This is a genomic window from Desulfovibrio sp. (assembly GCF_047607245.1).
In the GTDB taxonomy this organism is placed as follows: Bacteria; Desulfobacterota; Desulfovibrionia; order Desulfovibrionales; family Desulfovibrionaceae; genus Desulfovibrio.
Genome location: NZ_JASGDK010000081.1, coordinates 1 through 41,076 on the forward strand (window position 1 = coordinate 1; position 41,076 = coordinate 41,076).

Here is a 41,076-nt window from a genome sequence, read left to right on the forward strand (position 1 = left end):
CTGGCCATCACGAGGCTCCCGAAGGGTGCGAAATTTTTGATGCTTGTGGCCTCGTGCTTATGCCAAGCCTCATTGATGCCCACGTACACCTGCGCGAACCCGGTTATGAATACAAGGAAGACGTGGCTTCCGGGCTTGAGGCCGCCGCGCGCGGCGGGTTTGGCGCGGTCATGTGCATGGCCAACACCAAGCCTGTAAACGATACTGCCAGCGTCACCCGGCATATGCTGGACAGGGCGCGGCAAAGCCATCCTTACGGCCCGCGCCTTTTGCCTATTGGGGCAGCGACCATCGGCCTCAAGGGCGAAACGATGGCCCCTCTGGCTGAACTCAAGGAAGCAGGCTGCGTGGCTGTGTCCAACGATGGCCGTCCTCTGGAAAATGCCGAACTTGTACGCCGCATTATGGAATATGGCGCTGATCTGGGTCTGATTCTTATTGACCACTGCGAAGACCCGCACCTGGGACGCGGCTGGATCATGCACGAGGGGCATGTCAGCGGGCTTCTTGGGCTTAAGGGGCAACCGCCCGCAGGTGAGGCCCTGCAGGCAGCTCGCGACATAATGCTTGCGGAATATCTTGATATTCCTGTACATATTGCGCATGTTTCTGCGGCGTTGACTGTGGACATTATTCGTTGGGCCAAGGAACGCGGCGTTAAAGTGAGTGCTGAAACATGCCCGCACTACCTGCTGCTGGACGAAACAGCCCTTGAGAACTATAGTGCCCAGTCTAAAGTGAGCCCGCCGCTGCGTACGGCGCATGACCGCGAAGTTTTGCGTGAAGCCGTGAAAACGGGGATTGTGGATATTCTTGTGACGGACCACGCCCCGCATGCCGCGCACGAAAAAGACGGTACGCTGGATGAAGCCCCTTGCGGATTTACAGGGCTTGATCTGGCCCTGAGTCTTACCTGGGCGCTTGTGGATGAAGGCGTTTTGACCGAATCGGATGCGCACCGCCTGTGGTGCCGTCGCCCGGCGGAAATTTTTGGTTTGCCCTGGAATGGATTTGCTCCAGGCGACCCGGCAGATTTCTTTTTGTTTAACCCGGAAGAAGCGTGGATTCCTTCACGGGAAACCATGCATTCAAAAAGTCTGAACACGCCCTTCTTGGGGCAGACCTTGCGCGGGCGCGTCAAGCACCACTGGATGGGAGGCAGAAAGCTTTTCTGATCCCCCCAGCCTGCGCATAGCGGGGGTACACATGCACCGGATACTACAGGATAAAAGTCTCTTTCGTCCCCACTGTCTTATCAACGGGCAGTGGCTCGATGCGGCAGACAAAAGCGTTCTGGATGTCATCAATCCGTCCAACGGCAAACAGTTGGGCCATGTGCCCAACTGTGGCGCTGAGGAGGCCCGGCTTGCCGTTGAAGCCGCTCACACAGCTTTTGCCGCCTGGAGTGCCAAAAGCCCACAGGAGCGCGGGGCCTATCTGCATGCCTGGGAGCAGGCCATACATGCCAATCTTGAAGATCTGGCCCGCCTGCTCACGCTGGAGCAGGGCAAGCCTCTGGCCGAAGCCAGAGGGGAGATTCTTCAGGGGGCTTCCTACTTTCCCTGGTATGCCGAAGAAGCCCGCCGCGTCAGCGGCGAGGTAGTGCCCGAATTTCGTCACGGCGTACAGGCGCTCACCCGGCATGCCCCCGTGGGCGTGGCCGCGGCCATCACACCCTGGAACTTCCCCATGTCGATGATTCCCCGCAAAGTGGCTCCGGCACTGGCTGCGGGCTGCACGGCCATTGTCAAACCTGCCAGCGCCACGCCCTACAGTGCGTTGGCTATGGCTGAGCTGGCCATGCGGGTAGGCATTCCTGCCGGGGTTTTCAACGTCATTACGGGCAGTGCCGGGGCCATTGGTTCTGTCATCACTGAAAGCCCGCTGGTGCGCAAACTCAGCTTCACAGGCTCCACGCCTGTGGGCAGAACACTTGCCGCCCAGTGCGGTCCCACCCTCAAGCGCGTGTCTCTGGAATTGGGAGGCAACGCGCCCTTTATCGTCTTTGACGATGCCGATATAGACCTGGCGGCCCGTATGGCTATGGGCAACAAGTTCCGTAACGCGGGGCAAACCTGCATTTGCGCCAACCGTTTTCTTGTTCACAAAGACGTGCTCGACGCTTTTGTGCGTCGCCTGCTGCAAGGTATACGCGAACTCAAGGTCGGCGACGGGCTCAAGGCCGATACCACAATGGGGCCGCTTATCAATGCCGAGGCTGTGGCCCATGTGGACGCTCTTGTGTGTGATGCCCTGCAAAATGGCGCTTGCCGCATTGCAGGCGGGCAGGCCCACAAGCTTGGCGGCAATTTCTACGAGCCGACGCTGCTGACAGGCATCAGGCCTGATATGCGGATTTTTCGCGAAGAAATATTTGGTCCCGTGGCCGCTGTCATGTCTTTTGAAGACGAAGAAGAAGCCGTGGCTCTTGCAAATGATACGGAATACGGGCTCGCGTCCTATGTATGCACTCGCGATATGGCGCGCACGTGGCGGCTCTGGAAGGGCCTTCAGTACGGCATGGTGGGCGTCAATGATGCGGGGCTGGCCTCAGCCGAGACGCCCTTTGGCGGCGTCAAGGGCAGCGGCATGGGTCGTGAAGGCGGCAGGGAAGGCTTGCTGGAATATATGGAAACACATTATGCCTTGCTTGGAGACATAGCATAAGCGATAATCAAATTTGGAAGCTGCACGATGGTTTGCAGGTGCAGTTTGATATTTTGTAAGATGTGATGATTTCGCAGTCCGCAAGGATAGCGGGTCGGCGCACGGAAGCCCGGGAAGGCTTGAAGCCCGGGCAACCCCGTTGTTCGGGGTTCGTAGCGTTTACTCCAGAGTAGATTAGCTTTGCAATGGTCAACAGTTCGAAGTTCGCATTCTGCCACAGCGCGGTTCCGGCAGAATCTACACTGCATGGCCGCGGATAATTCGGTCTACTCGCCGCCGGGTATTTAACATTTAAAATGTTAAGTGCCTCTAATTCGCCATATTTCGGGAGCGGCCATGAGCACACGACACCCCATAGCGGCAGGGCGTTTTTACCCTGCTGATGTTGAACAGTTGAAAAAAGAAATCCATGCATGGCTTATGACAGTGTCCAGCTCAGCGGGATCAGTGCCGGACGGGCATGCGCATGACGCTGGTTCGCGTCTGCTGGGGCTTATGCTGCCTCATGCCGGTTATGTTTATTGCGGGCGCATTATAGGAGGCACGCTGTCCAGTTCGTGGAAAAATTCCACAGCCGGAGCCAGCTTGCCGCAGCGGCTTTTTATCCTGTGCCCCAACCATACGGGCCAGGGAAAACCGCTGGGGGTCTGGACAGAAGGGCAATGGATGACGCCATTGGGCCCCGTGCAAGTGGATGAAGATCTGGCGCAGGCCTTGATTCAGGCTCCAGGCGGTTTTTTGCCAGACGAGCTTTGCCATTTGGGCGAACACTCCATAGAGGTATTGCTGCCTTTTTTGCAAAGTCTTCCCCTGGCGGCGGGAAAAGATGGCTCTCCGGCCATGCCCCGTACCATTGTTCCAGTGTGCGTTGGTACGCGCAGGCCTGATATCCTGCGCTCGGCGGGGCTGGCCCTGGGCCAGATTGTGGAAGACTGCAGAGCCAAAGGGCAGGATGTGGGCCTCATCGTCAGTTCTGACATGAACCATTACCAGAATCAGGAGCAGACCCTGCACAAGGACGCGCAAGCTCTGGCACAGGCGCTGTCCTGTGACCCCGAAGCCCTTTTGGCTATAGTGGACCGGGAAGGCATAACCATGTGCGGCGCCGGACCGCTGGCCCTGGCCTTGTTTGCCTTGCGCTCCCTTGGAAATCCGTGGTCCGAGCTGTGCTTGTACGACACCTCGGCGGCGGCATCTGGCGACACCAGCCGGGTCGTGGGATACGCGGGGCTGAGGTTCGGCCTTGCCTAAATATAGTGCCATATTTTTGAAATAATTTGTGGGGAGGGGCCTTTTGCAAAAGGGGCTCCTCCTCAACATTTTCGCACCGTAAAACATTTATTTATGCTTCAATACGCTACCGGGCGTCCCCTGTCCCGCAGGGCACACTGGCTTGCCATTGTGTAAAGCCCAGGTAAAAAGCCCTGTGCCCACAGAGCATTCCCCACTCCCGGCAAAGCGATTCTACCTCTCTTCGCACTACTTACCGCCCGTCAATCCTCTTCACCCAAGTGAACATACTAGAATATTGGGCCTTAAGGTATTTTGTGGGGAGGATGCCCCTGACTCCGAACTGGTCTGAAATCAGTCCTGGGCAGCCTTCATGCGCCTAGCGGCTTCTGCCTGTGTCAGTTTGTCAGCCTTTTCGCCTGTGCAAGAACGTCTGTGAAAAATCCACACCTTTGCTTGACATTTAAAAGGTGAGGATTATGCTCGTTTGAGCAAAACAATGGCGTGGCATGACTGCGCAAAGGAGCGGACATATGAAAATTGCCGTCTCAAGTGAAGGCCCGGGCCTGGAATCTCAGGTGGACCCGCGCTTTGGGCGCGCCGCTGGTTTCGTGATTGTGGATATGGAAAGCATGAACGCGGAATATGTAGACAACGGCGCTTCTCAGGTTATGGCGCAGGGTGCTGGCATTGAAACTGCCGAACGCTTGTCTGCTCTGGGCGTTGGCGCGGTGCTCAGTGGTTACGTGGGGCCCAAGGCCTTCACCGCTCTTCAGGCGGCAGGCATGCAGATATATCAGGATCTGGATGGCCGCAGCGTGGGGGAAGCCGTGCGCTGCTATGCCGGGGGAACTCTTAACCCGGCTACGGCCTCCAACAAGTAGGCTGTCATGCGCATAGCATTTGCCAGCGGCAAGGGAGGCGCGGGAAAAACCACGGTGGCGGCTTCGCTGGCCGCCATATGGCCGCACCCTTGCCTGATAGTTGACGCCGACGTGGAGGCTCCGAATCTGCACCTTTTTTTGCATCCTCATCTGGACGCGCCTCAATCTGTGTATTTGACCGTGCCGGAACTGGATACGGAAAAATGCACTGCCTGCGGCGACTGCGCAGCCATGTGCTCCTACAAGGCCATTGCCAAACTGGGCGCAGGTCTGATCATTTTTGCAGACATGTGCCACGGTTGCGGCGGCTGTTTTGAGGTTTGTCAGGCTGAGGCCTTGAAGAAGGGCAAGCGTGAGCTGGGCAGTCTGCAATGGGGTTCGTGGAGCCTGAAAATGGGTCCGGCCCAAAATTCTGACCAAAGCTTGAACCAATCTTCGGGCCAAACTTCCGGACGGGCTTCGAAGCAAACTTCCAGTCAGACCTCGAGCCAACATTCCGGCAAAACACTGCTTATGGGAAAAAGCCGGGTAGGCGAGGCCATGTCGCCGCCTTTGCTGCGGGCTATTGATGGCGCGCTTGCGGCTATTTCCGGGGACGATGCTGGTACTGTGCCGGACATTCTTATTGATTCACCCCCCGGCGTGAGCTGTCCGGCTATGACCACGGCCCGCATGGCCGACGCGCTTGTGCTGGTGGCGGAACCCACCCCCTTTGGCATTTACGATTTCAAGCTGGCTCATGCAGCCTTTAAGAAGCTGAATATGCCTCTGGCAGTTGTTATGAACCGGGTTGGCATGCCGGGCAACGAAAGCGGCGACGCAGTGTTGGAAAAATATTGCGCGGCAGAAGGCCTGCCGCTGCTGGCCCGTCTGCCCTTTGATCTGCAAGCTGCGGAGGCTTATGCGCACGGGTACTTGCCCCTTTTGGATCAGAGCGTCAACGCTTTGATCTGGCAGAGGCGTTTCGGGCTCCTTTACGAAGCCGTGCAACGGTGGGCAGGAGGCAAGATTTGTCATGTTGCGGAATCTGGCAGCGCTGTGAACATCTGCGCGTCAGGCACAACAGGGGCGGGGCATGCGTGAAATAGTTGTCATTAGCGGCAAGGGCGGCACAGGCAAAACCACGGTATGCGCAGCATTGGCAGCTCTGGCGAGCCGCGAGGGCCGCAATCCTGTGCTCTGTGATCTTGATGTGGATGTGCCGGATCTGCACATTATTTTTGATCCTCGCGCGCAGCAGGAACATCCCTTTGTTTCGGGCAATACGGCAGTTATCAATGAGGATGCCTGTACGCAGTGTGGCCGTTGCCTCGAGCTGTGCCAGTTTGGAGCAGTGGGGCAGAACGAGGACGGGCAGTTCAGAATAGACGCCCTCGACTGCGAAGGCTGCGGCGTGTGCCACAAGCTTTGCCCCACAGGAGCCATAGACTTTCCGCAACGGCACTGCGGCACATGGTATCTGAGCCAGACGCGCTTTGGTTCTTTTGTTCACGCCCAGCTTGATCCCGGTCAGGAAAATTCGGGCCGTCTGGTCAGCCTGCTCAAACAGCAGGCGCGCCAGCTGGCCCCGGCCACGGAAGACAGCCTTATCCTCTGCGACGGATCACCCGGCATAGGCTGTCCTGTCATCAGTTCCCTTTCTGGGGCCACTTTGGCTGTGGCGGTGGTGGAGCCCACTCCTTCGGGACGGCATGATTTCGAGCGGGTGGCGGATCTGTGCAGGCATTTTCGTATTCCTGTATCCGTCATCATCAACAAGGCCGACCTCAATAACGATGAGGCGCGCTCCATTGAAGAGTACGCCGTCCAGCATGGCTACACACTGGCGGGGCGCTTGCCTTTCAGCCCTCTTGTGACGGAGGCTATGATACGTGGCGAAGCTCTGACGGAAAGGGATTCGTCCCTGGCCAGCGAGCTTGAGAAAATATGGGGGCGCATCTGCGCCGCGGCAGACAAGCCCGCCCGGCGGGCAAACATTAACTCTTTGTAAGGACATACCATCATGAGCAAGACAGTTCTGGCAATTCCCTCTGAACTTCCCGGCGGCGTGGATGCGGGTATGGGTATGCATTTCGGCCATTGCGCCATCTATACCATTGTGGAAATTGAGAACGGCGCTGTATCTGCCCAGTCCACACTGGCTTCCATCCCGCATCAGCAGGGTGGCTGCATGGCTCCTGTGCAGTATCTGGCCGAGCACGGCGTAACAGCCCTACTGGCCGGGGGAATGGGCATGCGTCCTCTTATGGGCTTCAACCAGATGCATATTGATGTATTTTTTGCTGGCAATTATCCCACGGTGGGGCAGGCGGTTGAGGCGTTTCGTCAGGGCAAGCTGAACCGTTTCAGCACGGAACAGACCTGCGGCGGCGGCTCGCACTAGGGGCGGCCATGAAAAGCAGGCATATTCTGCTGCAAACCCGCCGACCGGACGCCTGGACAGACTTTGTGGCGCAGTTGCAAGTTGGCGGCTGCACCGTGGGCATGGCGGAAAGCTTTGAACTGTGCAAAGAAGCGGCGCAGCGTGAACACCCGGTTTTGGTTGTGCTTGATCCGCCTTCCTGCGAGCTTGCGCGGTCCTGGGTGACGGCCCTTATGATGATTGATGCCGGAATGCACACCGCTGTTGTGACGGACATGCCAGCAGAGGTCTTTCATGACGAAATGGAGGGGCTGGGAATACTAACGTCGCTTCCACTGAAACCAGCAGCGCAAGATGCGCACAAGTTGCTTGAACTTTTGAAGGAAGTGATGGGGAGCCGGGGATAAATTAAACTGCCATCATGTGTCGTTGGTATATAGAATACCAGATGCAATATGCGGAACCGGTTTTTGCCGCTGGTTCCGCTTTTTTACTTTATCTGTTTGAGTCCAACATATGCGGAAAATCCGGTATGTTGGCTGTTTCAAACTGCGATACAGCACAGTTTTGCAGTAACTTACGTCACTCTTGACGTGTGTCATTCCGTGCCGTACTTTATAATAAAATCGTATCAGTGTGAGAATATGCCAAGACCCAGTCATTGCAGGCGTGTGAGCGCCCTTCCCAAAGTCAATTATTTCAAGCCTAAAGGCATCCCTATGTCAGACCTCGACGAGAGGGTTCTGCAGCTGGATGGTCTTGAGGCCTTGCGTCTGGCCGATTACGAAGGCCGAAATATGGATGAAGCCGCTGCCCGTATGGGGGTGTCGCGCCATACCTTCGGCAGGCTGTTGCGAAGGGCCCGGCACTGTGTGGCTGAAGCCCTTGTGGATGGCCTTGCCCTGCGTATCGAGGGCGGCGTGTGCGCAATGGACGCCCTGAACGACGATGTACGTCCTTCCGACTCTGATGGCGTGCTGGTGGCGGTTCCCTCGCAGGAGCCTGGCGGGCTTCTGGCCGCGCCTCACGCGCATTTTGGCCGATGTAGCGTCTATACCCTGGCCAGGATAAAAGCTGGCGAGGTCGGCGAAGCTATGGTTCGGGCAAACTCTGGGCATATGCCCGGAGATTGCGCCAGTCCTGTGCAGATATTGGCCCGCCTGGGCGTGACGGTGCTGCTGGCTGGCGGTATGGGGGTTCGCCCCCTGCAGGCCATGCAGGCAGCCGGAATAGCCGTCTACCACAATGCGGGATTGCCCAGTGTAGGGGCCTGCCTGGAAGCCTTTGCGCAAAACAGGCTGGTGGCTTTTGGCACTGAACATCTCTGCCGAAGTGGCTGTGCTTCGGGGAATGAGGTTACGTAGATCTGTAAATTTGCAAAAGCGCCCTTGCTGTTTGCAGAGGTGCTTTTGCAGTAGATGTGCGGGTTGGCCGCACTGCCTGAATGTTTACAAAACAAGCACATATGGTTTTAGCGAGGCAACGCCCCGCATGACCATTATAAAAATGCAGGGACGCTATGAGCAATGCAGTCAAAAATGACGGCAATGCCCCTGTAGCCGCCATGCCTCCCGAACAATTGCACCCAGTGGCGGAGCAGGGCAAACAAGGCCGCAATGCGGCACAAACTCGACAGCGGATACTGGTTGCCGCACGTTGTCTTTTTGCCAAAAATAACTACGAAAGTGTGGGCACGAGAGAAATTGCAGCAAAGGCCGGGGTGAACGCCACCCTTATCAACAGATACTTTGGTTCAAAGAAAAAACTGTTTGCAGCAGTAGTGAACTCCTTGACCGAGCTTGCCAAGGCTCCGGGGTCAAGTATCAGGGATACCCTTGATCAGGCTTTGGACAGCATAGTGCTCGCCAAGGAGCATAACATATGGATAGACGAGTTTCGGATCATCCTTTTTTCCGCCCTTAATCCGGAAGTTGCAGACATCATCTCTGATTTTTTTGAGCAAAAACGCCAAACATTCAGAGAACGCCTGGGCGGCCCAGGCATGGGGGCCAAGGCGGATGTTGCCTATTCGCTGCTCACGGGTTCGGCTGTGATTTTAACTCTCTTGCGCAGCAAGAAGTACAGTAAAAAAGACCGGGAAGCTTTTCGTCATGGTCTTGGTCTGGTTCTGGACCAACTTCTTGCCCTAGAGGTGTCGGCGCCAGCACATTGATGCCTGCCAGCAAGTATGCCCAAGGATCAGTATGTCGAAGAAGGCCGTCTGCACTTACATGCAGGCGGCCTTCCTGATTGTTTCTAAGCAAACACTGATTAAAAAGCCTTCTGGAAACGGCGAGTTATTTCGTTTGGCGGCGTTGCATCAGATTTCGCAGTGATCATTTTCTCCCGCAGCAGCTCCGCCCCCGGCTGTAAAGTGCTGTGCATCTCTTTTGCGCATAAAGGCCTTTTCGCCCTCAACTATCAAAAAGACAATAAAACCGAGCAGTATGGGGACTGGCCAATACTGCAAAGCCAGGGGCACTGTGCCGAACACCCTGTTCATGAAGGGAATGTACGTTACCGAAAGCTGAAGAAGCACAAGCAGGGCGCTGACCACAAGAACGGCCTGGTTGGAGAAGGGATTCATCTTGAAAGCAGATCCCCGGATGCTGCGGCTGTTGAACAGGTGAAAAAGCTGGCACATGACGATGCTTTGCACTGTCATTGTACGCACAAGGTCTTCGGCATAGCCCATACGCCCAAGGCTCACGCTCATGATCAGGGTCATGCCGCCGATGAGTATGGACACAAAGGCGATGCGCCAGATAAAATAGCCGTCCAGGATTTTTTCTCCGGCAGGCCTTGGAGGACGCCGCATAACGCCGTCTTCTTTAAGCTCAAAGGCCAGGGCAAGAGATACCGTCACCGACGTGACCATGTTCACCCAGAGTATCTGCACGGGCGTCAGGGGCAGCGTTGTACCAAACAGGATGCTGGCTATAATGAGAAAACTTTCGGCCCCGTTGGTGGGCAGAATGAAAAGGATGGTCTTTCTCAGGTTGTCATAAACCCTGCGGCCTTCTTCTACCGCGGCCACGATGGTGCTGAAATTGTCGTCTGTGAGAACAATTTCCGCAGCGTCCTTTGTGACCTCGGTTCCCTTGATGCCCATAGCAATGCCCACGTCAGCCGCTTTGAGGGCCGGGGCATCGTTGACGCCGTCGCCAGTCATAGCCGAAACAGCGCCGTTGGCCTGCAACGCCTTGACAAGCTTGAGTTTATGCTCGGGGCTTGTTCTGGCAAAAATGTCGCATTTTTTTACCGCGCACTGGATCTGCTGGTCTGTCATTTCGTCGAGCTGTTGCCCGGATATGGCCATATTGCCGTCGCCAATGCCCAGTTCAAGGCCAATGGCTTTGGCAGTATCCACATGGTCGCCTGTGATCATTTTTACGGTGATTCCTGCGTCCTTGCAGGCGCGCACCGCTTCAAGCACCTCATTGCGCGGCGGGTCGACAATGCCCGCCAGACCAAGAAAAACAAGGCCTTCCTGTAAATCTTCGTGGGTAATGGTGCTGGTTTGCGGGGGCATGATTTTTATGGCTGCGCCAAGCAGGCGCTGGCCTTTGCCAGCCGTAATGCTCATGGCGCTTTCCCAGCATGCAGCGTCAAGAGGAACATCGCCCGTGGTGGTACGCTGCTGCGTAGACATGGCCAGCAAACGGTCGGGCGCGCCTTTGACCAGAAGCAGGGTTTGCCCGCCTTCTTCAATAAGCGTCGCCATATACTTGTACTGGGAATCAAAGGGCAGGGTAGCTATTCTGCTTTTACCCGCGCCTGTGAGGCCTGATTTTTTATAGAGGGTCTGCAACGCGCCTTCAGTGGGTTCGCCCTGTATGATCCAGGCTCCGCTGGCGTCCTGCGTAAGCACGGAGTCGTTGCACAGGGAGAAGCAGCGGATCATTTCCGCCAGCAGGGGGGCTGAAGCTGCATCTACTGCAGCACCGTGCTGTGTAATAGAACCTTCGGGCGCGTATCCCGATCCTTCAACATCATAGCTCTCTTCTGCAAGAACAAGGCTTTTAACGGTCATTTCATTCTTGGTGAGCGTGCCCGTTTTGTCCGAACAGATGACGGATACCGACCCCAGAGTTTCCACCGAGGGCAGGGTGCGCACAATGGCCTTGCGGCGGGCCATGTGCTGCACGCCGACAGCAAGAATGATGGAAAGAATGGCGGGAAGCCCTTCGGGAATGGCCGCAATGGCCAGCCCTATGGTGGCGAGCAGCAGTTCGCTGGCGTCGTAGCTGTGAAAGAAACGCCCGAACAGAAAGATCAGCAAAGACACGCCAAGAATGAACAGAGCCACAGTTTTGCCAAGCTGGGCCATCTGACGGATTAGAGGTGTGGAGATGTTCTGGGTTTCTTCCAGCAGCTGGCTGATGCGCCCCAGTTCTGTCTCCTGCCCCACAGCCACCACCAGGCCTGATCCCGTGCCTGCGCTGACCGACGTTCCGCTGAAAGCCATGTTGATTCTGTCGCCAAGCATGGTTTCCGGGTCGAGGGAGTGCGTGTTTTTTTCTGAAGGAACGGATTCGCCAGTCAGGGCTGATTCTTCGACGCGCAGGTTGTCGGCGTTGACAAGGCGCAGGTCAGCGGGGATTTTGTTGCCTGGTTTCAGAAGCACAAGGTCGCCCAGCGCCAGATCTTTGGAATCCACTTCGGCGCGCACGCCGCCGCGGATGATGGAGGCCTTGAGAGACAGCATGCTCTTGATGTCTTCAAGGGCTTTTTCAGCCTTGAATTCTTGCGAAAATCCTATGAAGGCGTTCACAATGGCCACAAGCAGAATGACAATGGTGTCCGCGTAATGCCCCAGAACCAGCGTCACAAAGGCTGCCACAAAAAGCATGTAGATGAGAATGTCGTGAAAATGGCGTAGAAAGCTGATGATGCGGCTTTGCTTCTTCTTTGCCGGCAAGGAGTTGGGACCGTATTCTTCAAGTCTGGCGGCAGCCTGTTCCTGGCTGATGCCCTGCCGCACGTCGGTCATCAAAACCGCGGCGACGTCTGGCACATCCTTGGCAAACCATTTGCTGTGGGTGTGAACATATTGTTTTTGCATACAGACCTCGTTCCAGAGTTAGAGCAGTCGCGGGGTACATATGGATAAGCGCAGTGCAAACCTTCTGACTATGTGCGGTGTCTGGCAGGCGCGCTTTTGGCTCAGCATCTGCTGCCAGTTCAGCTTGATGTCCTATTTCAAAGAAGCTTTTTCCGGCAACATCCTGGCTGGGCGTCACTGAGAACGGCAGTTGCAACAGAGACACATGCCAATACTGGCTCATATCATTATGAATATTATTATCGAAAAACCCTCGAGCCGTAAACCTCTGCCCAGATGGCGCGGCGATTCTGAACTCCGGTAGGTTCGTGAACCGGGCAACACTTGCAACTGGATCCCCAGGGAGCTACGGCAACCCCGAAAATTTTGGCAAGTGCGGCGGCTGCAGCGCATTTGTTACTGCCTGAAGATGGGTTGCTTGGGATTTTTTTGGTGCTGGCAGGCAGCCCCTCCATTATGGGTGTGCAAAGGGCGCGTTTCCTTACGGGATGAGGAGTATTTTTAATATTATCCTGTTATTGCAGTGTTATATGCGTGTTATCTATTATATGACTAATTAAATTATTTAAAGCTAACTTTATTTGACATTGAGAATCTCGTGCGGCACTATGCCGCATGCCCGAAACCAAGGTCGTTTCCGCCCGCGAAGTTGCGCTTCTCACTATCCCGCAGTTGGGTCTGATGTTCTGCTACATGGCCATGTCCATGATAGATCTGTGGGTGGCGGGGCAGCTCAATGAGGGCGTGTTGGCAGCGCTGGGATTTACTGCACAGATACTTGCCTTTCTGATGCTGCTGACAGCAGTGGTGGGCAGCGGCTGTATGGCTATGGTCAGCCAGTCGCTTGGGGCGGGAAAACCCTTGCGTGCCCGGCGTTATTCCGGGCTGATAGTTGGCCTTTCCTTTACCGCAGGTTCCGTGATTTCTCTTTTGGGGCTCGGCGTGCTTCTGGCATTGCCTATGACAGATCTTGTGCCCCAGGCCATAGCGCCGATGGTGCGTACCTTTGGTTTCGCCTACGCGGCCCAGTTGCCGTTCTATTACAGCCTCGTCATGCTGAATTCTGTGTTTCGCGCGCACAAGATGGTCTGGCTGCCCACAGCCACACTTTGCCTTGTGACGGTCATTAAATTTGTCAGCAGCGTTGGGCTGGGGCTTGGCTGGTGGGGCTTCCCGCAACTCGGGTACGCTGCCGTTGCCTGGACAACGTTTGCCTCGTCCTTGGCAGGCTTTATCTGCAACATCATTCTGGCCGTGCGCGTAAACATTTTGAGGGCGTCGTCATTTGCCGGGTGGCGGTGGAACAAACTGGCCATGCCCCGGCTGTGGCGTGTGGGTGCTCCGGCGGCGCTTGGCAATGTAGCCGGGCATGCTGGCAGCATTGTGCTTCTTGCCTGCGTTTCCAGCCTTCCCTTGCATGCGGTGGACGCCATAGCGGCAATGACTCTTGGTATGCGCGTTATGGGTTTTTTGCTGTTTCCTCTGGCTGGGCTGGGTATGACACTGACTATCCTCAGCGGGCATTTGTTAGGGGCAGGCCTGGGGCGCGACGGTTATGCCCTCGGGTTGCGGTATGGCCTGTGGGTGGCCGTGGCTCTGGCTGTGGCCGGGCTGGGGTTGTATATGCTCTGCGGGCCCATAATCAGGCTTTTTACCCAGGAGTCTGGCACAGTGGTCCTTGCCGAGACGTTTTTGCAGATTTCTTGCCTTGTGCTGCCCTTGCAGGGGATGAGCCAGATGCTGAGCGCGGTTCTGGCGGGAGCCGGAGCCACGCGCTTCACCTGTCGTGTAAGCTGCTTCACAACCTGGGGCGTGTCGGTGCCGCTGGCTTATTGCCTTGCTCACGGGCTGGATTTTGGCGCTTTTGGAGCATATGTTGGCATGGCCTGCGGCACGCTGGTGTCCTCCATATGGACGCTGCAAATCTATGTGCAAAAAAAATGGTTTGGTGCCATACGGGTTATCTGATATCTGTGTGGCACGTTTTTAGGCCTATGGACGAAGCAGAATATGCAAGGAGATTGTTCAATGGATCAGGAAGAAAAGGATCTTTCTCCTGCCCTGGAAAACTACCTGGCCATTATCTTCAAGCAGGAGTTCGCCACTGGCGCATGTAGACCCAGTGATATTGCCGATGCAGCCAAGGTTGCACGCCCATCGGTAACCAACGCCCTGCGCTCGTTAGCCAAGCGTGGTTATATCAGCTATGAGCCGTACAGCCTTGTGAATCTGACGCAAAAAGGCCTTCAGGCCGGGCAGCGTCTGGCTCACCGTAATATGGTTTTGCGGGAGTTTTTTTCAACGGTGCTGCAATTGCCCGAAGAAACTGCGGCCGATATGGCCTGCCAGCTTGAGCACGTCATGCCCGATGACGTCATGCTGCGCTGGCGGCTCTTTGTGCTGTACATGCGTCACACCATGCCCCAGTGGGAAGGCTGGCTGGAAAAAAGCCTCGCCCTGCGGGACGCGCATGCGGCCAAAAAACACAGACTGCCAAAGACCGGTGAGGCTCCTCCGGCAATAGTGAACCGTCGTGATTTTGTGGATGAAGGCTAGAACGGATTTTTAGCGTTTTTTCATCACTGCTGTGGCAGGCGGCCCTTTTCTCCGGATGTGTATGAAGAGCACACTCCGGCATGAAAAGGGCCGCCTTTTTATTTTTGGAACAAACCGCTGTTGAAAAGCCGCTCTTGGTCGGCCCGGCAAAAAATAGGCAGCCCGGCGGAAAGTATGCCGGGCTGCCTATCGGGAAACGGTGTATACCCTTCTCAAAAACATCTTGTAGAATGTCGCCCTTGCAACAGGAAGCCTTTCAAAGCCCATTCCCTCTGGGGTTCCTCAAGGTGGAAAAGATCTCTCCTGTACGGTTTTCAGGGGCTACTTCAGCTTGTACTCCACGGGCACGCGCACGCTGAAGGCAGCGCCCTGCACTCCGGTGTTCAGGCCTATCAGCTTTTCTCCCAACTCCTTGGTGGCATTGTCCAGCACCGCCTGCCCGCAGTGTTTGTCCAGACTGCTGGCCGTAATGCGGCCCTGGTCATTTATGCTGACAAGAAGGATTACAAGTCCTTCCGCACCGCTGCGGCGGGCGTGTTTGGGGTAGTTTTTGTTTTTCTCCACCGCATTGAGAATTCTGCTCAGGGCCGCGTTTTTAGTGGAGGCCGAAACGCCGCCCGGTACTCCGCCAGCCACACCGCCAGCTTTTCCACCGGGCACGCCACCCAAGACTCCTCCCGCCACGCCGCCGTCGGGGCTGCCTTCGGGATGGCCCACCTGATGGCGCGGGCCGGGAACGGCATCTTTTTGCACATGCTGGGGCGCTTTTTGCGCTGCAACTTTGCGCTGTTCCGGCTTTGCCACTGGCGGCTGAACCTTGGGCTTTTGCTCCACAACCTTGGGTTTTTCTTCCGGTTTGGGATCTTCTTTTGGTTTTTCCGGCTCGGGCGGCAGCACAGCAGCAAATGGCGAATCATCGGCCATAAGGCGCCGTTCGACGGGTTCTTCGCTCGATTCGATGCGGATCTGCACAGATTCAAGCCGCATGGACATGACCATAGGCCCTGCCGCAGCAGCGGGAAGCAGTACCCGTTGGTTTTGCCTTGGCAAGGACATGAGCAGAGCCGCCAGCACAATTATGCCGGATGTTATGCACAGGGCATAGTTGCGGCTGCGCGTCTGCGCCGCCACGTCACAATGGCTTGGACGCCGAAGTCGCTTGTGTGCTGATAACAAAGCGGCCTCCTCTCTTGGTCTTGGCCTGGTCCACCACACCCACAAAAGCATTGAATGGGGCCTTTTCATCCACATGCAGATTCAGCAACGCTTCGGGCATGGTTTCCAGCAGGGCGGGCAGGGCTTCTTTGCTGACCTGCTGGCCTTCATGATGGATGGTACCGTCCTGCTTGATGGAGATAACCAGTTCTTTGGTGCGGGTAGCGCCAGGATCCGGGGATTCTGCCTTGGGCAGAACGATCTCCAGTATGGGTTTGCTGAACGAGGCCGTGAGAATAAAGAAAAAAAGCAGCACAATGATAACGTCAACAAGCGGCGTGAGGTCAACGCTGACTTCTTCGTCCAGCTCGAACATAGGACCTCCTTATGCGGATTCCGGTTCCGGACTGACAGGGCATGACGCCGGGGTGTCTACCACGCCGTGCTTCACAGCGGGCGCGGCTACGCGAACAGGCCGGGCCGCTCCCTGGCAAAGCTCAAGTGCGCGGTAGCTATGTTCCACAGCCTCAATATGGAAACCTTTGAACTTGAGCAGCAGAAAATAGTAGGCAATGAGCATGGGAATGGCCACGCTCAGGCCCATCGCCGTGGTGATGAGCACTTCCCATATGCCTGCCGCCAGTTGAGCCGGATCAGGAGTTGCCGTGTCTGCAATGGCCTGAAAAACGCGCACCATGCCGAGCACTGTGCCCAGCAGGCCCATGAGGGGAGAAATCATTGCCACAAGGCGCAACCAGCACAGGCTTTTGGTGGTCTGCTCAAAGTTGCGGTGAAACAGGTAGGCCACTTCGGCCCTGATGTCCTGCGAGTGCCCGCTGTGGGTTTTGACCACATCACGCACAATGGCGATCAGGGGGTTGTCGCTGTTGTTGTTGCGCAGGCAACGGCTTTCACCCGTGTTTTCCAGATCAAGAAAGCCGTGCTGAAAGTTTCGCCATACCAGAGCGAGGTAGAAATACGTGCGAAAGGCAATGTACACGCCAGCGCAGCCCACAACCACAAGGGCGCAGCCTGCGGGTCCGATGGCGTTATAAATGGCGGCCAAATTCATGCCTGATATCCTTATACGTTGTCCTGAGCGCATGCAGCGCCCGGGTTTGAGCTCAACTATTTGAATTTTGAAAAACTTTAAATGCCCTGACGCTGCACTCTCGTGCCGCACGCCGTGTTGTGGCGTGGATTCTGCCGGAAATTGTATTTCCCGGCAGAATGGCAACGCTGAAATGTTTCACATTGCAAAGTTAGGCTACTCCAAATGCACGGGCAAAATCCGCAAAGGCTTCGCGAGCCTTGCGGCAGTCTTCATTGTCGGGATGCTTGGCCGCCTCTTCAAGGCGGGCACGGCGGTCTTCCGTCATAGGATGGGCGCTGTTGGCCATCTTCTGCATCATGGCCACCACGGCGGGGTCCACACGCCCCTGGCACAGAAAGGTGCCAAGTATATTGTTGCCTTGCGCGGGGTCGGCCAGCAAAGCTTCGCCCTGTACCTTGCAGTGCGCGGCGTGTTCCGAGTCCGGCCATGCGCCGAGTGTGCCGAAGAGGGCCACATTGCAGTTTTTGATCTGCTCCATATATTTTTTGGCCTTGTCGTCGGGCATGCCCTTGTCTACCCAATAGCCCACAGCCACAAGGTCGTAGCCCTCGGGCAGCGGCGCTTCTTCAACCGGGTGCAGATGGCAGCCGGGCAAAGCTTCGGCTACAGCCTCGGCTATTTTACGGGTATTGCCTGTACGCGAAGAATAAACCACAAGACTTTTCATTATATTTCCTCCTTGCCGAAGGCGTCACGCAAGGCGAAAAAGCCGTCGCGCGCCTCGGGAATAAGCGCTTTTTTTTCACGGCCCACATAGATGGCGAACAGCACAGCGCCCGCTGCATCCAGAAACTGCACGCTGTGGCTTTCCAGACCCATGAAGGGCAGGGAAAGGAAGCAGATGTGGGCAACTTCATCACTGCAAATATGACCGCTCAGGGGAAGGTCATGTTCAAGATTGAAATAGCCGCCGCCGTGTTTGCCACCGGGAATGCGTCCCTTGATCTCCACAACACTGCGTCCGTGACGCATGATGAAGGTCGCACAGGGCCACTGGGCCAGGCCTTGCCACACATCGTCAAAGGCCGTGCCGGGAGCAAAAGCTCTCATGCTTTCGGGCAATGCGCGGGCGGCGCAGAGCTCCGTAACCGCGAACTGGCGGGCAATGGTATCCAGCATGACCATCTTTTGCGTCGTGAGCATTGTTTCCACCTGAGGGCGCAGGGTTTCAATCGCTGCCGTGTCTGTAGTGCAAGTACTCATGGTAAAAATCTCCTCTATGCTGCCGGAGCGGCGGCTTCGTGTATGCCGGTACAGTCCCCTTGCGCGGCGGGTAAGCTGGAATCCGGCGGCAGGGGCAGCCGCAGGGCATGGCGGCCCATGCGGGCCAGCAGTTCAAGGTCGTGAGTGATAAGCAGTATGCAGCGGCCTTCCAGCGCCTGAGCTTCCAGCGCCTGCGCCAGTCGGGTCATGTTTTGCCCGTCCAGACCACTGGTGGGTTCGTCCAGTATGAGCAGGCGCGGTTTTTTGGCCAGCGCGCAGGCAATGACAAGACGCTGCTTTTCACCGCCGGAAAGTGATTGGGGATGGCGCTGCGCCAGATCTTCCAGCCCAAAAGCAGTCAGCAGTTCCAGACCGGCGTGTTTGTCTTTTTGGCCTGCCAGATCAAGGCAGGTCTGTACCTCTGCGAGCACTGTTCTCATATGAAGTTGATGGTCGGCGTTCTGTAGCACGATGCCAGTGCCAGCGAGACGTTGACGGGGATTCAGGGGCTGTCCGTCCAGCGTGATTTCACCGGCCTGGGGCAGGTTCAGTCCGGCCAGTACGCGGGCCAGTGTCGTCTTGCCTGTGCCGTTGGGGCCGATGAGCGCCGTAATACCGGAGGGCAGGGCAATGCGGGCGTTTTCGTACAGAGGCTCCTGCCCCTTGTGGGCATAGGTGAGGTTGTGCGCCTCCACCGGGCATGAATCGGCGGTGGAACAGGAGGGCAGCACGTCGCGCACGTCAGGCACGCAGGCTTCCCGCAGGCCGTACCGGGTACGCAGGTCTGCATCGTACAGGATGGAAAAATCGCCCTGCTCGCGGATACGCCCGTCTTGCATGACAATGACCCTGTCGGCCACGTCGGCCAGCCAGTACAGGCGATGGTCCACCACCAGAATGGCCATGCCCTGCTCTTTGAGCTGCTTGAGTTGCAGGGCCAGTTCTTCTGTGGATTCGGGGTCCAGATTGGCGGTGGGTTCGTCCAGAATGAGGGCTTGCGGTGTTTGCGTCCACAAGGTCGCAAGGCCTACTTTCTGCTTCTGGCCTTCCGAAAGCTCATGAATGGACGCGCCCAACAGCGGTTGCAGGTTGAACTGGCGCACTGACCGTTTCACGGTTTTGTGCATTGTTTCCACGGGCATGCCTTGCCATTCAAGGGCAAAGGCCAGTTCGTCCTCCACGTTGAGGGCAAAGAACTGCTGCTCAGGGTCTTGAAACAGCGTGCCTGCCTGCTGGGCCAGATGGGGCAAATCCTGTTCCACTGTGGGGGTGCCATTGACGAGCACCTGACCCTCCAGAATTCCAGCAAAATGTAGAGGACAGAGTCCGTTGGCCAGACGGATAAGCGTGGATTTGCCGCAACCGCTTGCCCCGGTGCAAAGTACCACTTCGCCGGGTTTGACGTGCAGCGAGATATTTTCCACCGCTGGCCGCCCCTGAAACGGGTAGGCATAGCTGACATTTTCAAAGCGCAACATCAAAGCATGCCTCCTGCCACAGGGTTATTCAAAATGTACTGGCAGGCGAGCGCGGCGGCCACCACAAGCAGGGCCGCTGCCAGCAGCAGGCTGTCCCGGCGGGTCCAGGCATTGGTGCGGTAGGGGGTAAGTTTTTCGCCCATACCAAGCCCCTTGAGTTCAGCCGCAACCCCAAGATCTTCCGAAGTGCGCAGAGAACGGAACAAGAGGGGCGTAAACAGCAGACGCAGGCTGAGTACCGGGTGGCACGTCATTGTCCACGGGTTCAGCTTGTAGCCACGCAGCTTGAGTGATTCCGTAACCTGTTTCACGTCATTGATGAAGGTGGGGATAAAGCGGATGATAACGGCTGCGGGCAAATATATGCAGAAGGGCAGGCGCAACCCGCGCAGCGCGTCCAGCAGATATTGCACCCGGCTGGACAGCGCCAGCGGCAGCACCACATGCAGCATGGTCAGCACACGCAAAAATGGAATGGCCAAAGACGCAAAGCTCATGCCTCCCATAAGGCGGGGCGAAAGCTGGCCCATAATCCACACGCAGCCCATAGCCATAAAAATCATGACAGTCAGAACGGCGTAGGCCACAAGCAGGGCTTTGGGTTTGCGCATGCACAGGGCATAGCACAGCGAGGCACCAGCCAGCACCAGCTGGCCTTCAAGGTTAGAAATAATAAGGGTGCCCAGCGAGGCAAGAACGCTTACCCCGATTTTGGCGCGTACATCGGCCTCATAAAGCCAGCCTTGCGGCAAAGGGCGATTACTGGCGTACAATGCCTGCATGGCGCAGCTCCCTTACGGCTCTGACGCCGGTAAAAAGACCTATAAGCGCACCTGCGTAACCCAGAATCACAATGGGCACGGCGGCCACGAGCATTGCTGGATTTTCGCGCATGTAGAGCCATGAAACGCCCAGGGAGCAAACCCTGAACAACAGGTCGAACACGGCCACCGCCACCAGCGGGCCCCAGGGTCTGGCGTAGCCGCCTGTGAGGGCCGCGGCTGTTTCCGCAACCAGCGCCGCCGCCAGCATGGCTGGCAGCAAAGTAAGACTGGCCCCGAGCAGCAATGCGCTCACCAGCATGTTGATAAGCACAAAAAGCAGCAGGGTGCCGGGTTTGCGCACCTTGTAGAGCATGACTATCAGCAGGGTGGTAAAAACCAGATTCTTTAACAGCAGGGACACCGGGTTCATGCCCCCTCCGGCCAGGGCCACCAGTAAGGTGGAGATTTTGGCGGCTGCCGAAAATACCCCTATGACCACCAGCTCATGGGCACTCCAGTAGCGGTTGACCGTGGACTTCATGATGTATCTCCTGGCCCGTCTCTTATAGGAATTGAATATGAAATTCAATGCCAGAAAGAGACGGGCCCGATTATTAAAACTCTACACTGACCTTGATATTGGCATGCACGCCGGGCTCATAGATGGAGTTGCCCGTATTGAGCGCATACTTTTCATTAAAGATGTTGAGCACTTCACCAACAATGGCATACTGCTTTTCAGAACCGAACTTCACTCCCAGCATGGCGTTGGCTGTGGTCCAGGAATCATTGGAGTATACGGTGCGGGTAGCGGTGCCGCTTTCTTGTTCGGTTTTGCTGGCAAAGCGGATGTAGGCGTCGCCCATAATGTCCAGATTTTCATTGACGGGGTAGAGCGCACGAACACCAGTACGGCCCGTCCATTCCGGCGTGCCGGTTTTCCACGTGGTGTAGTTGCCGTTGTCAAACTGGCGTTTCATCCAGGTAACGTCGATGTAGGGCGTGAAGCCGAAGGGCAGATCGTAGCCTGCGCTGAATTCAACGCCGTGAGTTTTGGCCTGGCTGACGTTCTGGTAGTGGTACAGATTGGTGCCAGTCTGCATTGATGAAATATAGTCGTCGGCCACGGTATAGAAGCCTGTGACGTCAAGGCTGAGGCCGTGGGCGTAGTAGCGTGCGCCCACTTCCCAGGTGTTGGATTTTTCAGGCTTGAGATCCTGGTTGGGATATACCGTGCCACCGCCCATGCTGGAAATGACGTACTTTTCCTGCAGGTTGGGTACGCGGAATCCTTGCGAAAAACCCGCGCGCAAGGTCAGGTTGTCAATGCCCTGCCACATGAGCGAAGCGTTGAACACCGGCTGCGATTCCCATGTGTCGCCAGTAGATCCAGCGTTTATGTCGCTGATGGTGGTATTGGGCGACATTGAGGTTTTTTTGCTCTGCCAGCCGCTAGCTGTGCCCATGTGCGAGCTTACCCAGGTCTGGCGCACTCCGTAGGACAACGTGAAGTCCCAGGGCAGCTTGCTTTCCATCAGCGCGTACAGGGCGTGGGTGTCCATATGCCCCTTGTACTTGTAGTGGCTGTCAGTCATGATTTTCATCATGGGGGAGGGGGCCATGGTCATGTCCGTGTCGGTTTTGGCGTCCAGACCGTCCCGGTTGAACTCGTAGCCCGTAATAAGGTAGTTTTTTTCGCCAATGGACCAGTCGGACTGGAGGCTCGCGCCCCACTGCTCGTTTTTATTGTTGGCGTAGTTGTCCATCAATACGGAAGTGCTGCCGCTCGTCGATTCCACATGGTTGAGCATTTTTTTCCGGCTGTGCTGCCAGAAGGCATCCATGCGCAGGCGCGGCAGAAAGAATGCAATATCCTTGGCTTCTACAAAGACGGCGGCTTTTTTGCGTTCCCAGGGGGAAATATCAACATAGAAGTTGGGAGTGCTTGTGTCGCCAGCCAGAATTTCACTGTAAAACTGTTCGTACAGACCGCCAACCGTAAGGTGAGGGTTGAAGTCATAGCTCAGAAAGGCCGAGCCGGACTGCTGCTTGAACTTGGAATGCTGGGCTTCGCCATCAGGGGTGGACAGGTTGTACTGGTAGGTATTGGCCCCGGTGACGCGGTACTTGAGTCCTTCGTACCCTCCGTACAGCGAAAGGCTTTCGTCAAAGCCTCGTGTGGAGCCGTTGTAGCTGGTGGTTATCTGCCCTTGAATGGGCTTTGTGCCGCCCTTCTTGGTAATGATGTTGATAACGCCGCCCATAGCTTCGGAACCGTAAAGCACCGAGGCCGGTCCCTTGATGACCTCAATTCTTTCAATCATGGCAGGGTCCACAAGCAGGGCGGTGCCATCCATAGACTTGTTTTCAGCAATTTTCTGCCCGTCAATAAGCACCAGCACCCGGTTGGGGCTTTCGCCACGAATGGCGATGCGCTTCAAGCCCTGCGCCCCGGAGTTGACGACCTGCACGCCGGGAATGTCCTGCAAAATTCCGCCTACCGTGGCCGCAGGAGAAAACTTTATTTCCTCTTCTGTCACCACGCTTACGGCCATAGGCACGTCCAGCAGCTCTTTTTCAACGCGCGATGCTGATACCTTGACGGTATCGGTCTGAAGAGGTTCGGCATGGGCAGAGGCGCTCCAGAACAGTGCCCCGGCCAGACCCAGGGGGAGAGCATGCCTGCGTAAACTACGCAGCAAGATCATCGTTTTCCTCCAGTATGAGTTTGAGATAGTTGAGCAACAATTGTGAAAGATTCACCTGCCAGAACTGCCCGGCCATAGTCAGCACAGCGCGGCCCCGATCACACACCAGCAAGCCCGCGCGCTGCCATTGGCTCAGCAGGGGGGACCAGATGTCGTAAAGGGGCAGGGCAAAGCGGTCTTCAAGGGCGGACAGGTTCAGACAGCCTTGCTCCATATCTTCGGCCACGGCTCTGAACAGGGCATAGTGGGAGGACGGCTTTTGAAGCATGCTCACGGGCTTGCGGCCTTCAGCCACCTGCTGACGCCAGGAGTCGTAATCAGGGGTGTTGATATAGAAGTTTCCGGCAAAGTTACCGCCGCCGCCGGGCCCGAAAGCAAGGCAGTTGGCGGAACCTTTGACGTAGAGGTTGTACAGGTTGCGCTCTCTGGAGGTACGCGCCCAATGGCTGATGGACAAACGGCGGTAGCGCGCTTCGGTCATGGCCTCTACCGAGGCCTCAAACATAGCAGACTGTGCAGGTATATTTGCAGAGGGTGGAATACTGCCGCTTTCAATGGCTTTGCCCAGCGGGGTCTGGCCATACACGTTGAGCTGGTAGCAGTCAGCGCCGTCAAGGTTGAGGGACTGGGTAAAGGCAATGTCTTCAAGCCAGCAGTCCATATCCTGTCTGGGAAAACCGTAAATGAGGTCCACAATAACCGCCGACTGATCGTAGCTCATGAGCAACTCAAGCCCGCGGACCATGTCTTCTCTGGTGCCAAGGCGGCCCATTGAGCGGCGGATTTCGGTATTGAAGCTCTGTACGCCCAGCGAAAACCTGTTGGCGCCCCCGGCAAAGCAGGCTTCCATTTTGCGTGCGTCAAAGTTGGTCAGCCGCCCTTCGACGGTTATTTCGCAGTCATTGGCCAGTGGCAGGCTTTGACGAGTGGCCGTGAGAATACGCTCGAGATCTTCAGCTTCCAGAGCGGTGGGGGTACCGCCGCCAAGATACACGGCATGCACAGGGGTACTCTGCGCGGCCGGGCTGTCGCGCCACAAGGCCAGTTCGGCCAGCAGGGTTTCGGCGTACTGGGCGCTTTCATCCGCGCGGTAAGGTTTGTTGTAGAACCCGCAGTACAGGCAGTGGGTCTGGCAAAACGGCACATGAATGTAGGCCACGGTTTTGCCCTGCAAGGGTTTTTGCAAAAGCGAGGTAATGAGGGGTTGTATTTCTTCGGCAGGCGTGGAGCCGCCGCCCATGCCAGGGTGCATGGCAATTTTGCCTTCAAAGGCGTGCGGAAGGGCAGAAACGCCTTCTTTGGCAAAGTATTTTTCGGGGCTAGGGCGCTTGAGAGATTTCAAACCAGTTTGCTTGGAATTAGAGTTTTGCGCTGGTGCATGAGAGTTGTGCGTATCGAATTGCATGATCCTTCCTTTGTGGGGTCGGGCTGCCCAGTAAGTTAGTCTTGTCTAATTTGTTTAGACGAGTCTACAAAAATGAAATCGAATGTCAATTGCTTTTTTATGTTTTTTATTTTCTATTTTTTTATTTTTAATTTCAGAATGATATGAATATGAAAGATGCCCGTTGCCTTCTGCCAGATCCTGTCATCAGGCAAATATAGCGATCAGTAGAAGTATTTATGGGCGTTATGAAGCATTATGAATTTGAAAAATTACGAGAGGCTTGTGGTTCTGCCCACAGTGTTTCCCTCGGGTGGAGGCGCTGGGCAGCAGCGTCTCCACGGGTGTGGTTTGTCTGCGCAATGGCGGGACTGATGCTGATGCCAATGAAGGTGCTATCGATCAAAAAAAGCCCCCTGTTGTCAGGGGGCAGTTGCTGTTGGCCGTTTGCATCAAGGGCAGTTATACGTTTTCAGTGATAAACTGCCCTTCACAAGGCGCTCATGTCTGGTGGGATGAAAATCATCGTAAATAGAAAAACCAGCATAAAAGCAATGTTGCCAGCAGTGCCAGGCCAAGCAAAGGAGCGCCAACCTTGGCGTAATCCTTGTTGGTGTAGCCGCCGGGGTCACGCACCAGCAGGTGCACTGCGGATCCAAGAGGGGACACAAAGACCGCAGAGCTGGCTATGGCTACCGACATTGCGCAGGCCTGCGGGCTGATGCCGAGCTTCAGGCCAATATCCACCGCCATTGGAGCAACAAGAATCGCCACTGCCGAGCCAGACAGAAAAAAGCCCAGTATGGCTGCCAGAAGAAAGAGGCTTGCCAGAATAGGGAACGGACCGCTGCCTGCCAGAATGCTGATGACGCCATCCGAGGCCAACGACAGTACCCCTGTTTTCTGCAATGCCAAAACCAGAGGCAATATGCCGGCAAGCATGACGATGGTTTGCCAGTCTACCACTTCATAGATGGAGCTTTTGGGGACGCAATGCACAAGCACCAGTGCGGCAGTGGCAGCCAGAATGGCTGTTACGGGCGGCAGCAGGCCGGAAGCCATAAGTGCAACCATAACGCCCATAATGGCGAGAGTGATTTTTTCTTTTTGGGGCGCAGGAATGACTTCTTTATAGTCCTGCGGCAGTGTGAGCAGCAGGTACTGGCTCTTGTTGCGCTCCATACGCAGAATGTCGGCCCACGCTCCGCAGACCAGCAGCACATCACCAAATTTGAGGGGAATATCCGCCAGTTCTTCTGTCAGGGTTTTGCCCTTGCGGCGTATGCCCAGCACCATGCTCTGAAATGTCGTCTGAAAAAGAGTTTCTTTCAGGGATTTGCCAATGAGTGACGATTCAGGGTTGAGCATCACTTCTGCAAGCCCCACTACCTGAAAAAAACTCCTCCTTCTTGTGGCGGAGGCGGAAATTTTTTCCAGAGAAAAGGCTTCAATAAAGGCTTCCAGCTGTGCTTCCGTGCCGATAAGCATGAGCAGATCGCCAGCTTCCAGTACCATTTCGGGTTTTGCGGCTGCGATGACTCTTTTTCTGCCGTGTTCTGTGCTTTCCACGGCAAGCAGGGTTATGCCATAGCGAGCGCTGAGCTGCATGCGCGCAACACTGCGGTCCACAAGGCTGGAACCATCCGGGATGCGCAAAAGATACTGGCATTTGTTGATTTCGTGATGGCGCAGCAGGTCATCAATGGAAAGGCCTTTTTTGTGCTCGATGCGCGAATCTCTGGAGGCCAGCATGTTCTGTCCGAACAGCAGCATGAAGCCAATTGCCAGCAGCAGTATAAGCACGCCAAAGGGGGTAAAGCTGAAAAACCCCAGCACTTCCACCCCGCGCTCTCTCAGTATGCCGTTGACGATAATATTCGGCGTGGTGGCCACCAGCGTCATCATGCCGCTGATAAGAGAGGCGACGGCCAGCGGCATGAGCAGGCGCTTGGGATTGATATGGGTTTTTTCTGCAACGGAAAGCGTTATGGGGATAAAAATGGCGGCTGTGGCAGTGGAGCTCATAAACGCGCCAACGGTAGCCGCTGCCCCCATAATCATTGTCAGCAGGCGTGTTTCATTTCTGCCGCCCCGCCGGATGATGGCATCGCCCACACGCTGCGCTATGCCAGTGTGTATGATGGCTTTGCCCACAATGAACATACAGCTGATGATGATCACCGTTGTGCTGGAGAATCCCGAAAGCGATTCCTCAATGGTGAGTACGCCGCTGAGTGTCAGCGCCAGTATAACAAGTATGCCCACAACGTCATTGCGCAGGACTTCTGTAACGAGCAAAATGACAGCGCCCGCAAGTATCATGAGCGTGGCGGCCATGTCATAGGTAAGCATAAAAAATCTCCACAGCCGAAAAGTTGTGCGTGGCGGCCTTTTGGTGGCTGGCATGCCCCTTTGGGCAGATTGAAATAAAAGCCATGTCAGGCATCAGGCAATGCACCATGCAAGATGATATGTAAATGAAGACTGCTCTGCCAGCTTTCACTAAAACAGGATTAAATACAAGCCCGTCAGGCAAGTTGCCACGGTATAAAACACTGTTTGTTTTATACGTTACGGCATTGGCGGCATGAAGCAATATAGAGAGTAGATGCAGATATACAAAGGAAACTGCTGCTAGTGTAATTGAATTGAAAACCGGGATCTGACGATACTTTCAGGTTGAGGTGCAATTGCCAGTTTTGCCAGTTTTGAAAATGGAAGCTTGCTGGCCGGGGGAAAGGCGGCAGAAACAAATGTTGCCTGAAGCTTTGATGATTCACGAAGAATTGCACTGATGGATAATGCGCAATAGCAGCTTTGCCTGCTCTGGTGGTCAGGGGCAGGCAGCCGTCGCTCAAAAAACAGATGCGTTGCTGGGCGGTTGCGGTCTGCTTTTGGAAGTTACGGCGCATTTTATCCGGGTTGCGAACAAACCCGTGCGTCCACAAAAAAGGCGAGCCACCAATCTGAACCCATGCCCGTACGGAATCAGTGTTCCGTTTTCCAGCATGCGTCCGTTTTGGCGGCCCGCCTCTTTTGTATATCCAGAGCTACTTGGACGAATTCCCTTCAGCAGAGAATTTGCCCGCAGCCTTCATGATTTCCATCATGAGGCCCAGAGCCTGTTTGCCTTCAGGGCTGCGCAGTGTAGCAATCATGCTCATCACGCCAGCGGGTTTCGCGTTTGACGTGTCGATGGTGCTCATCATCTCGATCATTGCGGTGATCTTGCTCTGCAGCTTGGGGTCGGCAAGGCGCTGCAACAGGGTGGTCGCAAAAGCGAGGCCTTCACCTGTTTTGGCAATGTCTTCGGGGCTCATCGTGTCCAGCAGGTTTCCGCCAGCGTCTTTGAGCGCGGCAGCCTTTTTGAACACACCCTTTTGTTCCCACTCGCCCATCTTTTCAACGATGTGCGGGAAGGTCTGGCCAACAGCGGGATGAAGCACGTGCCACAGGTCAGTGGCGTTTTCTATCTGGTCGAGCAGCCAGGTGAGCCTGGGGACAGTCAGCAGGCCCTTTCTAGCCAGATCCAGAATGTCGTCAAGCGTAACCCGGCCATTGAGGATTTCCATCTCTTCGACAATAAGACGAAAAGCGTGGTTGCCGATGGGGGTCAGTTGTTCCATCAGCATACTGCTGTTTTCTTTGCTTGCTTGAAGATCGGCAAGCCGATCTTCAATGGCGTTCAAACGCTCGAGGATTTTATCTTCAGGTGTCATATCCCCTCCAACCTACTTGTTGCGCAGCAAGGAGGTATCTTTCCCTGCAAGATACATGTTGGGCTCAAACGGAAGCTCATGACCTTTCAGCATGAGGTTGTAATACACCCACTTGAACATGAGCTTGCCCCAGTAGTTGATGTGGCTTTCGCCCAGCAGCTCGAAGGGTCCAACGCCGGGCAGGGGGAACATGCCGGGCAGGGGTTCAACGGCGTAGCTGAAGTCGATCAGAGAGGCTTTTTCAAAGCCCGTGACGATAAAGCAGTTGGTGTGGCCGTCAAACTTGTAGTAATTGTCAGTTCCTTCAATGTCAGACATGAGGTTCTGGGCAATCACGTCCACTTCAAAGTGGGCGACAGATCCGGCCTTGGAGGCGGGAACGTTGGTGGCGTCGCCGACAACATACATGTTGTCGAACTTTTTGGCGCGCAGCAGTTCCTTGTCGGTATCGACATAGCCGGTCACGTCGGACACTTCGGAGTCGATGAGGAATTCTTGGCCCAGGTTCGGGGGAATAGCCACCAGCAGATCGTAGGGGATTTCGTCGCCGGTCACGGACGCGATGACCGCGCGGTCGGCTTCAACGCTGTCCACAGTCCAGTTGGTCGTAACTTTGATGCCCTTCTGTTCGCACAGCGCGCCAAGAATGTTGTTGGCAACAGGCTTGGTGAAGGCGCCCGTGAGAGGAGTGACCAGTTCGATTTCAACGTTCTGGCGCACACCCATCTTCTGCAGGTACCAGTCGGCCATGTACACAAATTCCAGCGGCGCAACAGGGCACTTGATAGGCGTTTCAGCAATGTGCAGAACGAGCCTGCCCTTTTTGAAGTGCTTCATCTTTTCGTAAAGAGCTGCAGCACCGTCGGGGGTGTAGAAGTTGTGGATTTTTCCGCCCCAGTCGTCCAGCATGCCAGGCACTTCATCGGGGGCGATACGTGCGCCGGTGCCGATGATGATCCAGTCGTATGTGTAGGTGCTGTTCTGGCATTCGACCTTACGGGCTATAGGATCAACCGCGTTAATCGTGTCGATGACAAAATTAACTCCGCGGCTGATAAAGTCTTTCTTGGGGCGCACACAACCCTGAGGAGTGTCGACTCCGAAAGGAACCAACAGCCAACCGGGCTGATAGTGATGGATAGGATCGCGGTCGATGAGAGTTATTTCCCATTCTCTTTCGCTCAATAACTTTCTCATCTTCGTGGCAATCATGGTTCCACCAGCGCCAGCACCAAGAATAAGCAATTTTTTCATACAGTTAACCCCAAAGTTAAGTATAGATCTTTTGCACTGAAAAGGTTCCCTCACTACGCGCAACCAACTTTGTTGCAGGCCGATATCATAGTAAGATGGTATTTTTCTACGTCTAGCATAAATATTTGCGGTCTGCATCATATTCGTCAATAAAACTGATTATGTATCCTTTAATTAATACCATATTTGTATGTTTTAGGCTGCTCAATATTGTTTGCACAAGCGTAGATTGTTTGCAAAAGATTTGCTTTCTAGGAGGGGATATTTGTGGAAAGCGAAATCTGAATTCCGAAAAAAATTGGAAAAACAAGTTATGCTGGCTTACGGCATCAAGAAGAGTACAGGATCAAGCACGAAATTCTATTCGTATGTCTGAAGCCGCAGATTTTTTAAGGATTGTGTTAGTTCGGATATTCGTGTGTAGGGGTATGCTAACTATCAACAATTGTTCACTTTGCGGACTGAGACAAAAAGAGGTTATGGGGAAAATTCCATAACCTCTTGGACATCTGGTTGAAGCAGAAAGATTTGATTTTGTGAGGCAGCTTAAGATGCCCTCACGAACACTTGCCCGTGCTGTTAATCTTTTTCATGCGCGAATTCAGGCGGCCTGCTTTTTGCCCGACGTGCATCAAGCCGTCGACACGATGAACGCGGTTTGGCGCACAGCGTGTCAAGTGATCCCGCCTGTTGCGCCTCTATATCGGGTGAATACTGACACACCCGGTGTTTTCCAAGGCGCTTCGCCTCGTACATGGCGATGTCTCCACGGCGGACCATCTCATCTCTGCTGATACCGGGCGTATCTATTACTACTATTCCAATGCTGGCGGAAAGGCCTTCCCAGGGGGTGTCTTTCGTAAAAACGGTTTCCATTGCTTTTTGTAATTGGCGTGCCCGCGCAACCACTTGTTCCGCGGTGTGGGCTTTTTTCAAGTACAGAACAAATTCATCGCCACCCATGCGGGCAATGAGGGCTTCTGCAAAATTTTCCCGTAAAAGCCGGGCCGTCAACTTCAAGGCGTCGTCTCCGGCACGATGCCCATAAGTATCGTTGATGTCCTTGAAGTTATCCAGATCTACAAAAAGTAACGATGTTTCTGCCCGGCCGATTTCTGGCAGATTGTTGTAAAAATATCTTCTGTTGAACAACCCGGTGAGTTCATCGGTATTGGCGCTGAGTTCCAACTCTTGTTGAGAGTTACGCTCCTTCGTCACGTCTCTGTATATAACCAGCAGACCGATGCGATTTTTAAATATATCCAGAATTTTTCTTTCGTACGATTCCAGAATTATTTCTTTTCCCTCGTTCCACGATCGCACTTCAAGGCGGTTTCCAATCTGCTTCATGCGATATTCTTTGATAGCAATATCGCGCAGGCGGGAGCGGTAGCTGCCAATAATCTCTTCCGCACTCTGGAAATGGAAAAAATCCAAGAACTTTTGGTTTGTGTTAACGATCCTATTGTTTGCGTCCAGAATGATAGCGGCAAAAGGAAGGTTTTGCAGGATTATATCAACCTCGGCGCTCGAATTCGTAATATCTGTCATGTCATAGGCAATGCCTACTGTGCCTATGACTGTTCCATCTTCATCAAATATGGGTGATTTGCGTGTTTTAAACTGACGCATGCCCATTTTTGTTTTTACAATCTCATCAAATATGCAGGTCTCAGCTCGCGCTATAACTTCTTCTTCGGTTTCCAGGCAGACGTATTCACCATCAGCATACTCGTCCGGCTCAATATCCCATATGTAATAGTGCCCCCGCCCGGTGACATCTTTTTTGCTTTTTCCCACAACGCTGCAAAACGCGTCATTAACCTTGAGGTGCGCGCCGCGTATGTCTTTGAACCAGACCAGATCGGGGGTAGTATCAATGGCCGTTTCCAGGCAGTGCTGCAACAACGTGTATTTTTTGCTCAGCAGGGCGTTGCTCAGCAGATTCTTGATGCGCATGTCCATAACTGCCCGGTTGTTCGTTGAGGGCCAGACCTCGTCCAGAAGGGAGATCAAGCTTTCAGCCAGGGTGGCTTCTTGCCCGGCGGAGTCTATCAAAATAATCCGCGCTGTGGGCTTGGCTGCTTTTTTGAGGTCAGGCAATGAGACAAGATGCTCTGGGCCAAGAAAATAGATATCTTCTTTGGCTTGAGCCTCCGCAGGAGGTGATTGCACTTCGGCGTGGAAGGATATTTTGTGCCTGAAATCAGCATCAGCCTGCAGAGCTTTGAATGTGCCTTCAAGTAGTGGCTCTGCAGAATAGAGACTGATCCGCAATACACGGAAAAACATGAAACTGCTCCATTGCAACGCTATGTTCCATTTAATGGAATCATGCCAAGTATAAAAAACATACTAAAATAGTTTGTACCATGTCCAGTAGAGTATGGGAACTCTTTTCGGAAGTACGAAAAAACAATCGCAGATCAGTCGGGCTGTTTGCCGTTTACCGCCTGGCATGTGTATCCCAAATGGGAGGATTACCGGGGGAGAGGGCGTTGGCAGTCTGGATAATTATACAAGAAAGCTATTTTTGTGCGCAGGGGGCGTAGAGCGAGGCTCATCCGGGTGTATTGCGAGCTGTATTTTACGGCTTATCTGGGAAAAGAGTCGGCTCAGAAGGAGATTCTTACGCAGGTTGGTCACGGGGGGCGCAAAATACGGCTGATTTGCAGTGCAGTCTTACCATTTGGCCAAACATCGTTCAGTATTGCTCAAATATATTCCTAAAAAACTGCTCCAGCACAGCCGCTCCGGAGGAAAACATCTAAAGGTCGGGTAGAGGCGTTCCCTCGCCCTTTTTGTAAATGAGTCTCATCTGCCAGAGGGCTACCTCGCCACCCCTTGCTGTAGAGACCAAATCGAGGAGTGGTAGTAATTCGTCTGCTCTGAGAGCCCGTGGTGCGTAAATTGGCCGTGGGCGGTTGGCCTTGGCGGATGATGGATTTTAGCCCCTGAGACCGATTAAGTGCTTGCTGCTGGCACTCAAAGTTATTTTCCTGCATTCGTTATTTTCAATGATTTTAGAAAATTGCGGGCAAAATTGGGGTATTTTTCTGCCAAAGAAGGCAAAATAGGCTTAAACTTGTCATCCTGTCCTCTGGTGGAGTCGTACATCAGGCAGTCGGCAAACACTCCGTTAACAAGATCCAGTAAAATTGATTCGTATTTATTTTCAAAGTGACTGTTGATAATGTCATAGGCTTCAATTTCTTTCAGGCCAACATTCGCCCGGTGTTTAAGATGATCTACTTCTGAAAGATAATAAATGCCTTTTGGATGCCTGTTGTACACGCTCATGATCTTGTTAATGAAGCCAATTTTTCCTGTTTCCGCGTGCAGAAGATGCCAGTACCAGTCGCCTGGGCAGCAGTCAGGCCGGAACCATTCGGGCAGGCCATTGCGAAAGCGCCATCGGTACACGACAGAATTGGTCTGGATGAGGTTGCACTTGAGCAGGTCGCTCAAATAATAAAAAGGTCTTATACCGCGCGGAAGCTCTTCAACCGGGGGGTAAATGCGCTCGCGCTCTGTGCCGTCCTCATACACAACCTTTACCGGGTGAAAACACAGGGCACAGTTTTTATGCAGATCAAGAAAATCAACCTGCGTTTGCAGTTTGCTGGGGTCGGTAAAATAATCGTCTCCATCGCACAGAGCTGCATATTCCGTGCGGCACATTTCAAACAGGGCCTGAACATTTCGCCAGCCGGGTTTGCTCCTATTTTTGCGGAACACGGGGACAATGTGCGGGTATCTGCCTGCATAGTCCAAAATTATCTTTTGCGTGTCGTCGGATGAGCCATCGTCGGCAATAATATGCTGGACAGGAAAGCTGGTTTGTTGGGCTATGACGCTCTCAATATTCCGGGCAATAAATTCCGCGTGGTTGTATGCAAGCGTTAGGACAGACAAGCGCGGTTCTGGTTCGGTGCCAACGCAGGAAGGCAGCGGTGCGGCGGTGTTGCCGCATGCATCGTGCAGCGCCTGGCGCACAATGCGTTGATCGTGTTGCAGAAAGTGCGTCGGTACCGCATCCATCTCAGCCATGCGCGCCTGAGCAAAGTCCGTATCCAGTTGTCGGGCTATGTTAAAGGCTGTTGTTTCATCCAGGCCCAAAAACGGTTCCCAATCTGGTTCCGGCAAAGGGTCGTCAAACAGGCGCTCCGAGCCCAGTAACCGGGCCGCTTCCATATTATCTGCCTCGCGCTGTTCCAGCAGTTCGGTGCGACGTTTGGGCCCAAGCAGGCTATGAGGGGAGGCGGCATAGTTGCTGTTAAAAAACTTGTGAAGCTGCGAGGGCCAGTGAAAAACAGTAGTCGGAGGTAACGGAAGGGTGTTTTCGCCAAGCGTTGTCTGAGCGAAACTGAGAACTTCGCGCGGGATGCAGGGAAAGCATAAATGTTGTTTGTCCATTAGCTGCAAAGAATTTTTTACATCTACATGTATCAGCTCTGCAATATCTTGAATCGTACCAACCGTCCGATTTTTTGAATCAAAAGCCTGCATTGCGTATTTTATAAAATAACTGAAATTATTTTCACAAAAACTTGATCGCGCATTGAAAAATCTATTAATTTCAAGTGTATAAAATCTAAAGGCGGTATACGAATAATAAAGTTCAAATATTGCATCATCGCGTTGAGAACTGTCGAGAATAATATGCAGTGCTGCATCGGGAAAAACATGTTTGCATGCACGAACAAGGTTATGAAAAGCGTATACTCTTGGCCGGATGGAAAAAAGGCCAAGTATCAGCGAGTGCGCCTTGAGATTTGCTGCACTTTTTTCAATATCTCGAAGGGCTGCTGGTAGTCTGCAGTCTCCGGATTTTTGGCACAGCTCATTTAGTTTTGTGACATAGAGGGAGCTGTGCGTTGTTGAGCAAATGGTTTCAGCGTAATAAATCCCTTGATCCGCGAATGTTGCAGGAAAATTATTGTTAATAAATGAGAAAAATAACTGCTCATGAATCCCGGAATAGAGAAATATTTTTTTTATCATGGTGATGTCTGCCGATTTTAATACAAGATGACCGGGTGTATTTGCGCATTGCTTCCAAAATATGCCCATATTTGTTCTAGCATTATATCTTGATGCTGCGCGCGCGTGAATAAAATTATAGGCAGTTGTTTGCCCCGGGCCGCCGCGGTTGCTGGTGAAATCACTGGCATACCGTCTATTGCGGGAGTGTTCTGCGCAAATTCTGGCGACAGGATCATGCCTTGGGGGCAAAGGCATGCAAGGCTTTGCCTGTAGTATTTATATGCTGCACCCGCACCCCAGAACCAGACTTGTTCGCCATGCATCCTTTCAGCCATGCTGAGGTAACAGGACAACAGCATTTTGTTCCTGGTACTGTATTTTTCTTTGTAATATGTCAGTATTAATGCTTCGCCTTTTGTCTTGATATCAACTTCAGGCAAATTGGCCTTTTCACACAGAGATAAATGTTCTTGTATTGACCTTTTCCATCCCCAGAATTGAGTATTTTTTTTAAGTATAAAATGGCTAAACAGTGCTTTCATGTTTGCAATAGGCTGCTCAATACATCTGAATGAAGAAAAAGAATGACGTTGGTATGTTGAATGTATTGTTATTATTCCGTCATCATTCAGGTAGTGCCGGATATCTTTCAAGAGAGTCACCCACTGTGCATTTGTGAGTGTATAATCAACTTCAATAATACATATAATGTCAAATTTTTCTTCTTTCTTAAGGCACTTTGGAACAAATCCAACACGTAAGTTTTCTTTTAAAAACTTTTTATCTAAAAATGAAGGAATGTTGTCGGACAATTCAGTGCAGTATACTGTTGTGTTTGGCCTTTCTTGCAATAATCTGTATTCAACATATCCATTGCCGCAGGAGATGCTTAAAACTTTTTTTTTATCTTTTATATCTATGTGCTGGAGAATATTTTCAAGAGATTCTTCTTTGAATAATTTGTAGGGTTCACTCAGTTTATCTGGAGAAGTGTATCTTTTTTGGAATTCTTCATAAAAAGAACTATAAAATGAGGTTCCAGCAATTTTGAAAAATGAAAGCTCTGCAAAAGAAAAGAATGGAATATAGTGCCAGTGCCATTGGTATGAACGCCTCATGATAGTACCTTTGTGTGGTCTTATATAGAGAGTGAGCGCTGTGCCGTGCGCGAATAAAATAAAAGGATTCTGCGGCGCTGAAATTTATTTGATCAAAAATTTTGCCCTGAAAGCAGGTTATGCCAGCGCGGCATGCCGGGTGTTGTGCAAAAAAAACTGTTTGCCTGAGTCGGCTTAATGGTGTGCAAAGCCCGAACCAGTTCATGTGCATTTTTGACGGTAACTCTACCGGGTACGCCTTGCGTAATGCTCATGTCAAAATTGTTTTCCGAGGCGCATTCTATAAGCGGCAGCCCTTTGCAACAGGCCAGCAATCCTACAGAGGTTGCGCTGTCAGCCAATACAACCGTGCCTGGCGTCATGTGGTCTTCAATCGCTCCAGAAACCAGGCTGGGCGGGACAATAAACAGTTGGCGCAGCATTGAGTCTACAGGAAGGTACGGGTGCGGCTTGATGCGTACATTGTCCATGAGCGGATGGTTTGACAGGCGCATGGCTTGCGCCAGAAGGGTCAATGTGCGTAGCGCTTCCTGTTTGAAGTAAGAAGTTGCAACAAGAATGCGACTGTATGGAACGGCGGGCAGAGTTGGCGCTGACGTTGCGCTGCAGATAAAGCGTGTGGCTTCCAGCATGCCGAGTGACTGCTCCGGAAAACCGCTTTTGCGCATGGCCTGATACGCCCCATCACTGTTGCAGAAAAATTTGTCGGGCATGAGTGCGCAAAATTCGGCAATATCCCAAGTGGCTGGAGATATAAAAAAACGGAAATCCGCAGACCGGATAACAGAATGCTGGGCAGCATAGATGTGTTTGCAGCCAAGATTGCGCTGTTCGCGGAAAAGCAGCCGTTCCCAAAATTGCAGTTCAGATGATGTTATTACGGTATGCTGCGGGCCAACCAGCGCACAGTAATGCTGTATGCCTTCCAGGGCAAAACACATTCTCATCAGGTGGACGCCCTGCGTGGAGTCCTTCCAGATTCCGGCCAGTAGAGGGTACACGTTCAGATGTGAATTGGGCCATTGCATGGTTGCAGGCAAATGCTGCAAGAGCCCCCGAGCCTTCCATGCCACAAGCATGGCCGACAGCCATGCCCGCACTGCGCCCCGGAGGGTTATGCATTCTTCCAGAAAGGTCATATCCGTATCGCCGGGCTCGTTTTGCATAAAGGCATCACGCAGGCGGATATTTTCCGGTGCTTTGTCTGGCGGATCACCGTGAATGAAAAACCAGTGAACGGGGTTGCCGCAGTTTGGGAGAATGTCGTGTACATCCTCCCAGTATTTTGAGCGAAACCGTTCCTGCTTTGCCGCCTTTGCATCTACATTGGGAAACCACGTGCCGAGCAGCAGGCCGGGCTGCCTGACAACCGTAGGCGCGGCGGGGAAGAGGGAACGCACGTCACGCCACCAGCGCCATGCCTGACGCGTGACCTGAAATGCGTTGATGGCCCGGTTTGCCATTGCGCTGCGGCGGAATCGGGCCAGTATCCTCCGCCATGCAGCAAGGGGGTGCGTTGAGTATGTTGATGCGGCAGAATTTTTACAGCTTGGGAGAGTGTGACCGCATGCCTGTAGTTCATGCTCTTCTGCGGCTGGCGCAGGGGCACGCTGCTCGAAAGGGATATCCAGACTTTTGCAAAGCTCGCTCATTGTCTTTGCCAGTTGCACATTTGTTGAGTGCAGGCAGACAAAAGAGGGTTGTATATCCAGTAGCAGGTGTTCCAGCGTGCGCAGCTTGAAAATTTCAAACAGGTTGGGGCCCAAAAAAGCCGGATGCCGTTCAAAGATTTGCGTCAACCACCAGAGGGAAAAGCCGTCGGGCAGACGGAGATGGTTCCGCAACGGGCTGCCATCAATGGAATATTCGCCAAAATTGTGAACAAAACGAAGAAACTCTTCACGAGTTTCATCAGCATAGTCCTCCTGGTGGTCAAGAATGCTGTCTATGTGATCGTTCTCTGAAAAACGGTCCCATAGAAGTATTTTGCCGACACATTGAGGCTGCGGCATTTCGTCAACAATATGTAAACATTCCATATGGCACTATTGTGTTATTATTATCTGGTCCAGATGCAGTTATAGGTGTTGCGGTAAGGTGATGTATCATAAAAATCAGCATGGGCGCGTACTGCAAGCGTAAATCCAGAATTATCAAGGATTGCATTAATCATAGAGGCATGTTCATTAAAATCAAAACTTGTTTCCACAAGAACACTTTTTACTTTTGGCGATGCCAACAGTTTTTTCATTCCTGCAAGAATAAGGTGTTCTGTGCCATCAACATCGATCTTGATGTAGTCTGGAATTTCCAGGCCATACAGCTCTACAAGGGCATCGGCTGTAATACCCGGCATTGTGTATTCAAAGCATTTTTGCAGCGTATTACCATGTTGATCGTATCCCTCTGCAAAAGTTGAGCAGGCCTCTCCGTGAGTCATATAGCTTAATTCAAATTCTCCAAACTTTGTCGAATCGCTTAAGCACATCGGTATGATGGAAATTTTATTATCTGTTTGTTGGCATGTATTAATGGCGGCGTGCCTGGCGAGCAGTTCAAGGTTAAAGACTGAAGGTTCAAATGCATAAACTTTTGCGTGTCGCATTTTTTGTGCATATATTGAATACAGACCGATATTTGCACCCACGTCCCAAAATACGGCATTGTCAATAAATGTATTAAGCCACTCGATTGTTTCTGGCTCTTTTTCAAAAAAAGAGTCAATTCTATACGTGGTAACGGCATTAATGCGATGAAATTTAAGAGAAATATCACCCACAATGACATTTCTGGTTTGTGACCATATTGATTCCAGGGCGGCTTCGGAAACGCGACCGTTTTGATTTGAAGCTAGCTGGCTGTTAAATACAGACATAAACATACAGTAGTGCAGCAGCGGATTAATGCCGCTGTGCAAGGCTTCAGGATTTTCAGCCAGATACTGTCGAGGGTCGAAATGCGGGTTGGGTTTGTAGCCTTTGCGCAGGCCGTATCGCATAAAATGGATCAGGGGCGGCATTACTTCTGCTCTGCCCAGCAGGTAGTTTGCCCGATACCATTTTTCGTCAAAGAGACCGGATTGCGTTACCAACGCCAAGTCCTCAGCTGTGGGCTCCGAAAATACCGGCCAACATTCGTCCGGCTGCTCTTCGTTGGCGGGTGCGCTATTAATTGACGTCATGCCAATACACTCCTTTATATCTTGCAACAATCCTTGGCTCTGATTCATTATCTATAGTATAACGGTATGCAACAGTATAAAATCAAAAAAGCGGATGCATTATCTGTCATGCCCTCGAGTGCATCGGCGGCATATCTCTGGTATTTCTTTGTGAAGGAGATAGTTTTTAAACAAGGTGTGAATGGCTTGCTGACTAAGGCATTCAGCAAGCGATTGTGATGCAAGATTTCCAATAACCATACTGTCATATTCTGTTTTAATATATATGCATCCGCACAACTTCAAACTTCCATCAGCAAGTACACTCAATTGTGGAGTATACAGTTTTTTGCACAGGCTTTGAGTATTGCTGTGGTCGACAATTTTTATTTCAGAACCTGCCTTGTCCAAAATTTGCCCAGACCAGCTGTCAAACTCAAACCGATTCAGCTCATTGAAGATGATATTATTATCAACAAAATATTTTACATGTTTTTTGTAATCATCATCGTTAATGACGTCCTCATACGTGCGATTGGACCGAAATCCAAACCCAATATGGGTCTGTGGACAGTATTTTTCTTTATATTTAAAAAATTTGATAAGGGCAGGGAAAAATTCGTCATAATTGTTAACCCCAAACAGGGTTGCATAAGCCTCTGCAGAAAAGCCTGGCGTTGAGATATAAATACGCTCCGGGTGGAAATCCAGAGTTCTTTCAACAAGATTCCACTTGTGAAAAAGTGTTCCGTTCGTTGTTATGTATACCTTGAGGCCAAGATTTTTGGCGTAAGCTATTTTTTCAATAATATTTTTGTCTGTGAAAACCTCACCTGTTCCAATAAAGTGAATAACTCCATCATTTTTTTCATTGTGAAAATCGTCAGCTATTTTTTTAAAGAGCTCAAAAGGCATGATCTGTTTTTTATCAATATTCAGGCTGTATTGGCAAAAAATACAATTTGCGTTGCAGATATTGCTGTTTTGAACAGGGATGCACTGAGGAACAGGCAGTGGAACAAGCGTATGCAGCAAGGCGCAGCTTGAGGGCGAATGCAGGGCAACCTTGGAGAGATTGTTTTGCATCTTCTTTTTAATTGCAGGTTCCGCCTGAGTAATAGCCTGCCATGCTTCATCGGGATACTGTTCCGCATACCAGCGCAAAACGGCGTCCAGCGGAAAGTCCGTTGGCATCGCTTTCGGATAGGGCAGGGCATTGCGTAGAGCGGGGATTATGAGTCCTTTCTTGTCTTCGCTCTGTATCTCCGGCAGCAAGGCAAGCCATGCAAACGCGCCGGATGTGTCCGGGGAAAGCAAGCTTTGCGCCAGTTCTATGGTGGGTTCCGTTATGTGTTTCAGGGGATCTGGTTCACCATTATTCCGTTTGTCACAGGCTATGAGCGCAAGTACATGTTCCAGTGCCTTTATGGCGTTTCTGGCTGAATTGGCACGTTCATACTGCCTGTACAGCAACAAAGGTTCACCCGCTAAGCTTGCGATGGCGCAGCCGTTTTCCAGCAGGCGATGCCAAAGATCGTAATCCTGTACATAGTTCAGCGCCGGGCAGTATCCCTTCACTTCTTTAAGCGCTTGTGTGCGGAGCATGGCCGCTGGGTGGGGTATAGCGCGTCCCTGCCATGTGGTCATTTCAAGCCTGATCATTTCAGGTGTGCAGGGTGGGCGCCATGACCAGCCATTTTGGCCCCCGTCCTTATTGATGCCGAGGATGCTGCCACCAAGAACCGTCACTTCTGGATGGGCTTCCATAAAAGCAAGCTGGCGGTAAAAGCGATGGGGCAGGGCTATGTCGTCCGCGTCCATTCGGGCCACATACGGAGTATCCGTTAAGGCAAGTCCCTTGTTAAGAGCGCCCGTCTGGCCAAGATTTTTCTCGTTTGTCACAACCCGGATGCGCGAATCCCTGCGCGCGTATTCGGCCAGAATGGACGACGTGGCATCATCAGACGCATTGTCGAGAATAAGAAATATGAAGTTGGAAAATGTCTGGTCCAGAATGCTTTCCACGGCTTCTTTCAGGTGCGCTTCACCGTTGAAAACTGTCATAAGAACCGTAAGGGGCGGCGTGCTGTACTGCGGTAGTTGCATATCCTGATCAACACTGTTGGCATAAAAATCTTTATCCAGATTCTGCAAAAAGTGGAGCAGGGGATTGCACCTGGTGGCAAGAACATGCGGAAACGCGCCCAGGTACAGAAGGGGATCAAAAAATTCGTTGGGGCGGTAGCCTTTTCTTGGGCCGTACCGTAAA

The 41,076-nt window shown here is 53.1% G+C and carries 34 protein-coding genes; 13 read left to right on the forward strand and 21 right to left on the reverse strand.

What is annotated here, in order from left to right; translation table 11 throughout:
* The 11 genes from QM579_RS06325 to QM579_RS06375 form a co-directional block, all read left to right on the forward strand.
* The coding region (locus tag QM579_RS06325; RefSeq protein WP_414998328.1) for a dihydroorotase at nt 1-1,175 on the forward strand (1,175 nt) is incomplete at its 5' end.
* Between the two features lie 31 nt (nt 1,176-1,206).
* Nucleotides 1,207-2,667 carry an NAD-dependent succinate-semialdehyde dehydrogenase gene (locus QM579_RS06330; protein WP_414998329.1) on the forward strand — a complete coding sequence of 487 codons (1,461 nt, stop codon included), beginning with the start codon at nt 1,207-1,209 and terminating at the stop codon, nt 2,665-2,667.
* Nucleotides 2,668-3,003: 336 nt separating this feature from the next.
* Nucleotides 3,004-3,918, forward strand: coding sequence for an AmmeMemoRadiSam system protein B (gene amrB / locus QM579_RS06335; RefSeq protein ID WP_414998330.1), 915 nt, complete (start codon nt 3,004-3,006; stop codon nt 3,916-3,918).
* Between the two features lie 512 nt (nt 3,919-4,430).
* The gene (locus QM579_RS06340; protein ID WP_414998331.1) at nt 4,431-4,781 is read left to right on the forward strand and encodes a NifB/NifX family molybdenum-iron cluster-binding protein; all 351 of its coding nucleotides are present in this window, start codon (nt 4,431-4,433) and stop codon (nt 4,779-4,781) included.
* Between the two features lie 6 nt (nt 4,782-4,787).
* Complete coding sequence (locus QM579_RS06345; RefSeq protein WP_414998332.1) at nt 4,788-5,864, forward strand: 4Fe-4S binding protein; 1,077 nt, start codon at nt 4,788-4,790, stop codon at nt 5,862-5,864.
* A complete protein-coding gene (locus QM579_RS06350; protein ID WP_414998333.1) occupies nt 5,857-6,771 on the forward strand; it encodes an ATP-binding protein in 915 nt (304 codons plus the stop codon). The genes QM579_RS06345 and QM579_RS06350 overlap by 8 nt, the downstream gene beginning before the upstream one ends.
* Nucleotides 6,772-6,783: 12 nt before the next feature.
* A complete protein-coding gene (locus tag QM579_RS06355; protein WP_414998334.1) occupies nt 6,784-7,164 on the forward strand; it encodes a NifB/NifX family molybdenum-iron cluster-binding protein in 381 nt (126 codons plus the stop codon).
* An 8-nt stretch (nt 7,165-7,172) separates the two neighbouring features.
* On the forward strand, nt 7,173-7,550 hold the full coding sequence (locus QM579_RS06360; RefSeq protein WP_414998335.1) for a response regulator receiver protein: 378 nt from the start codon (nt 7,173-7,175) through the stop codon (nt 7,548-7,550).
* A gap of 237 nt (nt 7,551-7,787) precedes the next feature.
* Nucleotides 7,788-8,507: a DUF134 domain-containing protein gene (locus tag QM579_RS06365; protein ID WP_414998336.1), complete on the forward strand. Its 720-nt coding sequence runs from the start codon at nt 7,788-7,790 to the stop codon at nt 8,505-8,507.
* Nucleotides 8,508-8,662: 155 nt separating this feature from the next.
* The gene (locus QM579_RS06370) at nt 8,663-9,316 is read left to right on the forward strand and encodes a TetR/AcrR family transcriptional regulator (RefSeq protein WP_414998337.1); all 654 of its coding nucleotides are present in this window, start codon (nt 8,663-8,665) and stop codon (nt 9,314-9,316) included.
* Nucleotides 9,317-9,347: 31 nt separating this feature from the next.
* Nucleotides 9,348-9,479, forward strand: a complete 132-nt coding sequence (locus QM579_RS06375; RefSeq protein ID WP_414998338.1) for a hypothetical protein — start codon at nt 9,348-9,350, stop codon at nt 9,477-9,479.
* Here QM579_RS06375 and QM579_RS06380 read toward each other — a convergent pair.
* Nucleotides 9,464-12,208, reverse strand: coding sequence for a cation-transporting P-type ATPase (locus QM579_RS06380; protein ID WP_414998339.1), 2,745 nt, complete (start codon nt 12,206-12,208; stop codon nt 9,464-9,466). The genes QM579_RS06375 and QM579_RS06380 overlap by 16 nt on opposite strands.
* 615 nt (nt 12,209-12,823) lie before the next feature.
* Between QM579_RS06380 and QM579_RS06385 the strand changes: the two genes are divergently transcribed.
* On the forward strand, nt 12,824-14,176 hold the full coding sequence (locus tag QM579_RS06385; protein WP_414998340.1) for an MATE family efflux transporter: 1,353 nt from the start codon (nt 12,824-12,826) through the stop codon (nt 14,174-14,176).
* A 60-nt stretch (nt 14,177-14,236) separates the two neighbouring features.
* A complete protein-coding gene (locus QM579_RS06390) occupies nt 14,237-14,764 on the forward strand; it encodes a metal-dependent transcriptional regulator (RefSeq protein WP_414998341.1) in 528 nt (175 codons plus the stop codon).
* Between the two features lie 321 nt (nt 14,765-15,085).
* Here QM579_RS06390 and QM579_RS06395 read toward each other — a convergent pair whose 3' ends face one another.
* The 20 genes from QM579_RS06395 to QM579_RS06490 form a co-directional block, all read right to left on the reverse strand.
* Complete coding sequence (locus QM579_RS06395; RefSeq protein WP_414998342.1) at nt 15,086-15,940, reverse strand: TonB family protein; 855 nt, start codon at nt 15,938-15,940, stop codon at nt 15,086-15,088.
* On the reverse strand, nt 15,897-16,295 hold the full coding sequence (locus QM579_RS06400; RefSeq protein ID WP_414998343.1) for an ExbD/TolR family protein: 399 nt from the start codon (nt 16,293-16,295) through the stop codon (nt 15,897-15,899). Before QM579_RS06400 ends, QM579_RS06395 begins: the two co-directional genes overlap by 44 nt.
* 9 nt (nt 16,296-16,304) lie before the next feature.
* The gene (locus tag QM579_RS06405; RefSeq protein ID WP_414998344.1) at nt 16,305-16,991 is read right to left on the reverse strand and encodes a MotA/TolQ/ExbB proton channel family protein; all 687 of its coding nucleotides are present in this window, start codon (nt 16,989-16,991) and stop codon (nt 16,305-16,307) included.
* Between the two features lie 190 nt (nt 16,992-17,181).
* Nucleotides 17,182-17,700 carry a flavodoxin family protein gene (locus QM579_RS06410; RefSeq protein WP_414998345.1) on the reverse strand — a complete coding sequence of 173 codons (519 nt, stop codon included), beginning with the start codon at nt 17,698-17,700 and terminating at the stop codon, nt 17,182-17,184.
* Nucleotides 17,700-18,236, reverse strand: coding sequence for a heme utilization cystosolic carrier protein HutX (gene hutX, locus QM579_RS06415; protein ID WP_414998346.1), 537 nt, complete (start codon nt 18,234-18,236; stop codon nt 17,700-17,702). Before hutX ends, QM579_RS06410 begins: the two co-directional genes overlap by 1 nt.
* Before the next feature lie 14 nt (nt 18,237-18,250).
* Complete coding sequence (locus QM579_RS06420; protein WP_414998347.1) at nt 18,251-19,714, reverse strand: ABC transporter ATP-binding protein; 1,464 nt, start codon at nt 19,712-19,714, stop codon at nt 18,251-18,253.
* A complete protein-coding gene (locus tag QM579_RS06425) occupies nt 19,714-20,496 on the reverse strand; it encodes an energy-coupling factor transporter transmembrane component T family protein (protein WP_414998348.1) in 783 nt (260 codons plus the stop codon). Before QM579_RS06425 ends, QM579_RS06420 begins: the two co-directional genes overlap by 1 nt.
* On the reverse strand, nt 20,474-21,019 hold the full coding sequence (locus QM579_RS06430) for an MptD family putative ECF transporter S component (RefSeq protein WP_414998349.1): 546 nt from the start codon (nt 21,017-21,019) through the stop codon (nt 20,474-20,476). The genes QM579_RS06425 and QM579_RS06430 overlap by 23 nt, the downstream gene beginning before the upstream one ends.
* A 73-nt stretch (nt 21,020-21,092) precedes the next feature.
* Nucleotides 21,093-23,186 carry a TonB-dependent receptor plug domain-containing protein gene (locus QM579_RS06435; protein ID WP_414998350.1) on the reverse strand — a complete coding sequence of 698 codons (2,094 nt, stop codon included), beginning with the start codon at nt 23,184-23,186 and terminating at the stop codon, nt 21,093-21,095.
* Nucleotides 23,170-24,591, reverse strand: a complete 1,422-nt coding sequence (gene hutW, locus QM579_RS06440) for a heme anaerobic degradation radical SAM methyltransferase ChuW/HutW (RefSeq protein WP_414998351.1) — start codon at nt 24,589-24,591, stop codon at nt 23,170-23,172. The genes QM579_RS06435 and hutW overlap by 17 nt, the downstream gene beginning before the upstream one ends.
* 501 nt (nt 24,592-25,092) lie before the next feature.
* Nucleotides 25,093-26,922, reverse strand: a complete 1,830-nt coding sequence (locus tag QM579_RS06445) for an SLC13 family permease (RefSeq protein WP_414998352.1) — start codon at nt 26,920-26,922, stop codon at nt 25,093-25,095.
* 212 nt (nt 26,923-27,134) lie between these two features.
* Nucleotides 27,135-27,482, reverse strand: a complete 348-nt coding sequence (locus tag QM579_RS06450) for a hypothetical protein (protein ID WP_414998353.1) — start codon at nt 27,480-27,482, stop codon at nt 27,135-27,137.
* 138 nt (nt 27,483-27,620) lie between these two features.
* Nucleotides 27,621-28,289 carry a DUF1641 domain-containing protein gene (locus tag QM579_RS06455; RefSeq protein WP_414998354.1) on the reverse strand — a complete coding sequence of 223 codons (669 nt, stop codon included), beginning with the start codon at nt 28,287-28,289 and terminating at the stop codon, nt 27,621-27,623.
* Nucleotides 28,290-28,301: 12 nt separating this feature from the next.
* Nucleotides 28,302-29,543: an NAD(P)/FAD-dependent oxidoreductase gene (locus QM579_RS06460; protein ID WP_414998355.1), complete on the reverse strand. Its 1,242-nt coding sequence runs from the start codon at nt 29,541-29,543 to the stop codon at nt 28,302-28,304.
* Between the two features lie 579 nt (nt 29,544-30,122).
* Nucleotides 30,123-31,835, reverse strand: a complete 1,713-nt coding sequence (locus QM579_RS06465; protein WP_414998356.1) for a diguanylate cyclase domain-containing protein — start codon at nt 31,833-31,835, stop codon at nt 30,123-30,125.
* Nucleotides 31,836-32,534: 699 nt separating this feature from the next.
* Nucleotides 32,535-34,616, reverse strand: a complete 2,082-nt coding sequence (locus tag QM579_RS06470; RefSeq protein ID WP_414998357.1) for a glycosyltransferase family 2 protein — start codon at nt 34,614-34,616, stop codon at nt 32,535-32,537.
* Entirely contained in the window at nt 34,565-35,647 is a 1,083-nt protein-coding gene (locus QM579_RS06475; protein WP_414998358.1) for a class I SAM-dependent methyltransferase, read from the reverse strand. The genes QM579_RS06470 and QM579_RS06475 overlap by 52 nt, the downstream gene beginning before the upstream one ends.
* Before the next feature lie 92 nt (nt 35,648-35,739).
* Complete coding sequence (locus QM579_RS06480) at nt 35,740-37,686, reverse strand: TIGR04326 family surface carbohydrate biosynthesis protein (protein WP_414998359.1); 1,947 nt, start codon at nt 37,684-37,686, stop codon at nt 35,740-35,742.
* Nucleotides 37,687-37,706: 20 nt separating this feature from the next.
* Complete coding sequence (locus QM579_RS06485) at nt 37,707-38,876, reverse strand: FkbM family methyltransferase (protein ID WP_414998360.1); 1,170 nt, start codon at nt 38,874-38,876, stop codon at nt 37,707-37,709.
* A 51-nt stretch (nt 38,877-38,927) separates the two neighbouring features.
* The gene (locus tag QM579_RS06490) at nt 38,928-40,913 is read right to left on the reverse strand and encodes a glycosyltransferase (RefSeq protein ID WP_414998361.1); all 1,986 of its coding nucleotides are present in this window, start codon (nt 40,911-40,913) and stop codon (nt 38,928-38,930) included.
* Between the last annotated feature and the right edge of the window lie 163 nt (nt 40,914-41,076).

Excerpts from the sequence above, each read along its gene's own strand:
- QM579_RS06330 (WP_414998329.1), top strand. The coding sequence starts at position 1,207 with ATGCACCGGATACTACAGGATAAAAGTCTCTTTCGTCCCCACTGTCTT.
- amrB (WP_414998330.1), top strand. The coding sequence starts at position 3,004 with ATGAGCACACGACACCCCATAGCGGCAGGGCGTTTTTACCCTGCTGAT.
- QM579_RS06340 (WP_414998331.1), top strand. The coding sequence starts at position 4,431 with ATGAAAATTGCCGTCTCAAGTGAAGGCCCGGGCCTGGAATCTCAGGTG.
- QM579_RS06345 (WP_414998332.1), top strand. The coding sequence starts at position 4,788 with ATGCGCATAGCATTTGCCAGCGGCAAGGGAGGCGCGGGAAAAACCACG.
- QM579_RS06350 (WP_414998333.1), top strand. The coding sequence starts at position 5,857 with ATGCGTGAAATAGTTGTCATTAGCGGCAAGGGCGGCACAGGCAAAACC.
- QM579_RS06355 (WP_414998334.1), top strand. The coding sequence starts at position 6,784 with ATGAGCAAGACAGTTCTGGCAATTCCCTCTGAACTTCCCGGCGGCGTG.
- QM579_RS06360 (WP_414998335.1), top strand. The coding sequence starts at position 7,173 with ATGAAAAGCAGGCATATTCTGCTGCAAACCCGCCGACCGGACGCCTGG.
- QM579_RS06365 (WP_414998336.1), top strand. The coding sequence starts at position 7,788 with ATGCCAAGACCCAGTCATTGCAGGCGTGTGAGCGCCCTTCCCAAAGTC.
- QM579_RS06370 (WP_414998337.1), top strand. The coding sequence starts at position 8,663 with ATGAGCAATGCAGTCAAAAATGACGGCAATGCCCCTGTAGCCGCCATG.
- QM579_RS06375 (WP_414998338.1), top strand. The coding sequence starts at position 9,348 with ATGTCGAAGAAGGCCGTCTGCACTTACATGCAGGCGGCCTTCCTGATT.
- QM579_RS06380 (WP_414998339.1), bottom strand. The coding sequence starts at position 12,208 with ATGCAAAAACAATATGTTCACACCCACAGCAAATGGTTTGCCAAGGAT.
- QM579_RS06385 (WP_414998340.1), top strand. The coding sequence starts at position 12,824 with ATGCCCGAAACCAAGGTCGTTTCCGCCCGCGAAGTTGCGCTTCTCACT.
- QM579_RS06390 (WP_414998341.1), top strand. The coding sequence starts at position 14,237 with ATGGATCAGGAAGAAAAGGATCTTTCTCCTGCCCTGGAAAACTACCTG.
- QM579_RS06400 (WP_414998343.1), bottom strand. The coding sequence starts at position 16,295 with ATGTTCGAGCTGGACGAAGAAGTCAGCGTTGACCTCACGCCGCTTGTT.
- QM579_RS06405 (WP_414998344.1), bottom strand. The coding sequence starts at position 16,991 with ATGAATTTGGCCGCCATTTATAACGCCATCGGACCCGCAGGCTGCGCC.
- QM579_RS06410 (WP_414998345.1), bottom strand. The coding sequence starts at position 17,700 with ATGAAAAGTCTTGTGGTTTATTCTTCGCGTACAGGCAATACCCGTAAA.
- hutX (WP_414998346.1), bottom strand. The coding sequence starts at position 18,236 with ATGAGTACTTGCACTACAGACACGGCAGCGATTGAAACCCTGCGCCCT.
- QM579_RS06420 (WP_414998347.1), bottom strand. The coding sequence starts at position 19,714 with ATGTTGCGCTTTGAAAATGTCAGCTATGCCTACCCGTTTCAGGGGCGG.
- QM579_RS06425 (WP_414998348.1), bottom strand. The coding sequence starts at position 20,496 with ATGCAGGCATTGTACGCCAGTAATCGCCCTTTGCCGCAAGGCTGGCTT.
- QM579_RS06430 (WP_414998349.1), bottom strand. The coding sequence starts at position 21,019 with ATGAAGTCCACGGTCAACCGCTACTGGAGTGCCCATGAGCTGGTGGTC.
- QM579_RS06435 (WP_414998350.1), bottom strand. The coding sequence starts at position 23,186 with ATGATCTTGCTGCGTAGTTTACGCAGGCATGCTCTCCCCCTGGGTCTG.
- hutW (WP_414998351.1), bottom strand. The coding sequence starts at position 24,591 with ATGCAATTCGATACGCACAACTCTCATGCACCAGCGCAAAACTCTAAT.
- QM579_RS06445 (WP_414998352.1), bottom strand. The coding sequence starts at position 26,922 with ATGCTTACCTATGACATGGCCGCCACGCTCATGATACTTGCGGGCGCT.
- QM579_RS06450 (WP_414998353.1), bottom strand. The coding sequence starts at position 27,482 with ATGCGCCGTAACTTCCAAAAGCAGACCGCAACCGCCCAGCAACGCATC.
- QM579_RS06455 (WP_414998354.1), bottom strand. The coding sequence starts at position 28,289 with ATGACACCTGAAGATAAAATCCTCGAGCGTTTGAACGCCATTGAAGAT.
- QM579_RS06460 (WP_414998355.1), bottom strand. The coding sequence starts at position 29,543 with ATGAAAAAATTGCTTATTCTTGGTGCTGGCGCTGGTGGAACCATGATT.
- QM579_RS06465 (WP_414998356.1), bottom strand. The coding sequence starts at position 31,835 with ATGTTTTTCCGTGTATTGCGGATCAGTCTCTATTCTGCAGAGCCACTA.
- QM579_RS06470 (WP_414998357.1), bottom strand. The coding sequence starts at position 34,616 with ATGGGCATATTTTGGAAGCAATGCGCAAATACACCCGGTCATCTTGTA.
- QM579_RS06475 (WP_414998358.1), bottom strand. The coding sequence starts at position 35,647 with ATGAGGCGTTCATACCAATGGCACTGGCACTATATTCCATTCTTTTCT.
- QM579_RS06480 (WP_414998359.1), bottom strand. The coding sequence starts at position 37,686 with ATGGAATGTTTACATATTGTTGACGAAATGCCGCAGCCTCAATGTGTC.
- QM579_RS06485 (WP_414998360.1), bottom strand. The coding sequence starts at position 38,876 with ATGAATCAGAGCCAAGGATTGTTGCAAGATATAAAGGAGTGTATTGGC.
- QM579_RS06490 (WP_414998361.1), bottom strand. The coding sequence starts at position 40,913 with ATGCAACTACCGCAGTACAGCACGCCGCCCCTTACGGTTCTTATGACA.